This window comes from Bacteroides sp. D1 (assembly GCF_000157095.2).
Classification (GTDB): Bacteria; Bacteroidota; Bacteroidia; order Bacteroidales; family Bacteroidaceae; genus Bacteroides; species Bacteroides xylanisolvens.
Window position 1 is genome coordinate 54,436 of the sequence record NZ_JH114338.1, and the last position, 44,872, is coordinate 99,307.

41 protein-coding genes, 2 tRNA genes and 1 pseudogene are annotated in these 44,872 nt (G+C 40.3%); 16 read left to right on the plus strand and 28 right to left on the minus strand.

The window, feature by feature from the left end:
- Positions 1–18 precede the first annotated feature (18 nt).
- Complete coding sequence (locus BSAG_RS24925) at positions 19–183, minus strand: hypothetical protein (RefSeq protein WP_008997446.1); 165 nt, start codon at positions 181–183, stop codon at positions 19–21.
- A 232-nt stretch (positions 184–415) separates the two neighbouring features.
- Here BSAG_RS24925 and BSAG_RS14640 point away from each other — a divergent pair, with 232 nt between their 5' ends.
- Positions 416–784, plus strand: coding sequence for a hypothetical protein (locus BSAG_RS14640; RefSeq protein WP_008997447.1), 369 nt, complete (start codon positions 416–418; stop codon positions 782–784).
- A gap of 66 nt (positions 785–850) precedes the next feature.
- On the opposite strand, the gene BSAG_RS14635 is transcribed toward BSAG_RS14640, so the two are convergent.
- A complete protein-coding gene (locus tag BSAG_RS14635) occupies positions 851–1,561 on the minus strand; it encodes a tRNA1(Val) (adenine(37)-N6)-methyltransferase (RefSeq protein WP_004315352.1) in 711 nt (236 codons plus the stop codon).
- Between the two features lie 215 nt (positions 1,562–1,776).
- On the opposite strand from BSAG_RS14635, the gene lon reads away from it, so the two are divergent.
- Genes lon through BSAG_RS14620 form a run of 3 tightly spaced genes read left to right on the plus strand, consistent with a single transcriptional unit; the run spans position 1,777 to position 6,470 of the window.
- Entirely contained in the window at positions 1,777–4,242 is a 2,466-nt protein-coding gene (gene lon, locus BSAG_RS14630; RefSeq protein ID WP_004315351.1) for an endopeptidase La, read from the plus strand.
- Positions 4,239–5,369 (plus strand): tRNA guanosine(34) transglycosylase Tgt, encoded by a 1,131-nt coding sequence (gene tgt, locus BSAG_RS14625; protein WP_004315350.1) that lies wholly within the window; start codon positions 4,239–4,241, stop codon positions 5,367–5,369. Before lon ends, tgt begins: the two co-directional genes overlap by 4 nt.
- Before the next feature lie 3 nt (positions 5,370–5,372).
- A complete protein-coding gene (locus tag BSAG_RS14620) occupies positions 5,373–6,470 on the plus strand; it encodes an LptF/LptG family permease (RefSeq protein ID WP_004315349.1) in 1,098 nt (365 codons plus the stop codon).
- Positions 6,471–6,720: 250 nt separating this feature from the next.
- Here BSAG_RS14620 and BSAG_RS14615 read toward each other — a convergent pair whose 3' ends face one another.
- Positions 6,721–7,224 carry a thioredoxin family protein gene (locus BSAG_RS14615; protein ID WP_004315348.1) on the minus strand — a complete coding sequence of 168 codons (504 nt, stop codon included), beginning with the start codon at positions 7,222–7,224 and terminating at the stop codon, positions 6,721–6,723.
- A gap of 266 nt (positions 7,225–7,490) precedes the next feature.
- On the opposite strand from BSAG_RS14615, the gene serB reads away from it, so the two are divergent.
- Together serB and BSAG_RS14605 are read left to right on the plus strand one after the other, a co-directional pair.
- Positions 7,491–8,720: a phosphoserine phosphatase SerB gene (gene serB / locus BSAG_RS14610; RefSeq protein ID WP_008017556.1), complete on the plus strand. Its 1,230-nt coding sequence runs from the start codon at positions 7,491–7,493 to the stop codon at positions 8,718–8,720.
- A 46-nt stretch (positions 8,721–8,766) separates the two neighbouring features.
- Positions 8,767–10,029: a DEAD/DEAH box helicase gene (locus BSAG_RS14605; protein ID WP_004315346.1), complete on the plus strand. Its 1,263-nt coding sequence runs from the start codon at positions 8,767–8,769 to the stop codon at positions 10,027–10,029.
- 82 nt (positions 10,030–10,111) lie between these two features.
- Here BSAG_RS14605 and BSAG_RS14600 read toward each other — a convergent pair whose 3' ends face one another.
- From BSAG_RS14600 to rfbC, 3 genes are read right to left on the minus strand one after another with little or no spacing between them, the layout of a single operon-like run.
- Entirely contained in the window at positions 10,112–10,909 is a 798-nt protein-coding gene (locus BSAG_RS14600; protein WP_004315345.1) for a DUF4738 domain-containing protein, read from the minus strand.
- Positions 10,910–10,944: 35 nt separating this feature from the next.
- On the minus strand, positions 10,945–12,258 hold the full coding sequence (locus BSAG_RS14595; RefSeq protein ID WP_004315344.1) for a UDP-glucose dehydrogenase family protein: 1,314 nt from the start codon (positions 12,256–12,258) through the stop codon (positions 10,945–10,947).
- Positions 12,259–12,284: 26 nt separating this feature from the next.
- Positions 12,285–12,833: a dTDP-4-dehydrorhamnose 3,5-epimerase gene (gene rfbC / locus BSAG_RS14590; RefSeq protein WP_004315343.1), complete on the minus strand. Its 549-nt coding sequence runs from the start codon at positions 12,831–12,833 to the stop codon at positions 12,285–12,287.
- A 90-nt stretch (positions 12,834–12,923) separates the two neighbouring features.
- Between rfbC and BSAG_RS14585 the strand changes: the two genes are divergently transcribed.
- Both BSAG_RS14585 and BSAG_RS14580 read left to right on the plus strand, forming a co-directional pair.
- Entirely contained in the window at positions 12,924–14,027 is a 1,104-nt protein-coding gene (locus BSAG_RS14585; RefSeq protein WP_004315342.1) for an SPOR domain-containing protein, read from the plus strand.
- A gap of 18 nt (positions 14,028–14,045) precedes the next feature.
- Positions 14,046–14,573: an FHA domain-containing protein gene (locus BSAG_RS14580; RefSeq protein ID WP_004315341.1), complete on the plus strand. Its 528-nt coding sequence runs from the start codon at positions 14,046–14,048 to the stop codon at positions 14,571–14,573.
- A gap of 2 nt (positions 14,574–14,575) precedes the next feature.
- On the opposite strand, the gene BSAG_RS0223055 is transcribed toward BSAG_RS14580, so the two are convergent.
- From BSAG_RS0223055 to BSAG_RS14550, 8 genes are all read right to left on the minus strand, one after another.
- Entirely contained in the window at positions 14,576–14,827 is a 252-nt protein-coding gene (locus BSAG_RS0223055; protein WP_004315340.1) for a hypothetical protein, read from the minus strand.
- Positions 14,802–15,320 (minus strand): DUF3990 domain-containing protein, encoded by a 519-nt coding sequence (locus BSAG_RS0223060; protein ID WP_004315339.1) that lies wholly within the window; start codon positions 15,318–15,320, stop codon positions 14,802–14,804. The genes BSAG_RS0223055 and BSAG_RS0223060 overlap by 26 nt, the downstream gene beginning before the upstream one ends.
- Positions 15,290–15,529, minus strand: coding sequence for a DUF3791 domain-containing protein (locus BSAG_RS14575; RefSeq protein WP_008017560.1), 240 nt, complete (start codon positions 15,527–15,529; stop codon positions 15,290–15,292). Before BSAG_RS14575 ends, BSAG_RS0223060 begins: the two co-directional genes overlap by 31 nt.
- A gap of 222 nt (positions 15,530–15,751) precedes the next feature.
- Positions 15,752–16,432 carry a hypothetical protein gene (locus BSAG_RS14570; protein ID WP_004315337.1) on the minus strand — a complete coding sequence of 227 codons (681 nt, stop codon included), beginning with the start codon at positions 16,430–16,432 and terminating at the stop codon, positions 15,752–15,754.
- An 11-nt stretch (positions 16,433–16,443) separates the two neighbouring features.
- Positions 16,444–19,482 carry a PL29 family lyase N-terminal domain-containing protein gene (locus tag BSAG_RS14565; protein WP_008017561.1) on the minus strand — a complete coding sequence of 1,013 codons (3,039 nt, stop codon included), beginning with the start codon at positions 19,480–19,482 and terminating at the stop codon, positions 16,444–16,446.
- Positions 19,483–20,271: 789 nt separating this feature from the next.
- Positions 20,272–20,757 (minus strand): HU family DNA-binding protein, encoded by a 486-nt coding sequence (locus tag BSAG_RS14560; protein ID WP_004316197.1) that lies wholly within the window; start codon positions 20,755–20,757, stop codon positions 20,272–20,274.
- Positions 20,758–21,210: 453 nt separating this feature from the next.
- Entirely contained in the window at positions 21,211–22,650 is a 1,440-nt protein-coding gene (locus BSAG_RS14555) for a tagaturonate reductase (RefSeq protein ID WP_004316196.1), read from the minus strand.
- A gap of 26 nt (positions 22,651–22,676) precedes the next feature.
- Positions 22,677–23,744: a substrate-binding domain-containing protein gene (locus BSAG_RS14550; RefSeq protein ID WP_004316195.1), complete on the minus strand. Its 1,068-nt coding sequence runs from the start codon at positions 23,742–23,744 to the stop codon at positions 22,677–22,679.
- Between the two features lie 198 nt (positions 23,745–23,942).
- Between BSAG_RS14550 and uxaC the strand changes: the two genes are divergently transcribed.
- On the plus strand, positions 23,943–25,349 hold the full coding sequence (gene uxaC / locus BSAG_RS14545; protein WP_004316194.1) for a glucuronate isomerase: 1,407 nt from the start codon (positions 23,943–23,945) through the stop codon (positions 25,347–25,349).
- A 179-nt stretch (positions 25,350–25,528) separates the two neighbouring features.
- On the opposite strand, the gene BSAG_RS14540 is transcribed toward uxaC, so the two are convergent.
- From BSAG_RS14540 to BSAG_RS14525, 4 genes are all read right to left on the minus strand, one after another.
- Positions 25,529–25,601, minus strand: a tRNA-Lys gene (locus BSAG_RS14540).
- A 32-nt stretch (positions 25,602–25,633) separates the two neighbouring features.
- Positions 25,634–25,706: transfer RNA gene (locus BSAG_RS14535), tRNA-Lys, on the minus strand.
- 89 nt (positions 25,707–25,795) lie between these two features.
- Positions 25,796–26,599 carry an MBL fold metallo-hydrolase gene (locus tag BSAG_RS14530; RefSeq protein ID WP_004316193.1) on the minus strand — a complete coding sequence of 268 codons (804 nt, stop codon included), beginning with the start codon at positions 26,597–26,599 and terminating at the stop codon, positions 25,796–25,798.
- 82 nt (positions 26,600–26,681) lie between these two features.
- On the minus strand, positions 26,682–28,070 hold the full coding sequence (locus BSAG_RS14525) for a peptide MFS transporter (protein ID WP_008640168.1): 1,389 nt from the start codon (positions 28,068–28,070) through the stop codon (positions 26,682–26,684).
- Positions 28,071–28,166: 96 nt separating this feature from the next.
- On the opposite strand from BSAG_RS14525, the gene BSAG_RS14520 reads away from it, so the two are divergent.
- Positions 28,167–28,589: a BT0820 family HAD-type phosphatase gene (locus BSAG_RS14520; protein ID WP_004316432.1), complete on the plus strand. Its 423-nt coding sequence runs from the start codon at positions 28,167–28,169 to the stop codon at positions 28,587–28,589.
- 124 nt (positions 28,590–28,713) lie between these two features.
- Here BSAG_RS14520 and BSAG_RS14515 read toward each other — a convergent pair whose 3' ends face one another.
- Positions 28,714–28,962 (minus strand): DUF6965 family protein, encoded by a 249-nt coding sequence (locus tag BSAG_RS14515; RefSeq protein ID WP_032811464.1) that lies wholly within the window; start codon positions 28,960–28,962, stop codon positions 28,714–28,716.
- A gap of 161 nt (positions 28,963–29,123) precedes the next feature.
- Between BSAG_RS14515 and BSAG_RS14510 the strand changes: the two genes are divergently transcribed.
- The 3 genes from BSAG_RS14510 (at position 29,124) to BSAG_RS14500 (ending at position 30,762) form a co-directional block, all read left to right on the plus strand.
- Positions 29,124–29,573, plus strand: a complete 450-nt coding sequence (locus BSAG_RS14510) for a DoxX family protein (protein ID WP_004316430.1) — start codon at positions 29,124–29,126, stop codon at positions 29,571–29,573.
- A gap of 93 nt (positions 29,574–29,666) precedes the next feature.
- Complete coding sequence (locus BSAG_RS14505; RefSeq protein ID WP_004316429.1) at positions 29,667–30,218, plus strand: DUF3332 domain-containing protein; 552 nt, start codon at positions 29,667–29,669, stop codon at positions 30,216–30,218.
- A gap of 91 nt (positions 30,219–30,309) precedes the next feature.
- Positions 30,310–30,762 carry a hypothetical protein gene (locus BSAG_RS14500; RefSeq protein ID WP_008770659.1) on the plus strand — a complete coding sequence of 151 codons (453 nt, stop codon included), beginning with the start codon at positions 30,310–30,312 and terminating at the stop codon, positions 30,760–30,762.
- On the opposite strand, the gene BSAG_RS14495 is transcribed toward BSAG_RS14500, so the two are convergent.
- Positions 30,716–33,025, minus strand: a complete 2,310-nt coding sequence (locus tag BSAG_RS14495; RefSeq protein WP_004316427.1) for a BamA/TamA family outer membrane protein — start codon at positions 33,023–33,025, stop codon at positions 30,716–30,718. The genes BSAG_RS14500 and BSAG_RS14495 overlap by 47 nt on opposite strands.
- A gap of 142 nt (positions 33,026–33,167) precedes the next feature.
- Here BSAG_RS14495 and BSAG_RS14490 point away from each other — a divergent pair, with 142 nt between their 5' ends.
- Positions 33,168–33,932, plus strand: a complete 765-nt coding sequence (locus tag BSAG_RS14490) for a TrmH family RNA methyltransferase (RefSeq protein ID WP_004316425.1) — start codon at positions 33,168–33,170, stop codon at positions 33,930–33,932.
- On the opposite strand, the gene BSAG_RS14485 is transcribed toward BSAG_RS14490, so the two are convergent.
- The 5 genes and pseudogenes from BSAG_RS14485 to ileS all read right to left on the minus strand — a co-directional run bounded on the left by BSAG_RS14485 (position 33,883) and on the right by ileS (position 39,998).
- Positions 33,883–34,269: a hypothetical protein gene (locus tag BSAG_RS14485; RefSeq protein WP_004316424.1), complete on the minus strand. Its 387-nt coding sequence runs from the start codon at positions 34,267–34,269 to the stop codon at positions 33,883–33,885. The two genes, BSAG_RS14490 and BSAG_RS14485, sit on opposite strands and share 50 nt — an antisense overlap.
- Positions 34,270–34,274: 5 nt before the next feature.
- Entirely contained in the window at positions 34,275–35,351 is a 1,077-nt protein-coding gene (locus tag BSAG_RS14480; protein ID WP_008640156.1) for a DUF4296 domain-containing protein, read from the minus strand.
- Positions 35,341–35,997: a lipoprotein signal peptidase gene (locus BSAG_RS14475; RefSeq protein ID WP_004295884.1), complete on the minus strand. Its 657-nt coding sequence runs from the start codon at positions 35,995–35,997 to the stop codon at positions 35,341–35,343. The genes BSAG_RS14480 and BSAG_RS14475 overlap by 11 nt, the downstream gene beginning before the upstream one ends.
- A 97-nt stretch (positions 35,998–36,094) precedes the next feature.
- Positions 36,095–36,475: a TraR/DksA family transcriptional regulator gene (locus tag BSAG_RS14470; RefSeq protein ID WP_004295883.1), complete on the minus strand. Its 381-nt coding sequence runs from the start codon at positions 36,473–36,475 to the stop codon at positions 36,095–36,097.
- 35 nt (positions 36,476–36,510) lie between these two features.
- Positions 36,511–39,998 (minus strand): annotated as a pseudogene (gene ileS, locus BSAG_RS0223065) (isoleucine--tRNA ligase).
- A 210-nt stretch (positions 39,999–40,208) separates the two neighbouring features.
- Here ileS and BSAG_RS14465 point away from each other — a divergent pair.
- A complete protein-coding gene (locus tag BSAG_RS14465) occupies positions 40,209–41,258 on the plus strand; it encodes a DUF2776 domain-containing protein (protein WP_004316419.1) in 1,050 nt (349 codons plus the stop codon).
- Positions 41,259–41,334: 76 nt separating this feature from the next.
- On the opposite strand, the gene BSAG_RS14460 is transcribed toward BSAG_RS14465, so the two are convergent.
- The 3 genes from BSAG_RS14460 to BSAG_RS24155 all read right to left on the minus strand — a co-directional run bounded on the left by BSAG_RS14460 (position 41,335) and on the right by BSAG_RS24155 (position 43,869).
- Positions 41,335–42,873 (minus strand): carbon-nitrogen hydrolase family protein, encoded by a 1,539-nt coding sequence (locus BSAG_RS14460; protein ID WP_004316417.1) that lies wholly within the window; start codon positions 42,871–42,873, stop codon positions 41,335–41,337.
- Positions 42,874–43,005: 132 nt separating this feature from the next.
- Entirely contained in the window at positions 43,006–43,296 is a 291-nt protein-coding gene (locus tag BSAG_RS14455; RefSeq protein ID WP_008640146.1) for a hypothetical protein, read from the minus strand.
- A 378-nt stretch (positions 43,297–43,674) separates the two neighbouring features.
- Complete coding sequence (locus BSAG_RS24155; RefSeq protein WP_008018215.1) at positions 43,675–43,869, minus strand: hypothetical protein; 195 nt, start codon at positions 43,867–43,869, stop codon at positions 43,675–43,677.
- A gap of 209 nt (positions 43,870–44,078) precedes the next feature.
- Here BSAG_RS24155 and BSAG_RS14450 point away from each other — a divergent pair.
- Positions 44,079–44,872, plus strand: a 794-nt coding sequence (locus BSAG_RS14450; protein WP_232287655.1) for a GyrI-like domain-containing protein, incomplete at its 3' end; no start/stop codon positions are given.

Here is a 44,872-nt window from a genome sequence, read left to right on the forward strand (position 1 = left end):
CGGTAAAACCATGGGAGATCACGGTCCGCTCTTATAGTCAGAACGTTCCAGGTAGTGTTTTTCGTCAAGCCAAACTTCAATTTTATCAGAGCCGTCATGCCAACCGGAGATATCGAAATACTCCATTAAAACTTCGGGAAAGATGACTCGTAGTAACTTATCTAGATTGCGATTAGAATTCATTGGATTGTTATTTTTTTAATCTTCCGCAAAGATAGTTCACTTGCGCGTATTAACATAACATATCCACAGGGTTTTCGGACTGACCCCTTTATTCGTTTGTCCAAATGATCATCATGAATCGCCCCGATTATTTGTATCCGACATATTACATCCAATCCATTATCATCTTCATAGCATGGACTTTGATTTTCATTTGCTTTATGATCGCTTACCAAAAACAAAATAATAAATCATGGAAGGATTAATACAATTTACAGGTATAGTGATGATTGCATTTGGAATACTGCAAATCATCCTTTTCTTTAAAATTTGGGGAATGACTAATAACGTCAAACGCATTTGGAAGAAAATAGATAATAAAGACTTTCTTTCCGATGCTTGTGTTTCTTATATAAAAGGCAACTTGGAAGAAACTGAAAGGTTGGCAAATGAAGCTTTTCTGCAGGAAGTAGCTTTGCTTTCTAAATCATCTGAATCTTATGAAGATTGGATTGATAATTATATAAAAATAAAAGAAAAATACACCCGTATCTTCAAGAAAATAGATAAGCCAGCTCCTGACTTTAATAAATACGAAGAACCGAAGATGTATCTACTTTAAACAATAGAGAAAAAAATAAGGCTGACATAACAAGTATCAGCCTTATTTTTTTTACATATATCCATATCACATATTCAAATAATACTCCCTCGTCAACGCTATATACTCCTCACTATACTGATGACGCGCCAATTCCGTCAACAACTCTTCTATCACACACTCCCGATTGGAAAAAGAAAAAGCAATCAGCGTACGTTTTGGAATACCGCCGGGCTTAGTAATTACATTGAGCTGACGAATCGCATACAACTTATTCATAGAAGCTATCGCCTTTACCCGATCAACCACATCCGTTGGAATCACGACCGTAAAAAGTCCGTCTGCTGCCAATAACCTATTTACCCCTTCCAGCAATTCTTCGTAGGTTAGAGAATCATTGTGACGGGCAGCAGCCCTCTGCCGATCCGGACACTCCAACGAATCGACAAAATAAGGGGGATTTGAAACAATCACATCAAATTTATCCGAAGACCGGTATTTCTTAAAGTCAGCCTGCACCACTTCTATCCGCTCCTGCCAAGGAGAACGAGCCACATTTTCCCTGGCCTGTTCGGCCGCCGCCTCGTCTATCTCCAATGCCACAATCTTTGCGTCTGGCAAACTGCGTTGAGCCAACATTAAAGCCACCAAGCCCGTCCCCGTACCAATATCCAATATCCGGCGCGCGCGCTCAACCGAAGCCCAAGCTCCCAAAAGCACCCCATCCGTACCAACTTTCATAGCACATTGGTCGTGCCACACTGTAAATTGCTTAAATTGAAAATAAGGATTCGACATTTTATCCGTTTGTCTTAAAGCTGTTTTATTCTACTATTTTATTGCAAATCGCCAAAAATAAATAATAATTATGGAATACTCCCTCTACAAGCTGATATTTTGGCATTGTTTTTGTGTTTTTATTCTGCACAGTGCTTTATTATTAGAGAGAATCAATTAACTTTGCAAACGATTTATGCATATCAGTATGACATAAACTAAATTAAAACGAAAAGATGAAAGAAAGATATTTATTGGAAGATGGAAGCGATAACGGCTTCTCGCTAATCACTGACTATGATGGGAACGATGAACAGGCATTTGATGTAAATGTGAAATCTGGTGAAATTCTTCCGGTACTCCCTCTACGTAACATGGTGTTGTTTCCTGGAGTATTCCTGCCGATCACAGTGGGCCGTAAGTCTTCTCTGAAACTCATACGAGACGCTGACAAGAAGCATAAAGATATTGCCGTAGTATGTCAGAGATCGGCACATACAGAGGATCCGAAGTTGGAAGATTTACACAATATCGGTACCGTAGGACGAATTGTGCGGATATTGGAAATGCCCGATCAGACAACGACTGTCATCCTTCAAGGAATGAAACGTCTGAACCTGATAAACATTATCGAAACCCATCCGTATCTGAAAGGTGAAATAGAACTTTTGGAAGAAGACATTCCAAGCAAAGACGATAAAGAGTTTCAAGCCTTGGTGGAAACCTGCAAGGACTTGACAATGAGATATATCAAATCGTCAGATGTGATGCATCAGGATTCGGCATTTGCTATTAAGAATATCAACAGCCCGATGTTCCTAGTCAATTTCATCTGCTCGAACCTGCCGTTCAAGAAAGACGAGAAGATGGACTTGTTAAGCATCCACTCATTACGTGAACGCACATATCACTTACTGGAAATCCTGAACCGCGAAGTGCAACTGGCAGAAATCAAGGCATCCATCCAAATGCGTGCCCGCGAAGATATCGACCAGCAGCAACGCGAATACTTCCTGCAACAGCAAATCAAGACTATCCAAGATGAACTAGGTGGCGGCGGCCAGGAGCAAGAAATAGAAGAAATGCGCCAAAAGGCAGAAAGAATGCGTTGGAACGCAGAAGTCAGGGAAACATTTATGAAAGAACTGGCTAAACTGGAACGCACCCATCCACAATCTCCGGATTACAGCGTACAGCTTAACTATCTGCAAACCATGCTCAATCTTCCGTGGGGTACGTATACAACTGACAATCTGAACCTTAAAAACGCAGAAAAGACGTTGAACAAAGACCATTACGGACTGGAAAAAGTGAAAGAACGCATTTTGGAGCATTTGGCTGTATTAAAGCTGAAAGGTGATATGAAATCACCGATTATCTGCTTATATGGCCCTCCGGGAGTAGGTAAAACATCTCTTGGAAAATCCATTGCATCTGCGCTCAAACGGAAGTATGTACGTATGTCTTTGGGCGGCGTGCATGACGAAGCTGAAATCCGCGGACATCGGAAAACTTATATCGGCGCCATGCCCGGACGAATCATCAAGAGTTTGATTAAAGCCGGCGCATCCAATCCTGTCTTCATCCTGGATGAAATAGACAAGGTCAGCGCCGACCGTCAGGGAGACCCCTCTTCCGCATTGCTGGAAGTGCTCGATCCGGAACAGAATACTGCTTTCCACGATAACTTCCTGGATGTAGATTACGACCTCTCAAAGGTATTGTTTATCGCAACAGCCAACAACCTGAACACAATCCCCGGCCCATTGCTCGACCGTATGGAATTGATTGAGGTAAGCGGATATATCACGGAAGAGAAAGTAGAGATAGCCCGTAAGCATCTGCTTCCCAAAGAGCTGGAAGCCAACGGACTTAAAAAGACAGATATCAAGCTTCCCAAAGAAACACTGGAAGCTATCATCGAGTCATATACCCGTGAGAGCGGCGTCCGTGAGCTGGAAAAGAAGATTGGTAAAATCCTTCGTAAATCAGCCCGTCAATATGCTACGGACGGTTATTTCGCCAAGACAGAAATCAAACCGTCGGATTTGTATGACTTTCTGGGAGCACCGGAATATACACGTGACAAGTATCAGGGAAATGATTACGCAGGCGTAGTCACCGGATTGGCATGGACAGCCGTCGGAGGCGAAATCTTATTTGTAGAAACGAGCTTGAGCCGTGGCAAGGGCGGACGTCTCACACTGACCGGTAACCTGGGAGATGTGATGAAAGAATCTGCCATGCTGGCACTTGAATATATCAAGGCACACGCTTCTATCCTGAATCTGGACGAAGAAATCTTCGACAACTGGAATATCCATATCCACGTTCCCGAAGGCGCAATTCCGAAAGACGGTCCGTCGGCAGGTATCACGATGGCTACTTCTCTGGCTTCTGCCCTGACTCAAAGAAAAGTGAAAGCCAACATTGCCATGACAGGCGAAATTACCCTTCGCGGCAAAGTGCTTCCCGTGGGTGGCATCAAAGAGAAGATATTGGCAGCCAAGCGTGCCGGAATCAAGGAAATCATCATGAGTGCCGAGAACAAAAAGAACATAGATGAGATTCAGGAGATTTATCTGAAAGGACTGACTTTCCACTATGTAAACGATATAAAAGAGGTATTTGCCATTGCGCTGACCAATGAGAAAGTGTCGGATGCTATTGATTTATCCGTTAAGAAACCCAGCCAGGAATGACATTTGAGTTACAATATACAGATACTAAAAGTAATGCCCGTGCGGGTCTGATTACCACAGACCACGGGCAGATACAAACACCGATCTTTATGCCGGTGGGCACACTGGGCACGGTTAAGGGAGTACATCTGACCGAATTGAAAGAGGATATTCAGGCGCAGATTATTCTGGGTAATACCTATCACCTCTATTTGCGTCCGGGACTGGACGTGATCGAGAAAGCAGGCGGACTGCACCGTTTTAACGGTTTCGACCGCCCGATGCTAACTGACAGCGGTGGTTTCCAGGTATTCTCTTTGGCCGGAATCAGAAAGCTGCGGGAAGAAGGAGCCGAATTTCGTTCGCATATCGACGGAAGCAAGCACGTCTTCACTCCGGAAAAGGTGATGGACATAGAACGCACCATCGGCGCAGACATTATGATGGCTTTTGACGAATGTCCTCCCGGTGACTCGGATTATGAGTATGCCAAAAAGTCATTAGGTTTGACGCACAGATGGCTCGACCGTTGTATACAACGTTTTAATGAGACGGAACCTAAATATGGTTACAATCAGGCTCTCTTTCCTATCGTGCAAGGTTGTGTCTATCCCGACCTGCGCAAACAATCAGCAGAGTTTATCGCGTCCAAAGGGGCCGACGGGAACGCTATTGGCGGTTTGGCAGTAGGCGAACCGGTAGACAAGATGTATGAAATGATCGAGATTGTTAATGAAATACTTCCCAAAGACAAACCTCGTTACCTGATGGGCGTCGGAACTCCTGTCAATATTCTTGAAGGAATAGAGCGTGGCGTGGATATGTTTGACTGCGTTATGCCTACACGAAACGGACGAAATGGCATGTTGTTCACCAAAGATGGCATTATCAATATGCGAAACAAGAAATGGGAAACCGACTTCTCTCCCATCGAAGCCGACGGAGCTTCCAGCGTAGATACGTTGTACAGCAAGGCTTATTTGCGCCATCTTTTCCATGCGCAAGAGCTACTGGCCATGCAAATTGCCTCGATACACAACCTGGCATTCTATCTGTGGCTGGCAGGAGAAGCAAGAAAACATATTATTGCCGGAGATTTCTCGACCTGGAAGCCGATGATGGTCAAAAGAGTATCAACTAGATTATAAGAAATGAAAAGCAATCGATTTATAAAACGGCTGGACTGGTATATCATCAAGAAGTTCTTGGGGACATACGTATTTGCTATTGCATTGATCATTTCTATTGCAGTGGTATTCGATTTCAACGAAAAGATGGACAAATTGATGGAGCATGAAGCTCCCTGGGATAAGATCATCTTTGAATACTACATGAACTTTATCCCCTATTTCTCCAATCTGTTCAGTCCGCTGTTCGTATTCATTGCTGTTATTTTCTTTACCTCCAAGTTGGCAGAGAACTCTGAAATCATCGCTATGTTCTCCACCGGCATGAGCTTTAAGAGAATGATGCGTCCTTATATGATTTCGGCCGCTATCATTGCGCTGACCACCTTCACGCTAAGTTCGTACGTGATTCCTAAAGGAAGCGTGACGCGTCTGAACTTTGAAGACCGGTATATCAAACCCAAGAAACAAAATTCGGTAAGCAATGTACAGTTAGAGGTAGACAGCGGGGTTATAGCCTACATTGACAACTATAACAACGCCATGAAAACCGGTAACCGTTTTTCATTGGATAAATTCGTTGACAAGAAGCTGGTTTCGCATTTAACTGCACGCCGTATCACTTATGACACTGCAACTGTTCATAAATGGACAATTCACGACTATATGGTACGCGAATTAGATGGTTTAAAAGAAAAAATCACTAAGGGAGATCGAATCGACTCTATTATCAATATGGAACCTTCTGACTTTCTCATCATGAAAAATCAGCAGGAGATGTTGACCAGCCCCGAACTAAGTGACTATATAGAAAAACAAAAGCGAAGAGGATTTGCCAACATCAAGGAGTTTGAGATTGAATATCACAAACGCATTGCCATGTCGTTCGCTTCTTTCATCCTTACCATCATCGGTGTATCGCTTTCATCCCGGAAAACAAAAGGTGGTATGGGGCTCCACTTGGGTATCGGATTAGGGTTAAGTTTTTCTTATATCCTGTTCCAAACGATTACCTCCACCTTTGCCGTGAACGGAAATGTGCCTCCTGCCATTGCAGTCTGGATTCCCAATATCCTTTATGCAGGTATCGCATTCTTCCTGTATCAGAAAGCACCCAAATAACCAGAAAGCAACAAATAAAAGGATTGCAAGCCTTCCGCAGTCTTCAGGAACTCGATCCGCAGACTGTCCCAAGGTTTCGGATATACCGCAGAAAGAAAGATATAAAAATAAGAAGTTCCGCCTATTCCTGCTAATGCAAGTGTAGGCGGAACTTTTTTGTTGTATCCATTTCCTCTTTTGTCTATTCTCCATTGTTTTCACCTGACGGTGATCCGGAAAATCCCTCTTTCTCCTTACATTCCTAAAATCGTTAACCGATTTCTTTTACATAAGCAGAAAGATCTGCAGCAGAGATGTTTTTGGCTATAATTACACCATTTCCATCCAATAAATAGTTAGTGAATCCCCGATTTAAACGGTATTTCTTAAATAATCCGGAATCCTCGCCTTCTGTTTCCACGAAACAAGTGGGCGTAACTATTTGATCCTTACGAACGGTTTCCTTAAATATTGACTGATATTCGTCAAATGAAACAGAAACCATTTCCACATTATGAGAAGAACGAAGCGCATTGCTTAAACTTACGTTTTGCATCCGGGACTGCGCGTCATAACTTGCCCAGAAACTTAGCAACACATATTTGCCTTTCAAATTTCCCAACTTAAAGGCGGGTTGCTCATTTGACGTAGATTCGATCTTAAAATCAGGGGCTACGTCGCCCTCACTCAAACCTCCGGTAGGTTTGTCTTTCTCAACGAAAGCGGTCAAGGAACAAATTAGTAATACAACAAAAATCCATTTTACATGCTTCATGTAATTCGGTTTTAGTTAATACTATCCGGGACTGTCCTTAAACAGTGGTTTCTTCCCGAAACGTTGTCTTTTCAGGCATCAGGCGAAGAGGAATCCGCTGATTATCAGAGCCTTTATTTTTGAAACCGGGTGCAAAGGTAAGTAAATATTAAATTAACTTCCAAGCAAATAAGCAAAAATCTCACTTTTTGGGTATAACTTTTTATGTTATTTAGCATAAAAACGAACTTTTTTCTCTACTTTTGCAGAGTTAAAGTCTATTTTTTATGCAACCATCAAATACTGAATTGATTCTGATTCGAGTTACCGGCGAAGATCGTCCGGGACTGACTGCTTCTGTGACTGAAATCCTTGCCAAATATGATGCTACGATCCTTGACATCGGCCAGGCAGATATTCATAATACATTATCGCTGGGAATTCTGTTCAAGAGTGAAGAAAGACACTCCGGATTCATTATGAAGGAACTCCTGTTCAAAGCTTCTTCATTGGGAGTGACCATCCGGTTTGAACCTATCACCACCGAACAATATGACAACTGGGTAGGCATGCAAGGGAAAAACCGCTATATCCTGACGGTATTGGGACGCAAACTTTCCGCCCGCCAGATTTCTGCCGCTACAAGCATATTAGCCGAACAGGGCATGAATATAGACGCTATCAAGCGTCTGACAGGTCGCATCCCGTTGGACGAATGTCAGACTGATACACGCACCCGGGCTTGCATCGAATTTTCAGTAAGAGGTACTCCGAAAGACCGCATTGCCATGCAGGAGAAGCTGATGAAACTGGCCAGCGAACTGGAAATGGACTTTTCTTTCCAACAGGATAATATGTACCGCCGTATGCGCCGCCTGATTTGTTTTGATATGGACTCTACCTTAATCGAGACAGAAGTGATTGACGAACTGGCTATCCGTGCCGGTGTAGGCGACGAAGTGAAAGCCATCACGGAAAGCGCCATGCGTGGAGAAATAGACTTTACAGAGAGCTTTACCCGTCGCGTAGCCTTATTGAAGGGGTTGGACGAATCGGTAATGCAGGAAATAGCCGAGAACTTGCCTATCACAGAGGGTGTAGAGCGACTGATGTATGTATTGAAGAAGTACGGTTACAAGATCGCTATCCTTTCGGGAGGATTCACTTATTTCGGCCAGTACCTGCAAAAGAAATACGGTATAGATTATGTCTATGCCAACGAACTGGAAATCATCGACGGCAAACTAACTGGACGTTATCTGGGGGATGTAGTAGACGGAAAACGGAAAGCCGAACTGCTCCGCCTCATTGCACAAGTGGAAAAGGTGGATATTGCACAGACCATCGCCGTAGGAGACGGAGCCAACGATCTCCCTATGCTGGGGGTTGCCGGACTAGGAATCGCTTTCCACGCCAAGCCCAAAGTGGTGGCCAATGCCAAGCAATCAATCAACACTATCGGACTGGATGGAGTGCTCTATTTCCTCGGGTTCAAAGATTCTTACTTGAATATGTAATTAGACCAAAAAATAGATTATCTTTGCTGACAAATAAAATAAAAGAATGAAGTTTTCCGAACTACAATTAAATGCAAATGTGCTTGAGGCGCTTGATGCCATGCGATTTGACGAATGTACGCCTATACAAGAACAAGCAATTCCAATCATACTTGAGGGTAAAGATTTGATCGCAGTAGCACAGACAGGAACAGGTAAAACGGCCGCGTTTCTGCTTCCTGTATTGAATAAATTATCTGAAGGTAAACATCCGGAGGATGCGATTAATTGTGTCATCATGTCTCCTACCCGGGAATTGGCCCAACAGATCGACCAGCAAATGGAAGGGTTTTCCTATTTCATGCCGGTATCGAGTGTTGCTGTATATGGCGGAAATGACGGGATATTGTTCGAACAACAGAAAAAGGGACTCACATTGGGAGCTGATGTTGTCATTGCTACTCCCGGACGTCTGATCGCCCATTTAAGCCTTGGATATGTAGATCTCTCCAAGGTTTCTTATTTTATTTTGGATGAAGCAGACCGGATGCTCGACATGGGATTCTACGAAGATATCATGCAAATAGCCAAATATCTGCCGAAGGAACGACAGACTATCATGTTTTCAGCAACAATGCCGGCAAAGATACAGCAATTGGCAAATACGATCTTAAACGAACCGTCGGAAATAAAGCTCGCTGTTTCCAAACCTGCGGAAAAGATTATTCAGGCGGCATACGTCTGCTATGAAAATCAAAAGTTGGGCATCATACGCAGTCTTTTTATGGATGAGGTTCCGGAACGTGTGATTGTCTTTGCTTCTTCCAAAATTAAGGTTAAAGAAGTTGCCAAGGCGTTGAAATCAATGAAGCTGAACGTAGGTGAAATGCATTCGGACTTGGAACAGGCTCAACGGGAAACGGTTATGCACGAGTTTAAAGCCGGACGAATCAATATATTGGTAGCTACGGACATCGTTGCACGTGGTATTGATATTGATGATATCCGCCTGGTTATCAACTTCGACGTGCCTCACGATAGTGAGGACTATGTGCACCGCATCGGCCGTACGGCACGTGCCAACAATGACGGGGTGGCACTTACGTTTATCAACGAAAAGGAACAGAGTAACTTCAAAAGCATTGAGAATTTTCTGGAGAAAGAGATTTATAAGATTCCTATCCCTGAAGGATTGGGAGAGGCTCCGGAATACAAACCGCGTTCGTTCAACAAAAACAGGAACGGGAATTTCTCTAAAAGAAAAGATTTCCGGGGAAAAAGAAACAACGGAGGGAAGAAAAGCAACTACCCTGCGCCCAGACAGAAATAAAATCTGTATTTCCTTGTTTGAATAGAGTCCGTATTTCTTATTGGGGAAAACCTGATTTCTATTTGAATAGAATGTAGAGTCCTTATTTGGATGAAGTAATCTCCAAATCGCCTTTAAAGCTCACTTCCATATTTACAACGCTATATATGGAAGTTTCCGGAATGGCTAAAACAGCTTGATAATGAAAACCATTCCGGTTTACTTTCACAAACTTTGTATCTGACAGGATTGATTGCGCCAGGAAATCCGCAGGAACCACTTTGTCGAACATCTGTTTGGTTATATCGCTGGCAAACAGGCTCTTTTTACCTTCGTACACACAGATGTGCATCACATTATCATAGTACACATTATCCATACTAATCCCGTCTTCGGAATAAGTCGTCTTGATGACTCTCATTTTAGATGGATTGATATATACGTATGCACGATAGCGAGTGCCGTTGTAAGTCACTACACTATCGCGTTTGGTTACTTCCGTATAAGTCGGAACCACAAGTTCCTGACGGACAAAATAGATAGAATCATTGAGGTCTTCGGATTTATGCAGTTTTATTACATTATCCGTAATGGAATGAAACCAAAATATATGTTCTCCCTGCTTATCAATCTTGTAATAAGTGGTATCATTTCCATAAGTGTAAAGAATGTCCCGCATTATTTTAAATGCAATGGGAGTACTTTGTGCGTCTGCATAGTAGATGGTATCTCCTTCCACACGCATCAACGGGCTCTCCGTTTCATCGTCCAGCCAAATTCCCTGCAGTAACTCTTTTGCGCTAAGATCCTCTTTCTCCTGTTGAAGAGAATGGGGACTCTTATTGCCGCTACATGCCGCGAAAAGGATTGCCATTAACGATACAGCCACATTTTTCATCATCTATCTTAGTTTTGTATAAAGATACTCCTATTTTTTTATTTACCAATACAATGGTAAACAAATCCGAGCTCTTCCATCTCTTTTTTATCATATATATTACGTCCGTCCAACACAATCTGCTGGGCCATCGTCTTCTTGATAACGGCCCATGAGGGCAGACGGAATTCTTTCCATTCGGTAACCAGCATCAATACATCAGCATCCAGCACTGCATCATACATATCACAAGCATAATAGATTTTTTCTCCAATTCTACGCTTGCACTCTTGCACAGCAGCCGGATCGTATGCACGCACCCGACAACCAGCTTCCAGCAATTTATCGATCAGGACTAATGCCGGAGCCTCACGCATGTCATCCGTTTCCGGTTTAAATGCCAGCCCCCACAAAGCAACAGTCTTACCTTGCAAATCACCATTAAACTGTTTCTTTAACTTCTCAAACAGGACGCTTTTCTGTTGTTCGTTCACTTCTTCCACAGCACTAAGCACCCGCATACTATAACCGTTCTGTTCCGCAGTCTTAATCAATGCTTTCACGTCTTTAGGAAAACAGGAACCACCATATCCGATGCCCGGATACAGGAACTTACGTCCAATACGGGTGTCCGAACCTATTCCGCTACGTACCATGTTCACATCCGCGCCAACGATTTCGCATAAGTTTGCGATATCATTCATAAAACTGATACGGGTTGCCAACATCGAGTTTGCCGCATATTTAGTCATTTCTGCAGATGGAATATCCATGAAAATCACACGGAAATTATTCAATAAGAATGGCTTGTATAGTTTGGACATCAATTTCTCCGCACGTGCCGACTCCACTCCCACTACCACACGGTCCGGACTCATAAAGTCACTGATCGCATTTCCTTCTTTCAGGAATTCCGGATTAGAAGCCACGTCAAAATCAACTTTCACGCCTCTCTTATCCAATTCTTCCTGAATAACCGCGCGAACCTTACTGGCAGTACCCACCGGAACGGTACTTTTGGTAACTACCAGTTTATATTGTTTCATATTGCGACCAATGGTACGGGCCACCTCCAACACGTATTTCAAATCAGCGCTGCCGTCTTCATCCGGAGGGGTGCCAACCGCACTGAATATAACTTCCACGTCGTCCAGACAACTTTCTAATGAGGTTGTAAACTTCAATCGCTTTGCTTTCATATTACGGAGCACCATCTCTTCCAATCCATTCTCATAAATCGGAATATTCCCCTTTTGCAAAGATTCGATTTTCTCTTTATTTGTGTCTACGCACGTTACATTCACGCCAATTTCGGCAAAGCATGTACCTGATACCAGACCCACATACCCTGTTCCCACGATTGCAATTTTCATACTTAATCTATTGTTTGTTTAGAAATTCATTCAAAATAAGCGGCATCTTTAAAGGCAGTTCCCTCTCTGTCTTTCGCCGATAATACCATTTGCGAATCTGCCAACGGCCAGTCTATCCCCAACGTTTCATCATTATACAAAATAGAAGCTTCCGCCTGCGGAGCATACTTGTTATCTACCTTATACGTAAAAACGGCTTCTTCGCTCAAGACTGCAAAGCCATGAGCAAAACCACGGGGAATGAAAAATTGTCTCTTGTTTTCCTCACTAAGCAACACGCAGACGTGCTTTCCAAACGTAGGCGATGATTTACGCAAATCAACGGCAACGTCCAGCACTTTTCCTTTAAGAACACGAACCAGTTTCGCCTGACTGTATTCTCCTTTCTGATAGTGCAATCCGCGTAACACGCCAAAAGATGATTTCGACTCGTTGTCCTGTATAAAATCTACGGGACCAATATTGGCATCAAACTCTTCTTTCTTATAGGCTTCCATAAAATAGCCCCGTTCATCGGAGAAAACTTTAGGCTCTATCAGCCATACTCCGTCTATTTCCGTCTGTATATAGTTCATTATTGATAGTGATAAATAAAACGATGCAAAAGTAGTGAATTTTTCGAAGTTTTCTGGGATATATTCAATTTATCTCGTAATTTTGCAGACATGATTGAATTGGCACAACATATAGAGACTTTACTACTGGAAAACGATTGCGTCATTGTTCCGGGGTTTGGCGGTTTTGTAGCGCATTACTCGCCTGCAACCCGCGTAAAAGAAGAAAATATATTTTTACCTCCTACCCGCACAATCGGCTTTAATCCTCAATTAAAACTGAATGACGGCGTATTGGTGCAATCTTATATGTCAGCGTATGACACGAGTTTTGCTGACGCCAGCCGCATAGTAGAAAAGGAAGTAAACGAATTCATCGGTCTCCTTCATGAAGAAGGAAAAGCCCATTTGGATAATATAGGCGAGATTCACTATAACATTTATGGTAACTATGAGTTTGTTCCTTATGACTATAAGATAACGACTCCTTCATTATACGGTCTCGACTCCTTCGAAATGCATGAACTTTCCGTTCTGCAACAGAAAGAAAAAGTATGGATACCGGCTCATCCGGAGAAGGAAAAGAAGACTTTTGAAATTAGTATCAATCGTGCGTATCTTCGCAATGCTGCAGCAATGATTGCTGCCATCGTATTGTTCTTTGCCTTTTCAACTCCGGTAGAGAATACAGACGTTCAAAAAAACAATTATGCACAATTATTACCCAGTGAGCTTTTTGAGCAAATAGAAAAGCAATCAGTTGTAGTAACTCCTGTGTATGTTAAGAGTGAGGCAATGCAACAAGCTAAGAAGCTTTCCGCTACTGCTTCAACTTCTTCTTCAACGAAGACTTCATCCACTAAAAAGAATACAGCGGATAAGACTTCCAAGCCAATCGCAGTTAGAGAAATGAAAGTGGCCAAACAGGAAACGGCAGCTACTGCTTCCGCTACTACCCCTGCTGCGGTTAAATCTCCAGAAAGTGCCAATCATCCTTTCCATATCATAGTGGCAGGAGGAATCAGCCTGAAAGATGCAGAAGCCATAGCAACTCAATTAAAATCAAAAGGGTTTGCTAATGCAAAAGCGCTGAACATGGATGGAAAAGTACGTGTCAGTATCAGTTCATTCGACAACCGCAATGAAGCGACCAAGCAATTACTTGAGCTAAGAAAAAACGAAACTTATAAGAATGCCTGGTTACTGGCTAAATAAAAATCCCTTTTTAAAAGTATGAAACGAGTTCTTTGTCCTAAATGTGAGAATTACCTTTTTTTTGATGAAACCAAGTATAGCGAAGGCCAATCACTGGTATTTGAATGTGAGCATTGCGGCAAGCAATTCAGCATCCGGCTTGGAAAGAGCAAAGTAAAGGCTCTTAGAAAGGAAGAAAATCTGGAAGAAGAAGCTGAATCCCATAAAGAAGAATTCGGATATATCACTGTTATCGAAAATGTATTCGGTTATAAACAGATATTGCCCTTACAAGAAGGTGACAATGTCATAGGCCGCCGTTGTGTGGGAACTTTTATCAATACGCCCATTGAAAGTGGTGATATGAGCATGGATCGACGCCATTGCATCATCAATATCAAACGTAATAAGCAAGGAAAACTTGTTTATACATTACGGGATGCTCCCAGCCTGACAGGTACTTTCCTCATGAATGAGATTCTGGGAGATAAAGACCGTGTATGCATTGAGGATGGCGCTATTGTGACTATCGGAGCTACTACATTTATTTTGCATGCAGCTGAATGAACTTATAACTTATTTTGATACTCTCGCATGAATTCATCAGCGATATAGAGATTACCATAGAGATAAAGCCCTGTTTCCTTGTCATGCAAGTCAGCGCAAGTCTTGCTTTCATAAAACAATTGCAATGCTCTGACTGGAGCAATTTCCAAGCGTCTTGAAAGTTCGGCAGCAATGACACCGATACGATTACTTAATATTATCTCTTGAATTTCAGGAGACTTTACAGGATCATTCTGCCAGTTCTGTTCCATCATAAATAAGGTATTTATCCGTAATATTTTGGTTTAACAAACAAATCTGATTATTTGGTTGGTGTTGAGCAAGACGCTGTAATGCCACATCAGCACTCATCAAACCAGACATATATAAATTTACCGTATCAATTACCCGGTCATTCGCGACACCTCCCTCTATATAATCATAATTTGCCGCTGGATTCAGTCCACGACGACTGGCTACAATAAATTCCAACCATTCCGAATCGTAAGCTTTGAACACCTTACAACGAGCCTTTTCCAAAACAAGTTCTCTATCAAGTTGGTAAATATTAATAATGGCTTGGGTGTTGCGTCGCTTAGCCGTTGCAATAGCCCAACGACAAGCCTGCTCTTTGATATCTGTAACATAGAATCCACGACCAAAATCAAGATTCTCCCTTCCTAAACGACAAATAGGAACATCAACTCGTTCCGTTCCTCCATGATATACTGTTATTTTCATCGTTTTGCCTCCCAAGTTGTCAGACATTCTATCATATTATCAGTCACATGCTCGCGACTCTCAGTATGTAATACATCATAGCAAGGCAAGATGTAATTCTCAATCATACCTACACGCTTCATGCGGGTAAAAACTTCTTGATATGATTTACCTAATCGGCGTGCCGTACTTTCAATGCAGGACGCTACAAATGCTAATGTCACTTCAGTATGTGATAATTCAATCAGATTTTCCATATTAAATTCTGTATAAAGCTAATTTGAGCTAATTACAAAGTTAATGAATATATCTGGAAACAGATAAAGTTTAATCTTCTTTTTATTGTTTTTGAATCATTCGATCCGTAGGAAGCACAATTCTAGTTCATATTAAATGGCATTACTAATATGAACAGAAATAAAAAAGGATAGGAATCTATATATTGGCAATATTCCTATCCTTTTTTCATTGTTTTATGTTCAAGCTATATCCAGATGTTCCGAAGAATACAATTTATGAGCTTTCCCATAAAGACAATATCCAATTATAGCCGTAAGAAGGGAATAACCGAAAGAGGGAATCCACCAATAATAGTCTACAAATCTCCAAAGCAAAACAGAGCTTGCTATCCACATTAAAATAACACTCCATACAAACCATTGAGTTACTTTTTGAGTTGAGATAAATTTAGGCAGCATATTATTAGGTACACTTCTATCCGGTTCTCTCATTACTTTTCCATATACAAATATTTCAGATGAAACCGGTGAGATATTGGATGGTTGACTTGAAGTTGTTTCAAAGAAATCGACCTCTCTCTTTTTCACGATTCGTATCCAACTCTTCATCCATTCATAATGTCCGATAATACTAGCCAGCCAACACATAGAAGCAAACCATCCTAAAGTAATAATCAAAAGTGGTAGCCATATACTATCTAAAAATGAAAAAATAGTTCCACTGCAAGGAGCGCATTGAACATTTTCTGATTGCGGTATAATGGTATAAAATGCCACAAACAAAGCGCCAACAAAAATGGCGTAATAGTTAACCCATGTATGATAACGCTGTACATGGAACTGATAGGCTTCAACGACCTTGTCGTATGCGACTTGTTTTTTACAAATTTGGTCGCAAGGATTTGAACCTGAGTTATTCATAATTATATAGTTTAAAATTCGACTTCTGATTTAATTTCAAATCCTCCCCATCCATTCTTACCATATCCTGAAGCATTTATTGGAATAAATAGATATTGAGGATAATTTTCATTACACATGGTCGGCTCGGGAATATACATGGGACCTCCCCCATATTTCACAGTATGACTAGTTCCAAAGACGATATAGACTGAAACATTCTTATAACCATCAAATAAATTTTCTATTCCTAATGTAGGTGATTCTATAGCTTTACAATATACCTTATTAAATATGGGAGTCCAAGAACATCGAGCATACTCTTTATCCGGTCCTACAGTGCTAGGGACAGTTCCTTTCCCAATTTTTTCTTCTCCGACAAATGCACACTTTCCAATAGATTTCATTGAATTTCCGATACTTAAATATCCATCAAATCCAATACAAGCATAAAAAGCATAAATACCAATAGTCTCAACCTTATTAGGAATTACCAAGTTACCAGTAAGTCCTGCACATCCTTCAAAAGCATGATCGTCAATACTCTTAACATTTCCTCCAATAGTAATTTTTCCTTTAAAAGAGCTACAACCATGAAAAGCATAAGCCGGAATATCCGTTAACGCATTTCCTATACTCAATGAACCTGTAAAAGTAGAAGATTGAAATGCAGACCCTTTCATACTTGTTACACTATTCGGTATCACTAAGTCTCCTGTTACTTTGCTACAACCAGCAAATGCTGCTGTTCCAATACTCTGCACTCCCTCTTCTAATATCAAAGTCCCGTTAAAAGCAGAATATTCAAAAGCGCGTTCTCCAATAGTTGCAGTTTTTGAAGGAATCACAATATTCCCTGTTAATTTAAGAGTGTTCGCAAAAGCATATTGACCAATACTTTCTACTGTCTGAGGTATATAAATGGAAGTAATAGAACTATTATAAAACGCTCTATCTGAAATTGTTTTTAAATTCAGTGGCAATAACACTGTAGGTACCAGAGAATTATTAAAGGCACTAGCCGGTATACTTGTATCACTCAATTCTGAAAGATCTACCGTTTTCAAGTTAGGCATAGTCTTTAAAAACTCGTAATCAAAGGTATTCAGATGTCCTGTGATTTTCAATTCTTCTAAAATTTTAGCGTCTTCACTATTGATTTGTTGTTCCAAAGTTCCTGCTGTTGCCACGTAAATATCCTGTGAACTTCCTCCACGCTGAGTAATCTGTATTGTTTCAGAAGTAACTCCCAATTTGTCAACTAATTTAATAATCGAATAACGCAATTGAGTATTATTATTATGTTGGACATTAAATGTAATCGTTTCATCCCGCATTATGGCACGTGATGTCGGAGCGATAGAAATCCATGTTTTATCCGCTTCCGGAATTTCTATGGTATAATCGATATTAGTGGAAAGCTGCACACTCACCGTACCACCGGTATAAGGAACCGTATAAGAACGGTCGGTGATATTAATCACTCCTTCCACAAAATTGATGGAACGCATGATAGTACGTTCTTCGCCATCGGAAACGAAAACCAATACCTCACTGCTAAGTATCGTTCCCGGTGTAGTCACTTCAATTACTCCGGAAGCATTACCCAAAGATTTTACCACAGCACGGAAACCATCTTGCGCCAAAGCTTTCAATACAGTCTTATCCGTAGCCCCCGTAATAGCATATTGAATGGGATAAGTCTGATTGGCTAATACCCGTATATCCTCCGTTTCATTGAAAGTGATAGACAGCTTTTTGTGTTTGGGTACGGAGATAATGTTTCCGGCTTGCATCTCCAAATAAACATAATCATCATCCTCCGTCACATTCTTGAAGAAAGCGTCTCCACTTGTTCCATCCGCACCGGTCGCTTTTCCTAGTTTTGTCCAGTTCGAACCATTGTCATAAGATATATACCAATAGCCGTCTTCTTCTATCTTCAACTGTGGAGTGACACCATTAGTACCATCCGTGCCGTCTTGTCCATCCGAACCGTCAACACCTTGCGCCTTTATCTTATTACCATTATCATCTTTCATCCAATCGCTATTCAACGTCCAATAATAGATACCGTCGGTATCTTGTTTCACTCCGACAACAGGTGTCACCCCATCCTTGCCATCCGAACCGTCTTGACCATCATTACCATCTGCCCCATCTTTACCATGATATATGGTTATCGGTTCACGTTTTTCAAAATAAAGTTTATAACCAATCACCTTCCCATTATCATTCAAAGGTACCACATTAGTTATACCATCTTTTTGTTGTAGTGCTTCAATAATTGATTGTATAGACGAAATATCAGTATTCATCTGTTCACACAAGCTTTGCAACTCGCCAAAAGCATACCAAGTCGGCAGTTTTATAACAGTTCCATTCGACAAGGTGAAAGTAACAAAGTCCTGACTGGAAGTGTAATCTATATCACTAAACATATCGTCACCATCCACTCCATCTTTACCAGTATCACCTGTAGCCTGCCCTATATTCGACCACGTACTGCCATTATTCATCGACAGCCACCAACGACCATTTTCTATTTTCAATTGTGGAGTAATGCCATCCATACCAGGTTTACCATCTATACCATTTTCTCCATCTTTTCCATCTTCACCTACTGCCTTTACTTTATTCCCGGCATCATCAATTAACCATTCTCCGTTTAACGTCCAATAATAAACATTATCCGTATCTCGTCTCACGCCAACCACCGGCGTTACTCCATCCTTACCGGCAATACCCGTATCACCTTTATCCCCCTTTTCTCCATGATAAATAGTAATGGGATCTCCCTTTGAAAAAGAAATAGTGTAACCAACCGTCTTACCACCTTCTGTAACAGGATTTACTTTTGTGATGCTTACATTACTTTGCAAAGCTTGTAGTAACGTTTGCAACGCTCCAATGTTTCCATTCATCTGTTTACAGAGTTCTTCAAGTAAAGTTACCCTGCCATCCAATTGATGAATACTATCCCATAAATCATCAGTGTTTGTTTTGCAGCTATAGAATGAAGTACTTAAAGCTGCAATCATTAAGAAAAAGAATACTGTCTTTTTCATCATAATTATTAGAGTTTTTGTCGCCACCTCAACTCCTTAGCAGTGGTAAGTCTATAAAAAAAGTGTGGAGTCGTTAGTTTATCTGTTAGGAGGTTCTGGTAAAACCTTGACATAAATAAACAATACCCCACACTCGTATATATATGTAATATAAAATTACACACGACTATACAAGTGATGAGTGTTATTGCTATCCTTATGTCAATTGAAATTTACCAGATTTCCTAACAAGGATAAAAGCTAAACACTTTCATCTATTAATATGTAATGTTGCACATACAAACACTATTGCTGCAACGCTACAAAGATAGAAAATATTTCGCATAAACAACACTCTTGGGGTATTGAGACTGCAAATTTGGGATAAAATGAGATGAAAAGCAATATTGAAGATTAATTATCTTCATTGTATCTTGAGGATAATACGCGTTTGAACAATCTACTGCTATAACGCGGCAAAGATTGAAAATATTTTCACAAATAAATTTTCTAGAAGAAGCTAACAGAAGAAAAATCAAGATACTTCTTACTTTTTGATAAAATAGGTGATAAAAAGAGATAGGAAAAACAAATTATAAATCCAGTAGAAATCCTACTTTCCGCATACAAATCTTACTAAAATTTTGCACCTAACAGTAAATTCACCGTTGGGCAACGGCAAAAATGTCGTTAGGCAACCACAAATTCACCATTGCCCAACGGCGAATTAGAGCATTTCTACCCGAAATATCAAAAAAATAGGGAAAGCTCCTGAAAGAACCTTCCCTATCTAAAGTTATTTTTTAGTAAGAATTAAGCTGCCGGATCCGGAGCTTCTCCTGAATCTCCTCCAGAAGAGCCACCTCCTTCGCTAGGTTCTCCACCGTTATCCCCGTTAGGATTGGTTACGTTATCTCCAAACAGTTCTATACTAGCTGATCCAAGCATTTCCTTGAATGCACCTCCCGGAGTAAAGACTATCTTCCTCCTAATAATGGTATTAACACTCACGTCTTCAGCTTTATCTTGGCTCTCGGCATTAATAGCTGGACGAAATGAACCGAACTCTCCCAACTTTACAGAGAATCCTTCTTCTAAAAATGACACCATAGTATCTTGCACTCCTTTCAGTACCACATCCACCATAGCCCGATGAACGCCTGTCCGCTGATTTACTTCATCACATAACTTGTTATAGTTGATGCTCCCAACTAGAACGTTTGCTGCAACATACTTTTCTACCTTATTTTCCTTATCGAAACATAAGGTGATTTTTTTCTTTTTATATCTGATAGCCATATACGCCTAAGATTAAAAAGTTAAACAATATTAGGAAGCCACACTATTGACTTCGCAACAAAGGTATGAACACATTACGAGATTTACAAGCAAGATTACCATGGTAAAAAAGGTCTTGATTCATTGTATTTTACAGATGACTTTTTTATGCAATATTCATCATATCAAATTCGTTTTCTCCTTATAAACCAGGCATTTATAAAACAAAAAAGTAGAATAATAATTCATATAAAAAGAGACAAAATTGGTCATTAAGGATTTGAGCCTTTTCAAACCGTGAAAACGAAGAAAAAGAAGGTTATGGAAATAAAAAATACGAAGAATGTAAATTTGGTCTTTAACAATTAATAACTTTCCGTCTCTTAATTATCTAACAGTTAAGGGCATTTTGATAGTTGTATACTCTATCAAAATGCCCTCTACTTATTAACCTTATGGTTATAATCTTATATCTTACAGAATACCTTTCACAGTTTCAAGCATTCCTTTTTCCTGGATAGAATCCAAGTTTGCTTTTACAGCTTCTGCCAATCCCGGGATCTTATTCAAATCTTCTCCCCAGATAAAGTCAGCAGCCAGAACACCTTCGGTTACTTTCTTTGTACAACCAGTTGCCCAAAGTTCTTTCAGCAGGTTCATGATTTCAGGAGCATCATTTGGTACAATTTCAGCGCCGTCAGCACGTACACCACCTTTATAATAAGTAATGATAGCAGCCAAACCAAGTACCAGGCCTTTAGGAAGTTCGCCCTTACGTTCGAGATAAGTCTTCAATCCCGGTAAATCACGAGTTTCATATTTTGGGAAAGAATTCAGCATAATGCTTGTCACTGCATGATCTACGAATGGATTGTTGAAACGTTCCAATACATCATTGGCAAATTTCTCCAACTCATCTTTCGGTAAATTCAATGTTTCCATCAACTCATCGAACATTACTTTGTGGATATATTTACCAATAACCTCATGTTCACAAGCTTCACGCACAATATTCACACCAGAAAGATAAGCAACCGGAGAAAGAACTGTGTGCGGACCATTCAACAGAGTTACCTTACGTTCGTGGTAAGGAGCTTCCGAAGGAACAAACAACACATTCAGTCCTGCCTTATCAGCCGGGAACTCTTTGGCAACTTCCTGCGGAGCTTCAATCACCCACAGATGGAAGATTTCAGCCTGAACAACCAAGTTATCATCGTATTGCAGTTTTTCTTTGATAGCAGCAATATCTTTGCGCGGGAATCCCGGAACAATACGGTCTACCAATGTCGCATATACGCCACAAGCTTCTTCAAACCAAGTTTTAAACTCATTACCCAGGTTCCATAATTCAATATATTGATAAATAGTTTCTTTCAACTTATGTCCATTCAGGAAAATAAGTTCGCAAGGGAAAATAATCAAACCTTTTGTCTTATCACCATTGAATGTTTTGAAACGATGATACAGCAATTGAGTCAGTTTACCCGGATAAGATGAAGCAGGAGCATCTTCAAGTTTGCAAGACGGATCAAAAGCGATACCAGCCTCTGTAGTGTTTGAAATAACAAAACGCATTTCAGGTTGCTCTGCCAATTTCATGAACTCGTCATTTTGAGAATATGGATTCAGTGCACGACTGATTACATCGATCATTGTCAAGCTGTTAACAACTTCGCCTTTATCCAATCCTTGAAGATTAACATGATAAAGATCGTCTTGTGCATTCAGCATATCGACCATACCTTTATCAATGGGTTGAACCACTACTACGCTGCTGTTGAAGTCGGTTTTCTGGTTCATGTTGTAAATAATCCAATCAACAAATGCACGCAAGAAGTTACCTTCGCCAAATTGGATAATACGCTCCGGACGTTGTGTTTTAGGAGCAGTTTCTTTGTTTAATGCTTTCATGTTAGTTGTAATTTATAAAGTTGATATTATACAAATTCAAAATAAAAATCAATATTCTCCTTAATCAGGATGTCGATAGGCATATACTTTACAGGTTCAACAGACTTCTTAAACACAACATGGTCGCACAAAGCCTTCACCCCGCAATACCCTTGCAATCCCGGACGTTGCCCGATTAAATAATGCACATCACCTGATTTTAGCAACTCTACATTTGCTTTCAGAAGGTCATATCCTATCAGCCCTTTCATGCTACGTCCCGCGTGACGGAGATACTCTCCCAACTGATACACCCTGGAATTAAATACAACTCCCAGCGCAGCCTTCGGATGTGCCCGGAAAAACTCATCTAATGTCTGTTGATTACTTTCCTGATCGGATTTATTGAGTATAACCTCATGGATTACCAGGTTGTTATATTCCTCGGCTATGTAACTCATAAAACCGTCCAAACGACGTTGCATCTGTATTTCAGCCGGATTATCTTTATTATTACTTAAAAACAAGACTAACTCCTGACCTTCTCCCGCCGAATAGTTGCGCATCAATATTTTTGCTGCAATATATCCGCTCTTATAGGAATCCTGCCCAATATACGTCAAGGCTCTCGCTTCTTCCATATTGAAATCAACAAAAGCATAAGCTATCTTATTTTCCTGCAGATAAGCTGTCAGCGCCAGCGTCTCTTCCCGGAAATTCGGAGAAATCAACACTGCGTCTACATTCTTTTCTTTTATAGCAAGGCAGGCTTCCTGATAACTTTTCTCATCTCCATGATGGTAACACAGATAATCTATACCCACATTAAAAGGACGCAACTCTTGCCGGGCACGCTCAATCCCCCCGACTACCGAATGCCAATAGTCATGTTCTATATAATAAGGTATCAGGCAGAGGAAAGAATATTTCTTTTTAGCAGCCAAACCGATAGCAAACACATTGGGTTGATAATGAATCTCATCCAGTACCTTTTGTACTTTAGCTTTGCTTTTGGGAGACACGTCGCCACGATTGTGCAACACCCTATCCACCGTTCCGGCGGAAACACCGGCCATACGGGCTATGTCTTTAATGGTATAGTTCTGGTCCTCCATAGTGCTAAAACTTAAATATTATAAATAATCGCTGCAAATATACGAATTATTTTGTTACTCCAAGTAAATTTTCTATTTTTGTGTTCGATAACGGTTAATAAAACTAAAACGAGATTTACGCCTATTAGCTTTAAAATCAATACGATATAGGTATAAATACAGAAAGTAATAATTTTATATACTTAAAACACAGTAATAATGAAGAACTTCATGGACGAAAACTTCTTGCTGCAAACAGAAACCGCGCAAAAGTTGTATCACGAGCATGCGGCTAAAATGCCGATCATCGACTATCACTGTCATCTCATCCCTCAAATGGTAGCTGACGACTACAAGTTTAAATCACTGACTGAAATCTGGTTAGGCGGTGACCACTACAAATGGCGTGCAATGCGTACAAACGGCGTAGATGAACGTTTCTGCACAGGAAAAGATACCACAGACTGGGAAAAATTCGAAAAATGGGCGGAAACAGTTCCTTATACTTTCCGTAATCCACTGTACCACTGGACTCACCTCGAATTGAAAACTGCATTTGGTATCAATAAAATATTGAATCCGCAAACAGCACGCGAAATTTACGATGAATGTAACGAAAAGCTGTCTCAACCTGAATATTCAGCTCGTGGAATGATGCGTCGCTATCACGTAGAGGTAGTTTGTACTACGGATGATCCTATCGATTCACTGGAATATCACATCAAAACACGTGAAAGCGGATTTGAAATCAAGATGTTGCCAACTTGGCGTCCTGATAAGGCTATGGCTGTAGAAGTCCCTGCTGATTTCCGTAGTTATGTAGAAAAGCTGGCAGAAGTTAGCGATGTTACTATCTCCAATTTCGATGATATGATCGCTGCTTTGCGCAAACGTCACGACTTCTTCGCAGAACAAGGTTGCCGTCTGTCTGACCATGGTATTGAAGAATTCTATGCAGAAGATTATACCGATGCTGAAATCAAGGCTATATTTAATAAGGTATATGGCGGTACAGAATTGACCAAAGAAGAAATTCTGAAATTCAAATCAGCCATGCTTGTTATCTTCGGTGAAATGGACTGGGAAAAAGGATGGACTCAACAGTTCCACTACGGCGCTATCCGCAATAACAACACCAAGATGTTCAAATTACTGGGCGCTGACACCGGTTTCGACTCTATCGGTGAATTCACCACAGCCAAAGCAATGGCTAAATTCCTTGACCGTCTGAATACCAATGGCAAATTGACTAAAACAATCCTTTATAACCTGAACCCATGCGCAAATGAAGTGATTGCAACTATGTTGGGCAACTTCCAAGATGGTTCTATCCCGGGAAAAATTCAGTTTGGTTCGGGATGGTGGTTCCTCGATCAAAAGGATGGTATGGAAAAACAAATGAACGCCTTGTCTGTGCTTGGTCTCCTAAGCCGCTTTGTAGGTATGTTGACAGACTCTCGTTCTTTCCTATCCTACCCGCGTCATGAATATTTCCGCCGTACATTATGTAACTTGGTAGGACGCGATGTAGAGAACGGAGAAATCCCTGCATCTGAAATGGAACGCGTAAACCAAATGATTGAAGATATCAGCTACAACAATGCTAAGAACTTCTTCAAGTTCTAACGGATTAGCAGTTACACTATAAAAAAAATACCGCTACCAAAGTCGAATATGCTTTGAGTAGCGGTATTTTTATGTTCTGTTCATATTATTCCGGTTTTCGGACTGACCCATTATTCCTTGATTTTCAGGCGGGCACTTGATATACAAAAAAAGAGGCAACCTTAGTTACCTCTTTTTTGTACACCCTCAGGGACTCGAACCCTGGACCCATTGATTAAGAGTCAATTGCTCTACCAGCTGAGCTAAGAGTGCAACATATTATTTTTATTGCAACCTTGAATTTGTACACCCTCAGGGATTCGAACCCTGGACCCACTGATTAAGAGTCAGTTGCTCTACCAACTGAGCTAAGAGTGCTTAATTCCTCGTTTGCGGTTGCAAAAGTAGGTCTTTTATTTTATTTGACCAAACAATCATGCAGCTTTTTTACTATCTTTTTTTCGTCTTTATTCGAACACATAAAGCTCGGAAGGCGTATTTCGCTTTAAAGCAAGTAGTTGCACATCTTTACCTACAAGAATACCTTTGTTCTTTAATTTCCATTCCACCGTTTTATAAGCTAGCTCCGGATGATTATTGTCTTTACTCAAATGACACAACCAGATATAGCGCAAATGTTCAGTGATATTTTCCGCTAAAAACTCCGCAGTATCAGAGTTACTCATGTGGCCGGTCTTACTTGCAATCCGCTCCTTCAAATATTGAGGATAAGGCCCCATTTTGAGCATTTCCTCATCATAGTTAGCTTCAAGTATCAGATAATGGGCCTTACTGATATAATGGGCAGCTGTAGGAGTAATTTCTCCAAGGTCCGTTAAGAAAGAAAAGACTTTGCCGTCGATTTCAATGCAGTACCCCACATTGTCCGTTCCATCATGCGGCACTTCAAAAGATTCGATATGGAAATCCTCCAAAGTCATCGGCTCTTGCTTTTCCAGGTAACGAACTGACGAACTCAATTTCTCCGTCATACAATAGCTACGATTAATTCCAGCATGAATACGTGCGGTTGTATAAACAGGAATATTCAATTTTTCTCCCAGATTACCCACAGCTTTGATATGGTCAGCATGATCGTGCGTTATAAATACCGCACGAATACTATCCATCAAGATATTATAATCTTTCAGTGTTTTTTTGATAGTACGTATGCCAATTCCGGCATCTATCAGTATTCCATAGGTTTCAGTGCCCAGATAATAACAGTTCCCACTACTGCCACTCGCCAGACTTATAAATTTTACTTTCATGTTTTATCCTCTTTATTAAAATGCAAAATGCCGTCAACTTTTACAGCAAAGTGACGGCAAATATACATAAAAAAGAATAGAATTACCGAGAAGATTCCTTCTTTTTGTCGATGGATTCGGTGATTTTCGCAAATAATAGTAGCGCTACAGCGGCAATCAGGCCAATAGCAGCAAAGTAATACCATATATAATGGGCATTTGCGCTAGCTGCCTCCCATGCCGCCCGTGTCTCGAACAAAGCAGGATCCGGACAGTATTTGGTAAGCAAAATTCCCGCCAGACCAAAACCAAAGATGGAAGAAAGAAAGGAATGTAAATGACTGAATCCTAAATACATTCCTTCTTCGCCTTTAGGAGCCTGCAAAGAGAAATACTCCAGATAACGCGGCGAAATAAAACATTCGGCAAGTGCCTGTACCACTATACCTGCAATCATCATCAGGGTAATATTGCTCATGCCTGTAATAAGATCATTGCCCAGCAAATTTCCACATGCCATCAGCAACGCCGAAAAAGGAATCAAAAACATTCCCACATTCATCGAAGTAATCGCACTGCGTTTTGCCATCAATCGCGTGATAAAGCTAACGCAACAAACCACCACAAAAGGATTCACATTAGCAATCCAGCCCGGTTTCGCCGTCTCGCCGGCCAACCGGATCACATATTTAGGCATAGTGGCGTAAAGTTGCTGTTGCACCATCCAGAACCCTGTAACAATCAGAATAAGAATCAATAAACGCCAGTTGGTGATGATTCGCATAAATCCTTGCCCAATCTCACGGAGACTTTTTCCTTCACCAGCCGTGTGCGTTGATTTATAAAGGAGAATAACAGCAAGCAAAGCAATAATTGTCATCGCACCGGAGAAATAATTAATATAGATATACGCCTGCTCACCAATAACATTACGCAAAGGATCGATAATTGTTTTACCGGTAAAAGCGCCCACATTTACCATCATATAAAAGATGGAATAACCACGCGCACGCGTTGCCTCCGTTGTTTCTTTAGCCACAGAAGCAGAAATGATGGACTTAATGAAGGAACCTCCCACCATAAGTACAAACAAGACCGGCACAATGATCCACCGGGTATAGCTATCGGGCAAACCATTAAATTGAGTAGTGACGCCGTAACTAACCAGGCCGGCAGCTTCCAGCAAAGTAGGAAATACTCCCAATCCTAAATATCCAATGGATAATAAGGAAAATGCTATAATCATTGACTTCCGGAAACCGATCTTATCAGCATAAGCACCGGAAAAAATAGGAAGCAGATATAACCCGCCGGAAAAAAGCCCGGAAATCATACTTGCTTCAAAATCATTAAAACCTAAAATGGAAGATAGATAAATAGTGAGAACGATGAAAACGGCATAGTATGCCATACGCTCAAACAGTTCGACTGTGTTGCTGACCCAAAATGCTCTCGTAAAGCCTTTAGCAGCACGCTGAGGGGAATTGTTCATGTATTTATTAATTTATTAAAATGTTAATTTGAGACAAAGATACGTTTTTTTGGCTTACTGTCCGTATCTTTGTTCAAAATTAGGTAATTAAAAACTATGATTATAGCTGTTGATTTTGACGGAACGATTGTAGAGCATCGTTATCCACGCATTGGTGAAGAAATTCCATTCGCTGTTGACACATTGAAGTTATTGCAACAAGAAAAGCATCGTTTAATACTATGGAGTGTGCGTGAAGGGGCACTTTTGGACGAAGCTGTCGAATGGTGCAAAGCCAGAGGTTTAGAATTTTATGCCGTTAATAAGGATTATCCTGAAGAGCAAAAAGGCCATCAGGGATTTTCACGAAAGTTGAAAGCTGATATGTTCATTGACGACCGGAACTTAGGCGGTTTGCCGGATTGGGGAGTCATTTATGCAATGATTAAAGAGAAAAAGACGTTTGCAGATGTCTATGGCCAAAACGGAGAAGAGGAAAAAACGCCATCAAAAAAGAAAAAAAGATGGCTGCCTTTCTAATAAATAGATAAATAGCAAGCCGACAGATATACAAAAAATAGATGATGCACTCTTATCCGACATGATTAAGAGTGCATTTCTATATGATGAAATAACTTATCTCCCAACATGGAACGGCCATTTACTACGATTCTTTGTTTTCCCACTTTTCCCTGAACTCCCATAATTGCTCAATAGTAGGATAAAAAGTCGGATTTTCCCAGTTTCTGGAAATCATAGCAATCAACGATTCCAAATACGATTTACCATCAATAATTGTAGTACATTGATTGACCTGATATCTTTCAGTTGGATAATTCCTTGTTTCGATCATCTTTTTTGCCCAGTTCAATAACTCCTGAACAGCTTCATTGTCATAAGTATGTTGCGCCATATCTTTAGAATTTTCCACAAAGATACAAAGTTTATTTATTCATAGACAAGGAATAACCGAAGAACTGGCAGAGATTCTACAAGTTGTGCTATCAGCAAAGAACAATTTCAATATTTTTTATGTTTATATAAATAAAGATAAACTTAAAAATAGAACGACTTATGATTTATGATTTCTTATTCCCCACAAAATCGAATACAACAAAAGTGTCTTTGTTGCTATTGGCTGTCCGGATCATCTTCGGCATATTATTAATGAACCACGGTATCCAAAAATGGAGTAGTTTCCAAGAGTTGTCAACTGTATTTCCTGATCCGCTTGGAATAGGAAGTCCCCTGTCTCTCGGATTAGCTATTTTTGGTGAACTTGTGTGTTCAATGGCATTTATTGTAGGCTTCTTGTATCGCTTAGCCATGATCCCGATGATTTTCACGATGATAGTAGCTTTCTTTGTAGTTCACGCAAATGATGTATTTGCTGTTAAAGAGCTAGCTTTCATTTATTTAGTGGTATTCATATTGATGTATATTGCCGGTCCGGGTAAATTTTCAATAGACCATATCATAGGAAACGAATTGTCAAGACGAAAATCAAGAGCATACAAAAATTAGAAATAATCCCCCTGATTAATTAAAAAATATTATATTTGCATACTTGTATGAGAGAAATTATCAATATTTTTTATTAATCAAAAATGTTTTAACATGAAAAGAGGGAAACTGACTTTAGTCGCAGTAGTGCTTAGCGGTAGCTTATTATTCAGTTCTTGTGTAGGATCATTCAGTTTATTCAACCGCCTGTCTTCTTGGAATCAATCAGTTGGAAACAAGTTTGTAAACGAACTCGTATTCCTTGCTTTCAACATTGTTCCGGTTTATGGCGTAGCTTACCTGGCTGATGCTTTAGTTATCAATTCTATCGAATTCTGGAGTGGTTCCAACCCGATGGCTAATGTAGGTGACGTAAAGAAAGTAAAAGGAGAGAACGGCAACTACATGGTGAAAACTCTTGAGAATGGATATTCTATTACTAAAGAAGGCGAAACTGCTTCAATGGATTTGATCTACAACAAAGAAGCTAACACATGGAATGTTGTTGCAAACGGTGAAAGCGCTGAATTAGTAAAAATGAACAATGACGGCACTGCTGATTTGTTCTTACCGAATGGTGAAAAGATGAATGTAACGTTGGATGCTCAAGGCATGCTGGCAGCACGCCAAGCTACAATGAGCAATCTTATGTTTGCCGCCCGCTAAAAATTAAAAAAAATACGAAGGAGATGAAACTTCAATAAGTAGTTTCATCTCCTTTTTCAATCTCATCTTCCATCCAGCATCTTTTTATACTATGAATAAACTATATACACTTATCTATTCTGTCCTAATATTCACTTGCCTGTCCTGCCAGCAACAAACTCCCCAAACTCAAATAGAACAAACAGCTATAGATTTCTGCGAAGCCTTCTATAATTTCAATTACCCGGCCGCCCAAGCATGGAGTACTCCTTCTTCCCTGTCCTATCTTAGCTTTTTAGCGTCCAATGTCCGACAGACTCACCTTGACCTACTCAAGACACGAGGTGCTGCAAAAGTTTCTGTTATATCCAGTGAGATAGATGCTAATTCAGAGGAAGCAACGGTTGTTTGCCAAATAAAAAATACATTCGTCATTAATCCTGTTGAAGGAAAAATAGAATATATGAGCTCTCTGCAAGATACCCTCCAATTAGTAAGAGAAAATAATAAATGGCTGGTTAGAAAGGATATCCCACAGCAAAATGGAAAGCAAAGTCACGACTAAATTTAGGATGAATAATCGGGAAATGTTCTTTCTTCGTTTCATAGGCGGGATTGACAGCTTTCATACCTCCATCAAAACGAAGGATAAAGAAATCTAAATCCAGGCGAAGCCCTAGTCCATAGGCCACGGCTATTTGCTTATAAAACTTGTCAAACTTGAAAACTCCTCCCGGTTGGTTGGCATAACTCCGGATGGTCCAGATATTACCCGCATCAATAAATGCCGCTCCCTGAAATTTCCAGAATAATTTGCTTCGGTATTCAATGCTGGCATCCAGCTTAATATCTCCCGATTGATCGAGCAAATTTCCATTTCCGGCAAAAGAACCCGGTCCCAAATCGCGAACAGCCCATCCGCGAACACTATTGGCTCCACCAGAGAAGTATTGTTTCTCAAACGGAATCGTTTTTGCATTTCCATAAGGTACAGCTATTCCTACACCGGCATGAAACGCAAAAGAGTTACGATGGTCGATTCTGATATTCTTGGCAAAATCAAACTCTCCTTTCAGATATTGAGCATAAGGAATTCCCAAAATAGCGTATTCACCATTACTATTCTTCCGAATATTGGTAGCCTTAGATAGGGCATACATTATATTTCCCGCCGACTCGAAATTAAAACGGATGGAGTATGAATTAGAAGCAATCGTATTATTAATAATAGACCCTCCCACGCTATTATAATTATAGCTATATCCCATATTTACAATCAATCGATTCTGATAATTATACTGGAAAATATGGTTCTGTCCTTTATTAATATAGTCTTCTTTAAACCTGTCAGAAATACGAGGCAAATACAGAAAAGCAATATTAATCAAATCAATACGGTGTTGTATCTTCTGACGTTGCGTCCACTTGTAGCTCCAGTTGGCAGAAGCCATCGTACGCAGGAATTCCGGGCGCAACTGATAATTATACTGCAAACCAAACTCTGTTGTCGCCCTGATTTTCCGTTTAAAATCAGAGGAAATGAAAGGGAACAGAAAATTAGGGAAGTTGATACTCGTTTCCACCCCGTACTCTGTATAGTTATTATTCGAATAACCTGCCTGAAGTCCGGAAATGACTTCATACGCTCCACGGAATTTTATCATAAAAGTTTCCGATCCGCGAAAAAGGTTCCTGTTTTGGAAAGAGACGGAAGCTGCCGCTCCCAAGTCACCGGCAGAATTAGTTCCCTCTACCTCGAAAGCTACTGATTTATGCTTGCTCTTGGTCAGCATCACATAACAATCGAGCATCGTTGAATCTCCTATTTGAGTCTCAATAAAACGGATATTCGTATATTTCAATGCCGATAAACGTCCAAAACTGGAATAGGTCTGCTGCACATCGCGCTCATTATACAAGTCGCCGGAAGCAAACCGAAGGTTATCCGTAAGAACTTTAGGACGCAAATAGAGTTTATCCTTATAATAAATCGGATATCCCTTATAATGCACCGAATCATTGATGTCCACACTGCTCATTGCCGAGGACTGCAAAACATCATAATCCGTAATAAAATTAATCTTATTGATCCAATATTGCCGATGTGCTCTTGCCGAATCATTCGCATGAGCTTTATACATCTGCAAATGTTGAGTCAGATCTACATTATAAGTATTACGAACGGTGTCGGCAGTATATCCGATATAATCTTTATTAAATTTATAGTAACCATTCCGAAGTAACTTATTCGTGATGCGTTGCCTGTCCGCATCCAATACATTCACATCAAAATACATTCCTTCCTTCAGCAAACTTCTGGCAGAATCCTGTTTGAGAAGCGCAGCTATTTTAGGATCATAAATATCATATTTGATAGATTGAACAACGTATGGCTTGCCTGCCGTTACGTCATAATAGACTTTGATCTTTTTCTTTTTTACTTTGGTCGAACGTTTCACTGTTGCCGCCATATATCCCATATTATGCACAGCCTTAGTGATCTCTTCTTCAGAGCGTTGCGCTTCGTCCTCGCTATATATTACGGGAGCATCCCCTATTCTTCTCAAGAACTTATTCCCCCATTTGGTCGAATCACGCCCCGACAGATTATATACATAAAGTTGGGTCTTTATCAGACTGAACCACTTGGCATTAGGATTTTGGCGAACATACATGCGCAAGGAAGAAGGCCGTATATTTTTTTGGTCCGTACGAATTTTGACTTCATCCAGCAAATAAGATCCATCCGGCACAAACTTAGTGGTAGTACACGAAGCAAGTGACAAGACAGCAGCAGAAGCAAGCAAATAAAGAAAATTTCTCCTCATACGGTTTTACATCGATAGCATGAAAAATGCGCTTACAAAGATAAATTATATTTTCTGACGGGGAAAATAATTTAAGAAAAAGAGAGGAAAGTAAGGATAGATTGGAAATATCTTTATAGCTTTGCAAAAGAATATCAAATCTATGGCATCATTAAGTAAAAACAAAATAAAGTTTATCCACTCGCTGGAACTGAAGAAAATACGTAAAGAAGAGCGGGTATTTCTGGCTGAAGGTCCTAAATTGGTAGGCGATTTACTCGGACATTTTCCCTGTCGTTTTTTAGCTGCCACTCCCTCCTGGTTTCAGGAGCATCCGGGTATTGACGCAAGTGAACTGGTAGAAGTTTCACAGGAAGATCTTTCACGGGCCAGTTTATTGAAAACTCCCCAACAGGTACTTGCCATTTTCGAACAACCACAATATACTTTGGCTCCGGAGGCAGTTCGTTCATCACTTTGCCTTGCATTGGACGATGTACAGGATCCCGGAAATCTGGGTACCATTATCCGTTTGGCCGACTGGTTTGGCATCGAACATATTATCTGCTCGCAGAATACGGTAGATGTATATAACCCTAAGACCATACAAGCCACTATGGGTGGAATTGCCCGAGTGAAAGTACATTATACTTCCCTCCCCGATTTTATCCGGTCGCTCGGAGATACTCCTGTGTTCGGTACGTTCCTGGATGGAAAAAATATGTATGAACAACCATTAACGGCCAATGGCTTGATCGTAATGGGAAATGAAGGGAATGGCATAGGGAAAGAGGTAGCCACATTAATCAACCGAAAATTATATATCCCCAATTACCCGGCAGGCCAAGAGACATCCGAGTCTCTGAATGTAGCCATTGCTACCGCAGTAATCTGTGCCGAGTTCCGTCGACAGGCTGCATGGAAGTAAAATCAAAAGGATAAAACAAATAAGGAAATAAAGCTTCCCCCTTCTTTTCTGCTTCCTGCAGATACTCATTAAAACATTGGGAAGATTGATTCGAAACACTGGGAAGATTGATTTGAAACACTGGGATGTTTTTTAAAATCATCCCAGTGTTTTTTATTTCTTCCATCTGACTTTCAGAAAGCAGAACAATCACTCCCGGCATCCATTCAACCGATTCAATCTCTTCGGTCAATGAGAATACACCTCGGACAACTCCTTCGTCAGTGATCTCCACTACCTGCTGCTTCATATATCCGACGGCAGGTATCAGCAAATAATGAGAAGCAAAACGTTTCATTACAATCAGTTGTTTGAACGTCTTTGTTGTTGCTTCCTGCGTTGATTCATCTGGCGTTCTTTTCTTTGCTCTATCCGTTCCTTTTGGATATGCTGTTCCACCTGAATCTGCTCCGGCTTCTTCTCACGATGAGTTCCCGTACGACGACGGTTCATCTCTTCCGGTGTCAGACGCTGAATGTCATCTTTATTCTTGTCTATGACCTTATGTAAAGAGTCGGCATTTTCTTTAGTAGCTATCTTCTTCAAAGAATCCGCTTTCAATGCTTCTATCTTATTCAAAGAATCACGTACGGCAAATGCGAGCGTATCCGTACAATGATAACGAGTCATCATGAAACGGTCGGCCAATACTGCCCCGCCTTTTTCCTGGCTATCCATCGGATAATAAATGAAACCTTTTATTTCTTTCATCGAACCTAATGTGTCTGCAAACAAACGAATTTGTTGCACACCCGGTTCAGTCACCGTTTTCCAATGATTGATCGTATCTTTTTCATAAATCACCTGCATAGCCATAGTGACACCTCTTAAAGAGTCGGCAAGCATCGGCTCCAGGAAACGATACCGCACTTCCCATACCAGTGTATCCCGGTCTTTGTAGTTAGAGTCAGTCGGCAAAGTAAATACATATTGATTATCCATCATTTCACCGGTCAGACGTACCATACGCTGCCACGGCCAGACATCGATGCTATCACCCTGCTTAGTCATTTTCGGTTTCTTATCACGCTTGGCTATCAGGTCGCCAACAAGTTCCTGTTCGTCTTTCAAGCGTTTTTTCACCTTATCATAAATTTTCGATAAAATCTCTGTGTTACGGGTATACCAAACCATGGATGAGTCAAATGCAGCTTGTGTAGTCCCGTATTTCTTGAAAACGGCGTCGATATACAATGCTTTCTTATAGTTCTCACTATAAGGCAAATTATCTCCCATAGACTTTGCCACATGATAATCATACAGCAAATTCTCCATCTTCGATTCCGAGATTACATCACTGGGTCTTTTCACTTTACACCCGGCTACCGCAAACACGAACATGCAGATGAGACACAGATGAAACCGAAATTTATTTTTCATGATCCGTAGCTTCCTTTTTATCTTTATCCAGCGAATGATAAGACTCATTCAAATATTTACTATAAAAGAGTAACAAGGCAATGATACCGCAACTGATAGCGGCATCCGCAAAATTAAAGATCGGACTAAAGAATATAAAATGCTCTCCACCTACAAATGGCATCCATGTAGGCCAGTTTGTATCTATAATCGGAAAGTAAAACATATCCACCACTTTTCCGTAAAACCAGGTAGAATATCCACCACCTTCGGGCATAAAGCTGGCAATCTGCGAATGAGTGCTTTCATTGAAAATAACTCCATAGAACACACTATCTATGATGTTCCCCAAAGCACCGGTCAGGATAAGAGCCACACAGACGATATAACCTGTTTTGAACCCTTTCTTTATGATTTTATAGAGATACCACCCTATCAATGCTACCGCAACAATGCGGAATGTTGTCAGGAATAACTTGCCGAAGATTTCCATACCGAAAGCCATCCCGTTGTTTTCGGTGAAATAGATATAAAACCAATCGGTCACACGTATACTTTCGTGCCAGTACATGTGAGTTTTAATCCAGACCTTGATGATCTGGTCAATAATCAATACGGAAAAGATAACGAGAAGGGCAATTCTCCCCTTCGTGAATAGTTTCTTCATGTGTTTATTATAAGTTAAACATAACGAGCTACAAGTGCCGTGCGTAAACTTTGCGCAGCTACTTGTAGCTCGTTACCTGTAGCCTACTTGCTATCTGTTATTTTTTACCACTGTTCTTTGCTTCAATGCTTAATGTAGCATGAGGAACAGCACGCAGACGTTCTGCCGGAATCAACTTTCCGGTTTCACGGCAAATGCCGTACGTTTTATTCTCAATACGTACCAAAGCAGCTTGTAATCCTTGGATAAACTTCAACTGACGTTGTGCCAGTCGGGTCGTTTCTTCCTTGGAGAGCGTATTAGCTCCTTCCTCCAATACTTTATACGTAGGAGATGTATCGTCGGTATCATTACCGTCCAGTCCCATCAAACTTTTCTTCAACTGTTCATAGTCACGTTGTGCTAATTCCAGTTTCTCCATAATAATGGCACGGAATTCCTCGAGTTCCGCATCCGAATATCTAGTCTTTTCTGCCATAACTTTACAATTTTAAAAGGTTAATCAATATAGTATTAGTCTTTTATCACGTTCACAAACAATGAGAAGTCGTCAAACTCCAGCATTGTTCCGTCTTTCACTTCATCTACAAGTTCAAGAGATGTGCCTAAAACCTGGTTACAAATATAAGTATTATATTCATTTACCGCATCATCTGTTTGCGTATTTTTCGAGATTGTTATTTTTATTTTGTCTGTAATCTCGAAGCCGCTTGACTTACGTATATTCTGAATACGGTTCACCAGTTCACGAGCAATACCCTCGCGACGCAGTTCTTCGGTAATAGTCACTTCAAGCGCTACTGTCAGTTTGCCTTCATTGGCAACCAACCATCCCGGAATATCTTCACTAAAGATCTCGACATCCGATGCTTCAATAACAGCTTCCGCACCATCCAGGTTTAATGTATACTTTCCGTTTTTCTCCAATTCACCGATGGCTTCCTGTGACATTTCTGCAACAGCAGCAGCTACTGCTTTCATTTGCTTGCCAAATTTCGGTCCCAGTTTCTTAAAGTCACATTTCACTTTTTTCACCAATACACCGGCTGCACCATCAACGAATCTGACTTCTTTTACGTTCACTTCATTCATAATCAGGTTCTTCACAGCTTCGATATGAGCTTTCTGCTCTTCATCTACCACCGGAACCATGATACACTGTAGCGGTTGGCGTACCTTGATATTCACCTTGCGGCGCAATGCCAACACCATAGATGTAACATCCTGTGCCATTTGCATGCGGGCTTCCAGTTCCTTGTCTATCATTTCTTCCTGATATTTCGGGAATTCGGCAAGATGGACAGAAACTACATTGTCGCGTCCTGTTGCTGTAATCAAGTCAGTATACAACCGGTCTGCATAGAACGGAGATACAGGAGCCATCAGTTTGGCAACTGTTTCGAGACAAGTGTACAATGTCTGATAAGCAGACAATTTATCCTGTGTAAATTCACCACCCCAGAAACGTTTACGGTTCAGGCGAACATACCAGTTGGACAAATTATCATTCACAAAATCAGAAATCAAACGTCCTGCCTTTGTCGGTTCATATTCATTATAGCATGTATCTACCTCCTTTATTAATGTATTCAATACAGACAAGATCCAGCGGTCGATCTCCGGACGTTCTGCCATCGGTACATCCGCTTCTTTATACTCAAATCCGTCTACATTCGCATAAAGCGCAAAGAATGAATATGTATTATATAAGGTACCGAAGAATTTACGGCGAACCTCTTCCACTCCTTCAACGTCAAATTTCAGGTTATCCCATGGAGAAGAATTGGTAATCATATACCAACGCAACGGGTCGGAACCATACTTTTCAATCGTAGTAAACGGATCGACAGCGTTATTCAAACGCTTAGACATCTTGTTACCGTTCTTATCGAGTACCAAACCGTTAGAGATAACAGCTTTGTAGGACACGCTGTCAAATACCATGGTAGCGATAGCATGCAAGGTAAAGAACCAACCACGAGTCTGGTCTACTCCTTCTGCAATAAAGTCAGCCGGATATACCTGACGGTTATCCAACAGTTCTTTATTTTCGAACGGATAATGGATCTGCGCGTATGGCATAGCACCCGAATCGAACCATACATCAATCAAGTCTGATTCACGCTTCATCGGTTTGCCGTCTTTCGATACCAATATGACGTCGTCTACATAAGGACGGTGAAGATCAATCTTATCATAATTTTCTTCCGAATATTGACCCGGCACGAAACCTTTATCCTTGTATGGATTGGATTTCATAAATCCGGCAGCTACCGATTTCTCGATTTCATTATAAAGTTCTTCTACAGATTCGATACATATCTCATCCGTATTATCTTCTGTACGCCAGATAGGCAATGGAGTACCCCAATAACGAGAACGGCTAAGGTTCCAGTCATTCAGATTTTCCAGCCACTTGCCAAAACGGCCGGTTCCGGTAGATTCCGGTTTCCAGTTGATGGTTTTATTCAATTCCATCATTCGCTCCTTGCAAGCGGTAGAACGGATAAACCAGCTATCCAATGGATAATAAAGTACCGGTTTGTCTGTACGCCAGCAGTGCGGATAGTTGTGGACATGCTTTTCTATCTTGAAAGCCTTGTTGTCTGCTTTCATCATCATGGCAATGACAATATCCAACGATTCAGCAGCTTGTGCAGCTTTCTCATCGTATTTGCCATCCACCATAAATTGAGGATCATAAGCATTTTTCACCCATGCACCCTGATATTCTTTGTATTTATCTACATCAACACATTCTTTTACGAAATTCTCATCCAGCTCATTCAACAAATAGAATTTACCAGTTAAATCCACCATCGGGCGAGTTTCGCCTTTCTTATTAATCATGAAAAGTGACGGGATTCCTGCAGCACGTGCCACATTCGCATCATCCGCACCAAATGTAGGTGCAATGTGAACGATACCTGTACCGTCTTCTGTCGTTACATAATCACCCGGTATTACACGGAAAGCCTTATCACTAGCTTTCCAAGTACCATTTTCAGATACTTCAACAGGTTTTACCCAAGGAATCAGCTGCTCATATTCCATACCGACAAGATCAGTACCTTTATATTCGGCAATCACTTTAAACGGTACAAGTTTATCTCCGGCTTTGTAGTCCTCCAATTTCAGATCAGCAGCTTTTGCATTGAAGTGTACATTCAATAAAGCTTTTGCCAGAACAACTGTGATAGGTTCTCCGGTATAAGCGTTGTAAGACTGTACAGCCACATAGTCAATCTTCGGTCCCACACAAAGAGCCGTATTTGAAGGCAATGTCCATGGAGTAGTTGTCCAAGCGATAAAATAAGGAGTTCCCCATTCCGTCATTTCCGGTTTAGGATTCTTCATTTTAAATTGGGCAACGGCCGTTGTATCTTTTACATCCCGATAACAGCCCGGTTGATTCAACTCATGTGAGCTCAATCCTGTTCCTGCAGCCGGTGAATACGGCTGGATCGTATATCCTTTATACAACAATCCTTTTTTATGCAGTTGCTTCAATAGCCACCATAATGTCTCAATATAGCGATTATCATACGTGATATAAGGATGTTTCATATCCACCCAATATCCCATCCGATGAGTCAGGTCTTCCCACTCCTTGGTATATTTCATCACGTCTTTCCGACAAGCCGCATTGTAGTCGGCAACAGAGATTTTCTTACCAATATCTTCTTTTGTGATACCTAATGCCTTTTCTACACTTAGTTCCACAGGCAGTCCGTGCGTATCCCATCCGGCTTTACGCTTCACCTGATAACCCTTCATCGTTTTGTAGCGACAGAAAATGTCCTTAATGGTACGAGCCATTACATGGTGAATACCCGGCATACCATTAGCCGAGGGAGGTCCTTCGAAAACACGAACGAAGGACAGCCATCACGTTCTGTCATACTCTTGGCGAAAACCTGGTTCTCGTCCCATTTCTTCAGCACATCTTTGTTCACCTGCGAAAGGTCAAACTGCGAATATTCAGTAAATCTCTTACCCATAGCTGTCTACGATTTTACTATTTACAATTTACAATTTGAGGGGTATCCCCATTTTTAAGGGTGCAAATTTACAAAAACATTTGTTTAGTTGAGCAAAAAGCTAGGACTTTTAATCGGATTCGTGTGAAGTTAACGATTATAAACCGCCTACAGCCTAAACAAAACAGGTATCTCCTTGTTTTAGTGGGAAACCTAAAAGCACTTTAACTTATGAATTACGGTATTAGCATTTTATTCAGAGCAATCCCTTTGGCGATGGCTATTTTTTGCTTCGGATACGGAGCGTTCATTTATGGTTATGGAGATGATGGGAGTCGTGTTGTGGCCGGTCCTGTTGTGTTTTCACTCGGTATGATATGCATTGCACTGTTTTGCACGGCTGCCACTATCATCCGGCAAATCATACATACTTATAATAAATCGGCCAAATACATTTTGCCGGTTATAGGCTATCTGGCAGCCATCATTACTATTATTGGAGGCATCTGCATTTTCAGTAATGCCACTTCCACCTCTGCATTTGTTGCAGGACACGTTATCACCGGCGTTGGATTTATTACCACTTGTGTAGCTACCGCCGCCACCTCTTCTACCCGATTCTCTTTAATTCCGAGGAATTCAAAAGCGACAAGTAATGAAGTTCCGGAAGGAGCTTTTTCCCTTAATCAGAGACGGGCATTGGTCATTGTTGCCATCATCGTTTCGCTGATCGCATGGATATGGGCATTTGTATTATTAGGCAACAGTCATTCTCATCCTGCTTATTTTGTGGCGGGGCATGTAATGGTCGGTCTGGCATGTATTTGTACCAGTTTGATTGCACTGGTAGCTACCATAGCACGCCAGATACGTAATGATTATTCAGAAAAAGAACGGAATAAATGGCCGAAACTGGTTTTATTAATGGGATCTATCTCTTTTGTATGGGGATTATTCGTGATTTTGGCGGATTCCGGAAGTGCAAACGGTACCACCGGATATATTATGCTCGGGTTGGGGTTAGTATGTTACAGTATTTCCAGCAAAGTAATCCTGCTGGCTAAGATATGGAGGCAAGAGTTCAAATTAGCCAACCGTATTCCTATGATTCCGGTATTTACGGCATTGGCTTGTCTGTTCCTGGCGGCTTTTGTATTCGAGCTTGCTACTATACATGCTGATTATTTCATTCCGGCACGTGTTTTGGTAGGTCTCGGAGCTATTTGCTTTACGCTGTTTTCTATCGTTAGTATATTGGAGAGTGGCACGTCTTCCAAATAAAAAAGTATTCTATAAAAAGGGCGTCACTATATGCCCCGGATAGTGACGCTATCCGGACAGCATAGCGTCACTCTTTTTATTTCTTGTATCTCACCTCATACAGGTCATTCCTGCGGTCTTTCAAGTTGCGTACACTACCATAAGTATGCAGTTCGTTCAGCAAATCCAGATCAACATCCGATACCAAAATCATTTCGGTGTTAGGAGTTGCCTCCGCCCTCTTTCCGTCCGTTGGAAAAGCAAAGTCGCATGGGGTAAATACCCCCGATTGGGCATATTGAATATCCATATTGTGCACACGGGGAAGATTTCCTACACTTCCGGCAATGACTACAAAACATTCATTCTCGATGGCACGTGCCTGCGCACAAACACGAACACGGGAATAGGCATTCTGGGTATCTGTCAGGAAAGGAACAAATAATATCTGCATTCCCTGATCTGCCATCAGGCGGGAAAGTTCGGGGAACTCGACATCATAACAGATCAAAACTCCAATCTTTGCACAGTCCGTGTCAAAAGTATTCAGAAGTTTACCACCATTAAGTCCCCAACTTTTTATTTCATCGGGAGTGACGTGTAATTTCTCATACATTTCGTAGGTTCCATCCCGTCGGCAAAGGAAACCTACATTATAAAGCAATCCGTCCTCTTTTACGTATGGCATACTTCCGGTTATAATGTTGATATTATAGCTAATAGCCAGATTCATAAACCGTTCCCGAATTTCATCCGTATACTTTGCCAATCCGCGAATAGCCTGCGATTCTCCTTTATCGTTATACTTCGACATCAAAGGAGCATTGAAATATTCCGGGAAAAGAACAAAATCACTTTTATAATCAGAGACTGCATCCACAAAGAATTCTACTTGTTCGAACAGGTCATCCAACGTTTTATAACTACGCATCTGCCATTGCACCAGTCCTACACGAACCGTAGTTTTGGGACTGATATATTCTTGTGTAGGTGGCTGATAATAAATATTATCCCACTGCAACAAACAAGCATAATGTTTTGATTCTTCATCATTTGGCAGATAATTAGTCATTACCTTACGAACGTGAAAGTCATTCGACAACTGGAAAGTAAGTACCGGATCATAAATCTCGCGTTGACGTACCCGTTCGATATATTCTTTCGGACGCATTTTGTCAGCATATTTATGATAATTCGGGATACGTCCGCCAAACATGATTGCTTTCAGATTCAATGTTTCGCAAAGCTCCTTACGATATTCATACATACGACGTGCGAGACGCAAACCACGATAGCCCGGGTGGATGAATACTTCAATGCCATACAGGATATTTCCTTTAGAGCTATGTGTATTGAATGTTTCCTTACCCGTAACCTGTGCATACGTATGGTCGTTCTTTACTTTATCATAATCAACAATAATGGAAAGAGCACAACCAACTATTTTATCGTCAACGACTGTGACGATCTGACCCTCCGGAAAGATTTTAATCAACTTCTGAATCTGCTCACGAGTCCAAAACACATCGCTACCGTCAGAATAAACACGGGTAAACGATTGGGATAGTTGTACATAATCTTCTATTTGCAGATTGCGTATCTGCACTTTATTAATTTTTATCGGATGTTGTTCCATAACAATACGTGTTTTATAAAAGATAGTGCAAAGGTATAGTTAATCCTTTAATTGTGTTTTGAAACCAAGAAAAATTAATAATAGTATTTTATGTAAATTGAGTTATTCAATTCAAACTTATATACTTTGACATTACTCTAACTCTAATATTTCTTTTACTTCACCTTCTCCTACGTGCTTTCGTCCTTCTCCAAAGGTAAACTTAGTGCCTTCAGAAAAATTATCTCCTAAAGCTCTTCTAATAAGAAAAGCTATTTCAACTACCCCCTCATCTCCGGGATAAAAAGCCTCCCTATCAAGCAAAGTTATTTGACCAGAAGTTTTCGTCTCCTCAATAAAATCAAATAAAGGTCGATACCCACTATAAAATGGGGTTCTACGACCATCCTTATATAACCTTATACTAGCTATAATTCTAATCATAATAGTAACAATATAAAAAATAATCAACTAATTTGTGAGAATAAAGAATGGCGGACAATGTTAGCTATAAGTATATTCATCAAAGTTATTCTAATAAATTGAAAAACAAAAAAAATCAAATAGATATTTTCTAACATCAATTCATTTAATAGTCAAAAGGAATAATCGAACGATAATATCTTTTACACAAATATATATTTTATTGTATTATCTATTTTATGTATTCTTTTTCTGCAAATTCCAAAGGTGAAGAAGCACTCCTTCACCCACAAAATTCTTATTTACTGGTAATTCAGAAGAAAAATGAAGGAGTAGATTAAATAAATGTTTCTTATATATAGAGAATACAGCTTAAGCAGAAAGAAAAAAAGCAGCGTTTTAAGAGAAGGAAAGCGGCGCTTTAAGTAGGCTAAAGCATTGCTTTAGCTGCGGAAAATAGCTGCTTTTATTTGATTCTACTTCTTCTATCCACTTCTCTCTAATCTGGAAAATTTCAAAGATAAAACAATTAGATTTTCCAAAGAAATATTTTTTAAGCCAGAAACGGATATGAGAAATCATTGTAATAATCATGTCTTTTATTACATTGATATTTCGAAGTCAATATGCTCAAGACAGAATCAACTTTTGAATCATTTTCATATAGGATGAGCATATAAATACTATCTTTGCGAATATCAATCATGATAAAAGAGTACCCCAAAAGATAAAGAAAAGATATGAATTCCAACAAATTCTCCTATCAAGGACAAATCGAGACTATTCTTCATTATCTAAATTCCATGATACAAAAGAATTGGACAGGTAAAACTGCTGATGAGTTCAATCGTTTGATGTCTATACCAGAATTAGCTAAAATAGCATGCATGTCTGCTCGCAATCTTCAGCTGATGTTTAAAGCTTACACTAGCGAAACAATACATCAATATATCATTCGCACACGTATGGAATACGCCCAGCAATTACTCAAAGATAATAAAAAAAGTATAGCTGAAATATATGAATATATTGGATTTGCTAACCAGTCAGCTTTAAATAATACACTTCAAAAAAAATACAATCTCACTCCTCGAGAACTACAAAAGAAATTATTGGAAACAAGTCATACTTATCCTTCATGTATTTCTCCTTACCGCATAGTGGAATCAGAAACAATACCTGTCTTATTTTTATCTTATATTGGCAATTATGACACTTGTAGCACAGTTGCTTTTGAGACATACACTTGGGATTGCCTATATAAATATGCTAAAGAAAACTCTTTATTACCAGATAAGGAAGATTATTGGGGGATAGCTTATGATGATACAGACATTACCTCATTAGAAAAATGCCGTTTTTACGCTTGTATAGCCATTCAAAAAAGAGTAGGATCCAATCCTCCTCTTACTAATCCAATAAAACATATGGATTTACCTCAAGGTACATACGCAGTTTATATTCATCAAGGAGATTATGCATTGTTAGATGCCTTCTATGAGATAATATTGAAACAATTACCGCAATCATATTGCTTAGGAGAAACTCCAATCTTGGAACATTACTTGAACTCTCCCGCTGACACAGATGTGAAAGA

Bases quoted from the DNA above. Each gene is read 5' to 3' on its own strand.
- BSAG_RS14615 (WP_004315348.1), bottom strand. From the start codon at position 7,224: ATGAAGCATGTAAAATGGATTTTTGTTGTATTACTAATTTGTTCCTTG.
- BSAG_RS0223055 (WP_004315340.1), bottom strand. From the start codon at position 14,827: ATGATGGAACAGAACTGGCAGAATGATCCTGTAAAGTCTCCTGAAATT.
- BSAG_RS14530 (WP_004316193.1), bottom strand. From the start codon at position 26,599: ATGAAAGTAAAATTTATAAGTCTGGCGAGTGGCAGTAGTGGGAACTGT.
- BSAG_RS14460 (WP_004316417.1), bottom strand. From the start codon at position 42,873: ATGGAACAACATCCGATAAAAATTAATAAAGTGCAGATACGCAATCTG.
- BSAG_RS14500 (WP_008770659.1), top strand. From the start codon at position 30,310: ATGAATAAACTATATACACTTATCTATTCTGTCCTAATATTCACTTGC.
- BSAG_RS14585 (WP_004315342.1), top strand. From the start codon at position 12,924: ATGATTGAATTGGCACAACATATAGAGACTTTACTACTGGAAAACGAT.
- BSAG_RS14510 (WP_004316430.1), top strand. From the start codon at position 29,124: ATGATTTATGATTTCTTATTCCCCACAAAATCGAATACAACAAAAGTG.
- BSAG_RS14465 (WP_004316419.1), top strand. From the start codon at position 40,209: ATGAATTACGGTATTAGCATTTTATTCAGAGCAATCCCTTTGGCGATG.
- BSAG_RS14620 (WP_004315349.1), top strand. From the start codon at position 5,373: ATGAAAAGCAATCGATTTATAAAACGGCTGGACTGGTATATCATCAAG.
- BSAG_RS14565 (WP_008017561.1), bottom strand. From the start codon at position 19,482: ATGATGAAAAAGACAGTATTCTTTTTCTTAATGATTGCAGCTTTAAGT.
- BSAG_RS14570 (WP_004315337.1), bottom strand. From the start codon at position 16,432: ATGAATAACTCAGGTTCAAATCCTTGCGACCAAATTTGTAAAAAACAA.
- BSAG_RS14485 (WP_004316424.1), bottom strand. From the start codon at position 34,269: ATGAAACGTTTTGCTTCTCATTATTTGCTGATACCTGCCGTCGGATAT.
- BSAG_RS14600 (WP_004315345.1), bottom strand. From the start codon at position 10,909: ATGATGAAAAATGTGGCTGTATCGTTAATGGCAATCCTTTTCGCGGCA.
- BSAG_RS14475 (WP_004295884.1), bottom strand. From the start codon at position 35,997: ATGAAGAAACTATTCACGAAGGGGAGAATTGCCCTTCTCGTTATCTTT.
- BSAG_RS14575 (WP_008017560.1), bottom strand. From the start codon at position 15,529: ATGGAAAATCTGATTGAATTATCACATACTGAAGTGACATTAGCATTT.
- BSAG_RS14480 (WP_008640156.1), bottom strand. From the start codon at position 35,351: ATGAAAAATAAATTTCGGTTTCATCTGTGTCTCATCTGCATGTTCGTG.
- rfbC (WP_004315343.1), bottom strand. From the start codon at position 12,833: ATGAACTATATACAGACGGAAATAGACGGAGTATGGCTGATAGAGCCT.
- BSAG_RS14520 (WP_004316432.1), top strand. From the start codon at position 28,167: ATGATTATAGCTGTTGATTTTGACGGAACGATTGTAGAGCATCGTTAT.
- BSAG_RS14595 (WP_004315344.1), bottom strand. From the start codon at position 12,258: ATGAAAATTGCAATCGTGGGAACAGGGTATGTGGGTCTGGTATCAGGT.
- BSAG_RS0223060 (WP_004315339.1), bottom strand. From the start codon at position 15,320: ATGTCTGACAACTTGGGAGGCAAAACGATGAAAATAACAGTATATCAT.
- BSAG_RS14515 (WP_032811464.1), bottom strand. From the start codon at position 28,962: ATGGCGCAACATACTTATGACAATGAAGCTGTTCAGGAGTTATTGAAC.
- BSAG_RS14490 (WP_004316425.1), top strand. From the start codon at position 33,168: ATGGCATCATTAAGTAAAAACAAAATAAAGTTTATCCACTCGCTGGAA.
- BSAG_RS24925 (WP_008997446.1), bottom strand. From the start codon at position 183: ATGAATTCTAATCGCAATCTAGATAAGTTACTACGAGTCATCTTTCCC.
- BSAG_RS14470 (WP_004295883.1), bottom strand. From the start codon at position 36,475: ATGGCAGAAAAGACTAGATATTCGGATGCGGAACTCGAGGAATTCCGT.
- BSAG_RS14455 (WP_008640146.1), bottom strand. From the start codon at position 43,296: ATGATTAGAATTATAGCTAGTATAAGGTTATATAAGGATGGTCGTAGA.
- BSAG_RS14525 (WP_008640168.1), bottom strand. From the start codon at position 28,070: ATGAACAATTCCCCTCAGCGTGCTGCTAAAGGCTTTACGAGAGCATTT.
- tgt (WP_004315350.1), top strand. From the start codon at position 4,239: ATGACATTTGAGTTACAATATACAGATACTAAAAGTAATGCCCGTGCG.
- BSAG_RS14560 (WP_004316197.1), bottom strand. From the start codon at position 20,757: ATGGCTATCAGATATAAAAAGAAAAAAATCACCTTATGTTTCGATAAG.
- uxaC (WP_004316194.1), top strand. From the start codon at position 23,943: ATGAAGAACTTCATGGACGAAAACTTCTTGCTGCAAACAGAAACCGCG.
- BSAG_RS14550 (WP_004316195.1), bottom strand. From the start codon at position 23,744: ATGGAGGACCAGAACTATACCATTAAAGACATAGCCCGTATGGCCGGT.
- BSAG_RS14505 (WP_004316429.1), top strand. From the start codon at position 29,667: ATGAAAAGAGGGAAACTGACTTTAGTCGCAGTAGTGCTTAGCGGTAGC.
- BSAG_RS14605 (WP_004315346.1), top strand. From the start codon at position 8,767: ATGAAGTTTTCCGAACTACAATTAAATGCAAATGTGCTTGAGGCGCTT.
- BSAG_RS14555 (WP_004316196.1), bottom strand. From the start codon at position 22,650: ATGAAAGCATTAAACAAAGAAACTGCTCCTAAAACACAACGTCCGGAG.
- serB (WP_008017556.1), top strand. From the start codon at position 7,491: ATGCAACCATCAAATACTGAATTGATTCTGATTCGAGTTACCGGCGAA.
- BSAG_RS24155 (WP_008018215.1), bottom strand. From the start codon at position 43,869: ATGATTATTACAATGATTTCTCATATCCGTTTCTGGCTTAAAAAATAT.
- BSAG_RS14640 (WP_008997447.1), top strand. From the start codon at position 416: ATGGAAGGATTAATACAATTTACAGGTATAGTGATGATTGCATTTGGA.
- BSAG_RS14495 (WP_004316427.1), bottom strand. From the start codon at position 33,025: ATGAGGAGAAATTTTCTTTATTTGCTTGCTTCTGCTGCTGTCTTGTCA.
- BSAG_RS14580 (WP_004315341.1), top strand. From the start codon at position 14,046: ATGAAACGAGTTCTTTGTCCTAAATGTGAGAATTACCTTTTTTTTGAT.
- BSAG_RS14635 (WP_004315352.1), bottom strand. From the start codon at position 1,561: ATGTCGAATCCTTATTTTCAATTTAAGCAATTTACAGTGTGGCACGAC.
- lon (WP_004315351.1), top strand. From the start codon at position 1,777: ATGAAAGAAAGATATTTATTGGAAGATGGAAGCGATAACGGCTTCTCG.